Source organism: Actinomadura chokoriensis (assembly GCF_039529475.1).
Classification (GTDB): Bacteria; Actinomycetota; Actinomycetes; order Streptosporangiales; family Streptosporangiaceae; genus Spirillospora; species Spirillospora bangladeshensis.
Window position 1 is genome coordinate 1 of record NZ_BAAAMW010000015.1, and the last position, 56101, is coordinate 56101.

Annotated in this window: 50 protein-coding genes and 1 tRNA gene (1 of these 51 cut by a window edge); 29 read left to right on the top strand and 22 right to left on the bottom strand. The window is 74.7% G+C overall.

Annotated features, from left to right (window positions below; all coding sequences use genetic code 11):
- Together ABFX46_RS27720 and ABFX46_RS27725 are read left to right on the top strand one after the other, a co-directional pair.
- Window positions 1–1698: helix-hairpin-helix domain-containing protein (locus ABFX46_RS27720; RefSeq protein ID WP_346046550.1), on the top strand; the 1698-nt coding region annotated here is incomplete at its 5' end.
- A 118-nt stretch (window positions 1699–1816) separates the two neighbouring features.
- Window positions 1817–2458, top strand: coding sequence for a hypothetical protein (locus tag ABFX46_RS27725; RefSeq protein WP_346046551.1), 642 nt, complete (start codon window positions 1817–1819; stop codon window positions 2456–2458).
- A 76-nt stretch (window positions 2459–2534) separates the two neighbouring features.
- Here ABFX46_RS27725 and fabI read toward each other — a convergent pair whose 3' ends face one another.
- Window positions 2535–3320 carry an enoyl-ACP reductase FabI gene (gene fabI / locus ABFX46_RS27730; protein WP_163063691.1) on the bottom strand — a complete coding sequence of 262 codons (786 nt, stop codon included), beginning with the start codon at window positions 3318–3320 and terminating at the stop codon, window positions 2535–2537.
- A 5-nt stretch (window positions 3321–3325) separates the two neighbouring features.
- Window positions 3326–4030 (bottom strand): 3-oxoacyl-[acyl-carrier-protein] reductase, encoded by a 705-nt coding sequence (gene fabG, locus ABFX46_RS27735; RefSeq protein ID WP_131942629.1) that lies wholly within the window; start codon window positions 4028–4030, stop codon window positions 3326–3328.
- Between the two features lie 160 nt (window positions 4031–4190).
- On the opposite strand from fabG (ABFX46_RS27735), the gene ABFX46_RS27740 reads away from it, so the two are divergent.
- A complete protein-coding gene (locus ABFX46_RS27740) occupies window positions 4191–5690 on the top strand; it encodes a TldD/PmbA family protein (protein WP_346046553.1) in 1500 nt (499 codons plus the stop codon).
- Window positions 5687–7075 carry a metallopeptidase TldD-related protein gene (locus ABFX46_RS27745; RefSeq protein ID WP_346046554.1) on the top strand — a complete coding sequence of 463 codons (1389 nt, stop codon included), beginning with the start codon at window positions 5687–5689 and terminating at the stop codon, window positions 7073–7075. The genes ABFX46_RS27740 and ABFX46_RS27745 overlap by 4 nt, the downstream gene beginning before the upstream one ends.
- Before the next feature lie 137 nt (window positions 7076–7212).
- Here the strand turns inward: ABFX46_RS27745 and ABFX46_RS27750 are convergent, their stop codons facing one another.
- Window positions 7213–7425, bottom strand: a complete 213-nt coding sequence (locus ABFX46_RS27750; RefSeq protein ID WP_131942632.1) for a dodecin — start codon at window positions 7423–7425, stop codon at window positions 7213–7215.
- A gap of 73 nt (window positions 7426–7498) precedes the next feature.
- Here ABFX46_RS27750 and ABFX46_RS27755 point away from each other — a divergent pair, with 73 nt between their 5' ends.
- The 6 genes from ABFX46_RS27755 to ABFX46_RS27780 all read left to right on the top strand — a co-directional run bounded on the left by ABFX46_RS27755 (window position 7499) and on the right by ABFX46_RS27780 (window position 14374).
- Window positions 7499–7861: a DUF3099 domain-containing protein gene (locus ABFX46_RS27755; protein WP_346046555.1), complete on the top strand. Its 363-nt coding sequence runs from the start codon at window positions 7499–7501 to the stop codon at window positions 7859–7861.
- 446 nt (window positions 7862–8307) lie between these two features.
- Window positions 8308–9597 carry a protein kinase domain-containing protein gene (locus ABFX46_RS27760; protein WP_346046557.1) on the top strand — a complete coding sequence of 430 codons (1290 nt, stop codon included), beginning with the start codon at window positions 8308–8310 and terminating at the stop codon, window positions 9595–9597.
- Between the two features lie 147 nt (window positions 9598–9744).
- Window positions 9745–11751 (top strand): substrate-binding domain-containing protein, encoded by a 2007-nt coding sequence (locus tag ABFX46_RS27765; protein ID WP_346046559.1) that lies wholly within the window; start codon window positions 9745–9747, stop codon window positions 11749–11751.
- Between the two features lie 110 nt (window positions 11752–11861).
- Complete coding sequence (locus ABFX46_RS27770; protein WP_346046561.1) at window positions 11862–13013, top strand: acyl-CoA dehydrogenase family protein; 1152 nt, start codon at window positions 11862–11864, stop codon at window positions 13011–13013.
- 46 nt (window positions 13014–13059) lie between these two features.
- Entirely contained in the window at window positions 13060–13800 is a 741-nt protein-coding gene (gene fabG, locus ABFX46_RS27775) for a 3-oxoacyl-ACP reductase FabG (RefSeq protein ID WP_428831322.1), read from the top strand.
- Entirely contained in the window at window positions 13784–14374 is a 591-nt protein-coding gene (locus tag ABFX46_RS27780) for a TetR/AcrR family transcriptional regulator (protein WP_346046563.1), read from the top strand. Before fabG (ABFX46_RS27775) ends, ABFX46_RS27780 begins: the two co-directional genes overlap by 17 nt.
- Before the next feature lie 7 nt (window positions 14375–14381).
- Here ABFX46_RS27780 and ABFX46_RS27785 read toward each other — a convergent pair whose 3' ends face one another.
- Together ABFX46_RS27785 and icmF are read right to left on the bottom strand one after the other, a co-directional pair.
- Window positions 14382–15149 carry a helical backbone metal receptor gene (locus tag ABFX46_RS27785; protein WP_346046565.1) on the bottom strand — a complete coding sequence of 256 codons (768 nt, stop codon included), beginning with the start codon at window positions 15147–15149 and terminating at the stop codon, window positions 14382–14384.
- Window positions 15150–15163: 14 nt separating this feature from the next.
- Window positions 15164–18406 carry a fused isobutyryl-CoA mutase/GTPase IcmF gene (gene icmF / locus ABFX46_RS27790; RefSeq protein WP_428831318.1) on the bottom strand — a complete coding sequence of 1081 codons (3243 nt, stop codon included), beginning with the start codon at window positions 18404–18406 and terminating at the stop codon, window positions 15164–15166.
- A gap of 28 nt (window positions 18407–18434) precedes the next feature.
- Between icmF and ABFX46_RS27795 the strand changes: the two genes are divergently transcribed.
- Window positions 18435–18965, top strand: a complete 531-nt coding sequence (locus ABFX46_RS27795; RefSeq protein WP_346046569.1) for a MarR family transcriptional regulator — start codon at window positions 18435–18437, stop codon at window positions 18963–18965.
- 45 nt (window positions 18966–19010) lie between these two features.
- A complete protein-coding gene (locus ABFX46_RS27800; RefSeq protein WP_346046571.1) occupies window positions 19011–20282 on the top strand; it encodes a hydroxyacid-oxoacid transhydrogenase in 1272 nt (423 codons plus the stop codon).
- A gap of 4 nt (window positions 20283–20286) precedes the next feature.
- Here ABFX46_RS27800 and ABFX46_RS27805 read toward each other — a convergent pair whose 3' ends face one another.
- Complete coding sequence (locus ABFX46_RS27805; RefSeq protein WP_346046573.1) at window positions 20287–21390, bottom strand: alpha/beta hydrolase; 1104 nt, start codon at window positions 21388–21390, stop codon at window positions 20287–20289.
- A 146-nt stretch (window positions 21391–21536) separates the two neighbouring features.
- Between ABFX46_RS27805 and ABFX46_RS27810 the strand changes: the two genes are divergently transcribed.
- Window positions 21537–22349 carry a tryptophan 2,3-dioxygenase gene (locus tag ABFX46_RS27810; protein ID WP_346046575.1) on the top strand — a complete coding sequence of 271 codons (813 nt, stop codon included), beginning with the start codon at window positions 21537–21539 and terminating at the stop codon, window positions 22347–22349.
- Window positions 22339–23658 (top strand): FAD-dependent oxidoreductase, encoded by a 1320-nt coding sequence (locus tag ABFX46_RS27815; RefSeq protein WP_346046576.1) that lies wholly within the window; start codon window positions 22339–22341, stop codon window positions 23656–23658. Before ABFX46_RS27810 ends, ABFX46_RS27815 begins: the two co-directional genes overlap by 11 nt.
- Before the next feature lie 31 nt (window positions 23659–23689).
- On the opposite strand, the gene ABFX46_RS27820 is transcribed toward ABFX46_RS27815, so the two are convergent.
- Window positions 23690–25114, bottom strand: a complete 1425-nt coding sequence (locus ABFX46_RS27820; protein ID WP_346046578.1) for a DHA2 family efflux MFS transporter permease subunit — start codon at window positions 25112–25114, stop codon at window positions 23690–23692.
- Window positions 25115–25194: 80 nt separating this feature from the next.
- On the opposite strand from ABFX46_RS27820, the gene ABFX46_RS27825 reads away from it, so the two are divergent.
- Complete coding sequence (locus ABFX46_RS27825; RefSeq protein ID WP_346046580.1) at window positions 25195–25437, top strand: hypothetical protein; 243 nt, start codon at window positions 25195–25197, stop codon at window positions 25435–25437.
- On the opposite strand, the gene ABFX46_RS27830 is transcribed toward ABFX46_RS27825, so the two are convergent.
- The 3 genes from ABFX46_RS27830 to moaA are packed head-to-tail and all read right to left on the bottom strand — an operon-like array spanning window position 25434 to window position 27309.
- Window positions 25434–25715: a DUF6457 domain-containing protein gene (locus ABFX46_RS27830; RefSeq protein WP_346046582.1), complete on the bottom strand. Its 282-nt coding sequence runs from the start codon at window positions 25713–25715 to the stop codon at window positions 25434–25436. The genes ABFX46_RS27825 and ABFX46_RS27830 overlap by 4 nt on opposite strands.
- Before the next feature lie 49 nt (window positions 25716–25764).
- Window positions 25765–26319: a molybdenum cofactor guanylyltransferase gene (gene mobA / locus ABFX46_RS27835; RefSeq protein WP_346046583.1), complete on the bottom strand. Its 555-nt coding sequence runs from the start codon at window positions 26317–26319 to the stop codon at window positions 25765–25767.
- Complete coding sequence (gene moaA / locus ABFX46_RS27840; RefSeq protein WP_346046585.1) at window positions 26320–27309, bottom strand: GTP 3',8-cyclase MoaA; 990 nt, start codon at window positions 27307–27309, stop codon at window positions 26320–26322. It lies immediately after the preceding gene.
- Window positions 27310–27451: 142 nt separating this feature from the next.
- Here moaA and ABFX46_RS27845 point away from each other — a divergent pair, with 142 nt between their 5' ends.
- Complete coding sequence (locus tag ABFX46_RS27845; RefSeq protein WP_346046587.1) at window positions 27452–28258, top strand: alpha/beta hydrolase; 807 nt, start codon at window positions 27452–27454, stop codon at window positions 28256–28258.
- A 17-nt stretch (window positions 28259–28275) separates the two neighbouring features.
- Here ABFX46_RS27845 and ABFX46_RS27850 read toward each other — a convergent pair whose 3' ends face one another.
- The 3 genes from ABFX46_RS27850 to ABFX46_RS27860 form a co-directional block, all read right to left on the bottom strand.
- On the bottom strand, window positions 28276–29469 hold the full coding sequence (locus tag ABFX46_RS27850) for an RtcB family protein (protein WP_346046589.1): 1194 nt from the start codon (window positions 29467–29469) through the stop codon (window positions 28276–28278).
- 94 nt (window positions 29470–29563) lie between these two features.
- The gene (locus tag ABFX46_RS27855; protein ID WP_346046591.1) at window positions 29564–31315 is read right to left on the bottom strand and encodes a SelB domain-containing protein; all 1752 of its coding nucleotides are present in this window, start codon (window positions 31313–31315) and stop codon (window positions 29564–29566) included.
- 88 nt (window positions 31316–31403) lie between these two features.
- A complete protein-coding gene (locus ABFX46_RS27860) occupies window positions 31404–31910 on the bottom strand; it encodes a MarR family winged helix-turn-helix transcriptional regulator (RefSeq protein ID WP_346046593.1) in 507 nt (168 codons plus the stop codon).
- Window positions 31911–32010: 100 nt separating this feature from the next.
- Here ABFX46_RS27860 and ABFX46_RS27865 point away from each other — a divergent pair, with 100 nt between their 5' ends.
- Together ABFX46_RS27865 and ABFX46_RS27870 are read left to right on the top strand one after the other, a co-directional pair.
- Window positions 32011–33441: an MFS transporter gene (locus tag ABFX46_RS27865; RefSeq protein WP_346046595.1), complete on the top strand. Its 1431-nt coding sequence runs from the start codon at window positions 32011–32013 to the stop codon at window positions 33439–33441.
- A gap of 149 nt (window positions 33442–33590) precedes the next feature.
- Window positions 33591–35471: a propionyl-CoA synthetase gene (locus tag ABFX46_RS27870; RefSeq protein ID WP_346046597.1), complete on the top strand. Its 1881-nt coding sequence runs from the start codon at window positions 33591–33593 to the stop codon at window positions 35469–35471.
- A gap of 28 nt (window positions 35472–35499) precedes the next feature.
- Here the strand turns inward: ABFX46_RS27870 and ABFX46_RS27875 are convergent, their stop codons facing one another.
- On the bottom strand, window positions 35500–35769 hold the full coding sequence (locus tag ABFX46_RS27875; protein ID WP_346046599.1) for a GlsB/YeaQ/YmgE family stress response membrane protein: 270 nt from the start codon (window positions 35767–35769) through the stop codon (window positions 35500–35502).
- A gap of 79 nt (window positions 35770–35848) precedes the next feature.
- A complete protein-coding gene (gene selD / locus ABFX46_RS27880) occupies window positions 35849–36841 on the bottom strand; it encodes a selenide, water dikinase SelD (protein WP_346046601.1) in 993 nt (330 codons plus the stop codon).
- 183 nt (window positions 36842–37024) lie between these two features.
- Between selD and ABFX46_RS27885 the strand changes: the two genes are divergently transcribed.
- The 3 genes from ABFX46_RS27885 (at window position 37025) to ABFX46_RS27895 (ending at window position 39221) form a co-directional block, all read left to right on the top strand.
- A complete protein-coding gene (locus ABFX46_RS27885; protein ID WP_346046603.1) occupies window positions 37025–38866 on the top strand; it encodes an AMP-dependent synthetase/ligase in 1842 nt (613 codons plus the stop codon).
- Window positions 38867–38896: 30 nt separating this feature from the next.
- Window positions 38897–38992: transfer RNA gene (locus ABFX46_RS27890), tRNA-Sec, on the top strand.
- 46 nt (window positions 38993–39038) lie between these two features.
- Window positions 39039–39221, top strand: a complete 183-nt coding sequence (locus ABFX46_RS27895) for a DUF3099 domain-containing protein (protein WP_131943390.1) — start codon at window positions 39039–39041, stop codon at window positions 39219–39221.
- Window positions 39222–39238: 17 nt separating this feature from the next.
- On the opposite strand, the gene ABFX46_RS27900 is transcribed toward ABFX46_RS27895, so the two are convergent.
- The gene (locus tag ABFX46_RS27900) at window positions 39239–39583 is read right to left on the bottom strand and encodes a DUF4333 domain-containing protein (RefSeq protein WP_346046605.1); all 345 of its coding nucleotides are present in this window, start codon (window positions 39581–39583) and stop codon (window positions 39239–39241) included.
- Between the two features lie 219 nt (window positions 39584–39802).
- Here ABFX46_RS27900 and fdhD point away from each other — a divergent pair, with 219 nt between their 5' ends.
- The 5 genes from fdhD (at window position 39803) to ABFX46_RS27925 (ending at window position 45804) form a co-directional block, all read left to right on the top strand.
- Window positions 39803–40615, top strand: a complete 813-nt coding sequence (gene fdhD, locus ABFX46_RS27905) for a formate dehydrogenase accessory sulfurtransferase FdhD (protein WP_346046607.1) — start codon at window positions 39803–39805, stop codon at window positions 40613–40615.
- Window positions 40616–40743: 128 nt separating this feature from the next.
- On the top strand, window positions 40744–41679 hold the full coding sequence (locus tag ABFX46_RS27910) for a metal-dependent hydrolase (protein ID WP_346046609.1): 936 nt from the start codon (window positions 40744–40746) through the stop codon (window positions 41677–41679).
- Window positions 41680–41830: 151 nt separating this feature from the next.
- Window positions 41831–43603 (top strand): SDR family oxidoreductase, encoded by a 1773-nt coding sequence (locus ABFX46_RS27915; RefSeq protein ID WP_346046611.1) that lies wholly within the window; start codon window positions 41831–41833, stop codon window positions 43601–43603.
- Between the two features lie 49 nt (window positions 43604–43652).
- Window positions 43653–45266: a phytoene desaturase family protein gene (locus tag ABFX46_RS27920; RefSeq protein WP_346046613.1), complete on the top strand. Its 1614-nt coding sequence runs from the start codon at window positions 43653–43655 to the stop codon at window positions 45264–45266.
- Window positions 45267–45369: 103 nt separating this feature from the next.
- Complete coding sequence (locus tag ABFX46_RS27925) at window positions 45370–45804, top strand: CBS domain-containing protein (RefSeq protein WP_346046615.1); 435 nt, start codon at window positions 45370–45372, stop codon at window positions 45802–45804.
- A 53-nt stretch (window positions 45805–45857) separates the two neighbouring features.
- Here ABFX46_RS27925 and yczR read toward each other — a convergent pair whose 3' ends face one another.
- On the bottom strand, window positions 45858–47324 hold the full coding sequence (gene yczR, locus ABFX46_RS27930) for a MocR-like transcription factor YczR (RefSeq protein WP_346046616.1): 1467 nt from the start codon (window positions 47322–47324) through the stop codon (window positions 45858–45860).
- Window positions 47325–47419: 95 nt separating this feature from the next.
- On the opposite strand from yczR, the gene yczE reads away from it, so the two are divergent.
- The gene (yczE, locus tag ABFX46_RS27935) at window positions 47420–48043 is read left to right on the top strand and encodes a membrane protein YczE (RefSeq protein ID WP_346046618.1); all 624 of its coding nucleotides are present in this window, start codon (window positions 47420–47422) and stop codon (window positions 48041–48043) included.
- Window positions 48044–48114: 71 nt separating this feature from the next.
- Here yczE and ABFX46_RS27940 read toward each other — a convergent pair whose 3' ends face one another.
- The 4 genes from ABFX46_RS27940 to ABFX46_RS27955 all read right to left on the bottom strand — a co-directional run bounded on the left by ABFX46_RS27940 (window position 48115) and on the right by ABFX46_RS27955 (window position 52093).
- Window positions 48115–49242, bottom strand: a complete 1128-nt coding sequence (locus ABFX46_RS27940) for a glycerate kinase (RefSeq protein WP_346046619.1) — start codon at window positions 49240–49242, stop codon at window positions 48115–48117.
- Window positions 49243–49244: 2 nt separating this feature from the next.
- Window positions 49245–50135 carry a hypothetical protein gene (locus ABFX46_RS27945; protein WP_131945133.1) on the bottom strand — a complete coding sequence of 297 codons (891 nt, stop codon included), beginning with the start codon at window positions 50133–50135 and terminating at the stop codon, window positions 49245–49247.
- Window positions 50132–51223 carry a S66 peptidase family protein gene (locus tag ABFX46_RS27950; RefSeq protein ID WP_346046621.1) on the bottom strand — a complete coding sequence of 364 codons (1092 nt, stop codon included), beginning with the start codon at window positions 51221–51223 and terminating at the stop codon, window positions 50132–50134. Before ABFX46_RS27950 ends, ABFX46_RS27945 begins: the two co-directional genes overlap by 4 nt.
- A 102-nt stretch (window positions 51224–51325) precedes the next feature.
- Complete coding sequence (locus ABFX46_RS27955; RefSeq protein WP_346046622.1) at window positions 51326–52093, bottom strand: SIR2 family NAD-dependent protein deacylase; 768 nt, start codon at window positions 52091–52093, stop codon at window positions 51326–51328.
- Between the two features lie 135 nt (window positions 52094–52228).
- Here ABFX46_RS27955 and ABFX46_RS27960 point away from each other — a divergent pair, with 135 nt between their 5' ends.
- On the top strand, window positions 52229–53191 hold the full coding sequence (locus ABFX46_RS27960) for a sulfotransferase family protein (protein ID WP_346046624.1): 963 nt from the start codon (window positions 52229–52231) through the stop codon (window positions 53189–53191).
- Between the two features lie 30 nt (window positions 53192–53221).
- On the opposite strand, the gene ABFX46_RS27965 is transcribed toward ABFX46_RS27960, so the two are convergent.
- The gene (locus tag ABFX46_RS27965) at window positions 53222–55147 is read right to left on the bottom strand and encodes an ABC transporter ATP-binding protein (RefSeq protein ID WP_346046870.1); all 1926 of its coding nucleotides are present in this window, start codon (window positions 55145–55147) and stop codon (window positions 53222–53224) included.
- A gap of 217 nt (window positions 55148–55364) precedes the next feature.
- Here ABFX46_RS27965 and ABFX46_RS27970 point away from each other — a divergent pair, with 217 nt between their 5' ends.
- Window positions 55365–56101: the 5' end (the start) of a Xaa-Pro dipeptidyl-peptidase gene (locus ABFX46_RS27970; protein ID WP_346046626.1), read on the top strand. The gene runs 1177 nt beyond the window's last position; 737 of the gene's 1914 nt are visible here — the first part of the coding sequence; its start codon is at window positions 55365–55367; its stop codon lies off the right edge, out of view.

Here is a 56101-nt window from a genome sequence, read left to right on the forward strand (position 1 = left end):
CTCGCCGAGCTGTTCGCCGCCGCGGGCGTGCCCGCGGCCCTGGCGGCGCCGGCGGCCGCGCGGCTCGGTCCGGGCGCCGCCCGGCGGCTGCGCGCCGGCCCGTGGGGGCTGCTGCGGGTGCCGGGCGTCCGGCCGGAGCAGGCCGACCACTTCGCGCGGGCCGTCCTCGGCGCCGGTGCCGGGCCCGGCGACGTGCGGCGCGGGCGGGCGCTCGTGCTGCACCTGCTGACCGAGGCGGCGCGGGGCGGGCACACCGTCACCCCCGCCGCCGAGGTGCTGGCGGCGCTGGAGCGCGCCGGGGTGCCCGACCCGCGCGCCGCCGTGGAGGCCGCGCTGGACGAGGCGGAGGTGCTGTCGCTCACCGAGGAGCCCGAGTTCGGCGAGGAGTCCTTCGAGGAGGACGCCGAGCCGGAGGAGCCGGAGGAGATGCTCGGCGCGGCCCGGTGGGCGCTCGCCGAGGAGGCCGCCGCCGAGGGCTTCCAGCGGCTGACGCTCACCGCGGTGCCGCTGCTGGACGACGCGGCCGTCAAGGGCCTGCGGGACGGGCTGCCCGAGGACCGGTCGCTCGCGCTGACCGCCGCGCTGCACACCGGGGTGAGCATCCTGCGCGGCGCGCCGGACGACCTCGCCGCGGCCGTCCTCGGCGTCGCCGGCGCCGCCGCGAGCGCGGGCCTGCGGACCGCCGTCGCCGCCCCCACCGACCGCGCCGCCGCCGACCTCGGCGGCCCCGAGGGGGTGGCGGTCACCAGCCTGCACCGGCTCCTCGAACCGGGCGGCGACCCGGCGGCCCCCGGCGCCGTGGTGTACGGGCGCGGCGAGCGGCACCCGCTCGACCTCGACCTGCTCATCGTCGCCGACGCCGCGCAGCTCGACGTCGAGCTGTGCGCGGTGCTGGCCGAGGCGTGCCCGGACGGCGCCCACCTGGTGCTGTGCGCGGAGCCGGGCGCCGCGCCGCCCGCCGGGCCCGGCCGCCCGCTGGACGACCTGGAGGCGTCCGAGACCGTCCCGGTGGTCGCGCTGGACGCGGTGCCGCCGTCCGGTCCGCTCGGGACGCTGGTGGAGGCCGTGCGCGGGGGCGACCTGCCCGCCGTGGACGCGCCCGGCCGGGAGGTCGTCGTCGTGCCCGCCGCCGACCCGGGCGAGGCGGTGCACCGGGCCGTCCAGCTCGTCACCGACTCGATCCCCCGCGCGCTCGGCATCCCGGTCGAGGACGTCCAGGTCGTCGCGGCGGCCGCGGGCGGCCCGGCGGGCGCCGGGGCGCTCAACGCGGCGCTGAAGGCCCGGCTGAACCCCGGCCCCGGCGCGTTCGGCGGGATGGACCCCGGCGACCGGGTCGTCGTCAACGCGCCGCTCCCCCAGGCGGCGGTCGGCGAGACGGGCGTGGTGACCGGCGGCGGCCCGCACGGCCTCGACGTCGAGTTCCCCGCCGGCCCGGCCGTGGTCGCCCCGGCGGACGCGTCCCGGCTGCGGCACGGCTGGGCGGTGCCGGTCGCGCGGGCGCGCGGGACGCGCCGCCCCGCGGTCGTCGCGGTCCTGCCCGCCGGGGGGCTGTCCCGGCCGCTGGTGGCCACCGCGTTCGGGCTGGCGCTCCGGCACCTGTCGGTCGTCCAGGCGGCCGGGCCCGCACTGGCCAGGGCCGTCCGCGAGACCGGGGCGGCGCCGCGCCGCACCCGGCTCGCGACGCTGGTGGTCCAGTGAGGCCGTGACAGGGTAAAGAAACCCCCGTGTCGCGGTTTACGGACGGCCCCGTATGGGACACGATGTCAACAGGGTCAGGCCCGTGAGGGCCGTGCACGGCATCGGGTGGAGGAGCGACATGCGCCAGCGGGTCAGGCGGCTCGGAACGGCTTCGGCGGCGGTCTCGGCGGGGGCGCTCGTCCTGGTGCTCGCCGCGCCGGCGTCCTCCGCGTCCGCGCAGGAGTGCAAGAAGGGCGTCGACCCGGAGACGACGATCGAGAACTGGAAGTGCAACCTCGGCAACCTGCGCGAGGCGCTCACTCCGAAGACCCCGGCGCCGGCGCCCACCCCGACGCCCACGCCGAAGAAGACCGCCGCGAAGACGACGAAGAAGACCGCCCGGAGCACGCCGAGCAAGAGGGCCGCGAAGGCCCCGCGCAAGCCGTCGGCGCCCGCGGCCGGCGGGGCCGTGTCCGGGCCCGCCCCCATGACGGACGCGGGCGGCCTGAAGCCGTACTCCGGCCAGGCGCCGTCCGCGGCCACGGGGCTGCCGGGCGTCCTGCCCACCCCGGAGATCGCCGCGGACCCCAACGCCTACCGGAACACCGCGGGCGGCACCGCCGCGATGCCGCAGACGCGGCTCATCTCCCCCGTCGCCGCCTCCGGGCAGGACAACGGCCAGCTGCTGCTCGTCGCCGCGGCGGCGGGCGCCGCCGGAGCCGTCGGCGCCCTGAACATCAGCGTCGCCGGCCGCGCCCTGCGCCGCCGCAAGGCCCGCTAGCGACCGTCCCCGCGGACACCGGCGAGCCGGTGCCGCCCCGCGGGCGGCACCGGCTCGTCCTGTTCGGGGGGACGGCCTAGTAGGCGGCGCCGATGGCGTGGATGCCGCCGTCGACGTGGACGATCTCACCGGTCGTGGCGGGGAACCAGTCCGACAGCAGCGCCGCGCACGCGCGGGCGGTCGGCTCGCTGTCCTTGATGTCCCAGCCGAGCGGGGCCGCCTTCGGCCACATGTCCGTCATGCCCTCGAAGCCGGGGATGCTCTTGGCGGCCATTGTGGCGAGCGGCCCGGCGGCGACGAGGTTGACGCGGATGCCCTGCGGGCCGAGGTACTTGGCGAGGTAGCGGGCGCACGACTCCAGGCCGGCCTTCGCCACGCCCATCCAGTCGTACACCGGCCACGCCTTGGTGGCGTCGAAGTCGAGGCCGACGACGGACCCGCCGTCCTCCATTAGCGGCAGGCACGCCATCGTCAGCGACTTCAGCGAGTACGTGGAGGCGTGCACGGCGGTCGCCACGTCGTCCCAGGACGTCTCCAGGAAGTTGCCGCCGAGCGCGGTCTGCGGCGCGAACCCGATCGCGTGGACGACGCCGTCCAGGTGGTCGAAGCCGTGCTCGCGCAGGTTCCCGGCCAGGGCGTCCAGCTGCTCGGTGTTCATCACGTCGAGCTCGATCACCGGCGGCGGATCGTCCGGACCGGACGGCAGCCGCTTGGCGGTCCGCGCGGTGAGCGTCGGCCGCGGGTAGGCGGTCAGCACGACCTCGGCGCCCTGCTCCTGCGCGATCCGCGCGACGTGGAACCCGATGGAGGCGTCGGTGAGGACGCCGGTCACCAGGATGCGCTTGCCCTCGAGAATTCCCATGGTCGTCAGTGCCCCATTCCCAGTCCGCCGTCGACCGGGATCACGGCCCCGGTGATGTAGGCGGCGTCCTCGCTCGCCACGAACCGCACCGCCTTCGCGATCTCCTCCGGCCGCGCGATCCGCCCCAGCGGGACCGCCGCGGTGATGGCCTTCTGCTGGTCCTCGCTGAGGACCGCCGTCATGTCGGTGTCGACGAACCCCGGCGCCACCACGTTGACCGTGATGTTGCGGGAGCCGAGCTCGCGGGCGAGGGAGCGGGCGAACCCGACCATGCCCGCCTTGGACGCGGCGTAGTTGGACTGCCCCGGCGAGCCCATCAGCCCCACGACCGACGACACCAGCACGATCCGGCCGGTGCGCTTGCGCATCATGCTCTTCACGGCCCGCTTCGCGACCCGGAACGAGCCGGTCAGGTTGGTGTCGAGCACCGAGGTGAACGACTCCTCGCTCATGATCGCCAGCAGCGTGTCCTTGGTGATCCCCGCGTTGGAGACCACCACCTCGACCGGGCCCTGCTCGGCCTCGACCTTGCTGAACGCGGCGTCGACGTCCTCGGCGTCCGTGACGTCGCAGCGGACGCCGAACAGCCCCTCGGGCGGCTCGCCCGACCGGTAGGTGACGGCGACCGCGTCGCCCGCCGCGGACAGCTCGCGGGCGATGGCGAGGCCGATGCCCCGGTTACCGCCGGTCACGAGGACAGAGCGACTCATCACGGACCCTCTCGTCTTGCGTACTGTTGCCTGCGTACTGTGACTCGCGGCACGACCCTAGCGGCCCGCACCCCGCCCTGCGGATGTGCCGAACCGACAAGATCCGCCGACCCGGCTTTGTTCTCGATCACCCGCCGGGCCTGCGGGTAGGTTGCTGAAGGTGCATGACATCGATCCCGCCTTCACCGCGCTGCCGCTTCGCGCGCTGGCCGACGCGGCCCTCACCCGGGCCCGGGAGCTGGGCGCCGAGCACGCCGACTTCCGCCTCGAACGCATCCGCAGCCAGACGCTCCGGCTGCACGACGCCGCCCTGGAGACCGCCCTGGACGCCGACGACGTCGGCCTCTCGGTCCGGGTCGTCAAGGACGGCACCTGGGGCTTCGCCGCCGGCATCGACCTCACCCCGGACGGGGCGGCGCGCGTCGCCGCGCAGGCCGTCGAGGTCGCCGCCGTCGCGCGGCCCGTCAACCGCGAGCCCATCGAGCTGGCGCCCGAGCCCGTCCACGGGGAGCGCACCTGGGTGTCGGCGTACGAGACCGACCCGTTCGCGGTGCCGACCGCCGACAAGATCGCGCTGCTCGCCGGGTGGAGCCGCCGGCTGCTCACCGACGACCGCGTCGACCACGTGGACGCGACGCTGCTTCAGGTCAAGGAGAACAAGTTCTTCGCCGACCTCGCCGGGACCGTCACCACCCAGCAGCGCGTGCGGCTGCACCCGGTCCTCAACGCCGTCGGCATCGCCGGCGGCCTGTTCGACACGATGCGGACGCTCGCGCCGCCCGCCGGGTACGGGTGGGAGTGGCTGTCCGGCGAGCACTGGGACTGGGACGGCGAGCTGGCCCGCATCCCCGAGCTGCTCGCCGAGAAGCTCGCCGCCCCGACGGTCGACCCGGGCGCCTACGACGTCGTCGTCGACCCGTCCAACCTGTGGCTGACCATCCACGAGTCGATCGGGCACGCCACCGAGCTGGACCGGGCGCTCGGCTACGAGGCCGCCTACGCCGGCACCTCGTTCGCCACGCCCGACAAGCTCGGCACGATGCAGTACGGCTCCAAGGTCATGAACATCACCGGTGACCGCACCACCGAGCACGGCCTCGCCACCATCGGCTACGACGACGAGGGCGTGGCGACGCAGTCGTTCGACATCGTGTCGGAGGGCCTGTTCACCGGGTACCAGACCGACCGGCGCATCGCCCGCCTCACCGGCGCCGAGCGCTCCAACGGCTGCGCGTTCGCCGACGCCGCGTCCAGCATGCCGATCCAGCGGATGGCGAACGTCTCGCTGCGGCCCGCCGAGGGCGGCCCGTCCACCGACGAGCTGATCTCCGGCGTGGAGCGCGGCATCTACATCGTCGGCGACAAGAGCTGGTCGATCGACATGCAGCGGTACAACTTCCAGTTCACCGGGCAGCGCTTCTACAAGATCGAGAACGGGCGGCTGGCGGGGCAGCTCCGCGACGTCGCCTACCAGGCCACCACGACCGACTTCTGGAACTCGATGGAGGCGGTCGGCGGCCCGCAGACCTACGTGCTCGGCGGCGCGTTCAACTGCGGCAAGGGCCAGCCGGGGCAGGTCGCGCCGGTCAGCCACGGCTGCCCGTCCGCGCTGTTCCGCGGCGTCAACATCCTCAACACGCTGAAGGAGGCGGGCCAGTGACCGGCATCAGGCCGCAGGAGGCCGTCGAGCGGGCCCTGGCGCTGTCCCGGACGGACGACTGCATCGTCATCGCCGACGAGGCGAGCACCGCGAACCTGCGGTGGGCGGGCAACACCCTCACCACCAACGGGGTGACCCGCTCCGGCCGCCTCACCGTCATCGCGCTGCGGAACACCGCCGACGGCGTCGCGGCGGGCGTGGTGTCGCGGTCGGCGGTCGGCGCCGACGGCATCGAGGACCTCGTCCGCGCCGCCGAGGCCGACGCCGCCGGCAACGACCCCGCCGAGGACGCCGGGCCGCTCGTCACCGAGGGCCCGGCCGGCGCCGGCGGGTGGGACGACGACCCGGCCGAGACCGGCATCGGCGTGTTCGAGGGCTTCGCGCCCGCGCTCGGCGAGGCGTTCGGCGCCGCGCAGGCCGGCGACCGGCGCCTGTACGGGTTCGCCAACCACGTCCTGACCTCGACGTTCCTCGGCACCTCGGCGGGGCTGCGGCTGCGGCACGACCAGCCGACCGGGCTGCTGGAGCTGAACGCCAAGGGCGCGGGCGGCTCGGCCTGGGCGGGCGTCGGCACCCGCGACTTCACCGACGTGGACGTCGCCGCCCTCACCGGCGGCCTCGCCCGGCGGCTGGAGTGGGGCGAGCGGCGGGTGGACCTGCCCGCCGGGCGGTACGAGACGATCCTGCCGCCGTCCGCCGTCGCCGACCTGATGATCTACCTGTACTGGTCGGCGGGCGCGCAGGACGCGCACGACGGCCGGACGGTGTTCAGCGCCCCCGGCGGCGGCACCCGCGTCGGGGAGCGGCTCGCGGCCCTGCCCGTCACGCTGTCCAGCGACCCGGCCGCCGCCGGGATGGAGTGCGCCCCGTTCGTCGTCGCGCACGCCTCGGGGCGCGAGGCGTCGGTGTTCGACAACGGGCTCCCGCTCGGCGCCACCGACTGGATCCGGGACGGGCGGCTCGCCTCCCTCACCCAGACCCGGCACTCGGCCGGGCGGACCGGGCTGCCGGTCACCCCGGCCGTCGACAACCTCGCGCTCACCGGCCCGGACGGCGGCGCCACGCTGGAGGAGATGGTCGCCCGCACCGAGCGCGGGCTGCTGCTGACGTGCCTGTGGTACATCCGCGAGGTCGACCCGCAGAGCCTGCTGCTGACCGGCCTCACCCGCGACGGCGTCTACCTCGTCGAGGACGGCGAGGTCGTCGGGGCGGTGAACAACTTCCGGTTCAACGAGAGCCCCGTCGACCTGCTCTCGCGGCTCAGCGAGGTCGGGGAGACCGGGCCGACGCTGCCGCGCGAGTGGTCCGACTACTTCACCCGCGCGGCCATGCCGCCGGTCAGGGTCCCCGACTTCAACATGTCGACGGTGTCCCAGGCGTCCTGACGCCCCGCAGGGCCCGCCCCGGCCGCGGGGCGGGCCCTGCGCGTCCCTTTCGCGTCCCCTTCGCGTCCATGGCGGCCCCGCCGCGTCTGCGGCGGGCTCAGGCGTTCTGCGGCGGGCTCAGGCGTGCTCCGGGAGGCTCAGGCGTCCTCCAGGCGGAAGCCGACCTTCATCGTGACCTGGAAGTGCGCGACCTCCCCGTCCTCGATCTGGCCGCGGACCTCCTTCACCTCGAACCAGTCCAGATGGCGGAGGGTCTCCGAAGCGCGCCTGACGCCGTTGCGGATCGCGGTCTCGACCGACTCGGGGGAGGTCCCCACGATCTCCGTCACCCGGTACGTGCGATCGGTCATCCGTTCCTCCCGATGCGTTGTTTTGACCCGTACTGCAGTCGCAGGCCGGACTCCATGGGCTTACCGTGGAAACGTGAAGGTCAATCCCCGCCACCAGCGGGAGCCGGAGGTCTACACGGTCACCGACGCTCCCCGCCCCATGTCAGAGGACATCGGACACCGGCAGCGCCGGTACCTGATCTCCATGGGCGTCCGCACGGTCTGCTTCGGCGGCGCGGTCGTGGCCGCGGTCGCGGGCGCGCCGTGGTGGCTGGCGGTGCTCATGGTGGTCGGCGCCGCCCTGCTCCCCTACATCGCGGTGATCTTCGCGAACGGGGGCCGGGAGCCGACGGCGTCGGCCGTGTTCGACGACCGCGCGGCGCACGAGCACGGGAAGCCGGCCCTGGAGCCGGAACACAAGCCCGATTCCGGACAGCGACCGGAAATCGGGTCGTGACATTCTCTTGACTAACTGCGGGGGGTTTCGGTGTACGATTTGTACCGGCGCTCTGGTCCCCCGTCGGAGCGCCCGTGCCGGTGTTCCGGGCCCCCGTCGGAACACCGATGATGCGGCGCCGGGTGGATTGCCCCCGTATCCACCCGGCGCCGCTTTTCATTGCCCGGGGTCCCTCCTCGGGCTTCCCCGGTCCGCGCGCTCGCCGGCGGTCGGCGTCCCCATGACCCGCCTTTGACCGGCGTCCGGGCCGGAGCACATCCGTTCGAGAACGGCAAGGCCCTGGCCTGGCCTGCTCCGGCCACGGGCCGAAACCCGGTCGATCCGAACTTTTCGCCCGCGGATCCGTGTGCGGGCGCGGCGTTCCCGGCCGTGGACCGATCCGTTCCGGGGCGCGCTGCGTACTGCTGAGCGGCGAGAACACCACCCCGCGCCCGAGGGGAGGCCCCGTGGACCCGGGATTCCGGCTGGACGGCCGCTACCGCATGGAACGCCGCGCCGGACGGCGCGGCCCGGCGGAGGTGTGGCGCGCGCACGACGAGCTGCTCGCCCGCCGCGTCGCGGTCGCGCTCGTCGCGGTCCCGCGCGAGCGGGGGGCGCTGCGGCGGCGGCTGCGGGACTCCGCCCGCGCCGCCGCCGCGCTCGCGCACCCCGGCATCGTGACCACCTACGACTACGGGGAGGCCGGCGGCCCGGGCGGTGAGTCCCTCGCCTACGTCGTGACCGAGTACCTGACCGGCGAGTCTCTCGCGGCGCGGCTGGAGCGCGGCCTGCCGTGCGCGCAGGAGGCCCTGGCCGTGTGCGCCCAGGTCGCGGACGCGCTGGCCGCCGTCCACTCCTGCGGGGTCGTCCACGGCGATCTGAGGGCCGGGCAGGTGTTCCTCACCGAGGACGGCGTGAAGATCCTCGGGCTCGGCGTCACCGGAGCGGCCGGCGCCGCCGGGGCGGAGGCGGCACGGGACGGCGAGCCGGGCCAGGCCGAGGACGTGCGCGCGTTCGGCGCGCTCCTCGCCGCGTGCCTGCCGGACGCGGGCGCGCCGCCGGAGAGCGGGCTGCCGGCGGAGCTGGCGGCGCTCGCCGACCGCGTCCCCGCCGGCGAGCCGGGCGAGCGCCTGCCGGCCGCCGAGGTGGCCCGCGCGCTGGCGGCGCGCATCGCCGCGGCTCCCGTCCTCCCACCGGCGGACGCCCCGGGCGGGCGGGCCGCCCCGCGGCGCGGGGTCCGCCGGGTCCGGCGCGCCGCAGTGCTGGGCGGCGCGGCCGCGGCGGTGCTGGCGCTGGTGCTCGCCCCGCTGGTGGTGATCCTGTCGACGCTGCGGGACGCGCCCGGCGGCGTCGCGCTGCCCGCGCCGCCGCGCCGGTCCGCGCCGCCGCCCTCCCCCGCGGACGACCCGGGCGCGTCCCCTCCGGCCCCGGCCCCGCCCTCCAGGCCCGCGCGCACGGCCCGTCCGGCGGTCCCGGCGGCGGACGCGCGGGCGCGGGCGGTCAGCGCGCTCGCCCGGATGCGCCGCGCCATCGACACGGGCATGGCGGCGCGCGAGGTCGGCCGCCGCTTCGGCATCTTCACCGCCACCCAGGTCAGCACGCTGCTCAACGAGGTGGACGGCGGCGAGCCGGTCGACCTGCCGCGCCGGGTGGCGGCGCTGCGGTCGGCGCTGGCGGGACGGGCGCCCGGCGACGTCTCCCCCGAGCGCGCCGCCGGCCTGTCCGCGCTGCTCGCCGAGATCCCGGTGCGGCCCTGACCGGCCGGGCCCTTGACGGGAGGCGCCGATGAGACGAACATCACACCTGGCCCCTGCTGAGACAGATCGTTCATGTGTCTCACGACGGCCCGTCACGAGACGGCGCGACACGGCCCGGTACCCCCGTCCGGGAAACGGAGATCGGCGATGAGCGGACACGACGACGTGCCCGAGTGGGCACCCCGGAACCTGCCGGAGACGGGCGCCGGCGACGCGCCCTACACCTTCCTCGGCGCCTCCGATCCGGGCGGGCCGCCCGGCGGCCGGTGGGAGCCGCCGCGGACGGAGGCCGGCGAGCCCTTCGACGCCTTCCGCCGGCCGGACCGCGCGCCCCGCCCGCCGGGCCCGGCGCACGCCGCCGCGAGACCGCCGCGCCGGCACCGCGAGCCCGGCGCGCGGCGCCCGCCCCGCCGGGTCGGCGGCGTCCTGCTCGGCCCCCTCGCCGGCGCGATCGGCCTGGTCCTGCTCACCGGCGCCGGCGCCTATGCGTTCGGCATGACGGGCGGCGGCTGCTCGGGCGACGACGCCGTCACGGTCGGCGTGGCGGTGGCGCCGGACGTCGCGCCCGCGGTGATCCGGGCGGCCGGGCGGTTCAACGACGCCCGGCACGAGGTGGACGGGCGCTGCGCCCGCGCGCGGGTGCGCACCACCGCGCCGGACGCCGTCGCGACACTGCTGTCGGGCAAGGGCGTGGCCGGGGTGACCGAGCGGCCGGACGTCTGGATCCCCGACTCGTCCCTGTGGCTCAAGCTGGTCGAGGGCTCCGGGCGGGGCGGGGCGGCGCCGGCGGTCCTCGGCGGGGTCGCCGCCACCCCGGTCGTCCTGGCGATGCCGCGCGGGCTCGCCGTCCAGCTGCGGAACCTCGGCGCGCCCGAGCAGCCGTCCTGGACCGAGCTGCTGGCCGCGGCGGGCACGGCCTCCAACAGCGACGGCGGCCCGGTCGCCGGGACCGGGGACGGAGTGATCCCGCCGCGGCTGTTCCGGCTGCAGGTCCCCGATCCGGGCCGCAGCGCCACCGGCATGGGCGCGCTGATGCTGGCCGGCGCGCTGCTCAGCGGCGCCCCCGGCGGCGAGGCCGGGTTCGCGGGCGTCGTCCGGACGATCCGGGAGGGCGTCGCGGTCTCGGTCAAGGCGGAGTTCGACGCGTTCGACCCCGCCGTCGGCAAGGACAAGGGCGACCGCTACCCGGTCGCGCTGGTGCCCGAGCAGGCGCTGTTCGGCTACAACGCGCGGCGGCCGGCCGAGCCGGCGGTCGCGGTCTACCCGGCGGAGGGCACGGTCTACCTCGACCACCCCGTCGCCGTCCTGTCGTCGGACCGCGCCAAGGCGGGCGCGGCCCGGCTGCTCTGGCGGGCGCTCGCGGACGAGGCCACCCGCGAGGACGTCCAGCGGCTCGGGTTCCGGACGCCCGGCGGCGCCGCGCCCGCCGCCTTCTCCGCGGCGAACGGCCTGAGCCCCCGCGCGCCGAAGGCGCTGCCGGCGCCGTCCACCGCCGAGGTGCGCCGCACCATGCAGTCGTGGGCGCAGCTGTCGCTGAGCATCCGGATGCTCAGCATCATCGACGTGTCCGGGTCCATGGACGAGCGGGTGGCGCCGGGCGTCACCCGGCTGCAGTCCACGGTCCGCACGGCGCAGGACGGGCTGTCCCTGCTGCCGGACGACACCGAGCTCGGCCAGTGGGTCTTCTCCACCGAGCTGAGCGGCGACCGGGACTGGCGGGAGCTGGTCAGCGTCGGGCCGCTCGGGCAGCGGCTCGGCTCGGCCACCCGGCGCCAGCGCATGCTGAGCGCGTTCGCGCAGATCAGGGTGAAGGAGCACGGCGACACCGGCCTGTACGACACGGTCATGGCGGCGTTCGACTACATGAAGCGGACCTACAAGCCGGAGTACGTGAACTCGATCCTGCTGTGGACGGACGGCCGGAACGAGGACCCGGGCGGCCCCACGCTCGCCGAGACGCTCGACCACATCCGCCGCGAGTACGACCCGGAGCGCCCGGTCCTGATCAACATGTTCGGCAACGGCGACGACGTGGACGTCAACGAGCTGCGGCAGATCGCGCGCCTCACCCGCGGCGACGCCTACGTGGCCGAGACGCCCGGGCAGGTGCAGGCCCTGTTCCTCAAGGCGCTGTCCCAGCGGGTCAGCCCCTGATCCGGCACGCCCCCGTAGTTGATTCTAGAACTACATTCGAGTTAAGTTAGCGTTCCGCTAGTAGCACCCTGCTGGCGGCACCCTGCTGACTGCACGAGAGGGGCCACGGCGTGCGCCGCACCGTTTTCAACGAGGACCACGAGGCGTTCCGGGACACGATCCGGGCGTTCATCGAGGCCGAGGTCGCCCCGGTCTACGAGGACTGGGAGAACGCCGGCCACCCGCCGCGCGACTTCTACTACAAGCTCGGCGAGCTGGGCGTGTTCGGCATCCAGGTGCCCGAGGAGTACGGCGGCGCGGGCGAGACCAGCTTCAAGTACCAGGCGGTGGTGTCCGAGGAGTGCGCCCGCGCGGGCGTCAGCTTCGGCGGCTACGGGGTGCACGTCAACCTCGTCCTGCCGTACCTGCTGAAGTACGGCAACGAGGAGCAGAAGAAGCGCTGGCTGCCGGCGTTCGTGTCCGGCGAGATGATGACCGCCATCGCGATGACCGAGCCGGGCACCGGCTCCGACCTCGCCGGCATGCAGACCACGGCCAAGAAGGACGGCGACCACTACGTCCTGAACGGCGCCAAGACCTTCATCACCGGCGGCGTCCTCGCCGACCGGGTCCTCGTCGTCGCGCGGACGTCCCCCGCCACGCCGGAGAACCGCCGCGCGGGCCTGTCGATCCTCGCCGTCGACACCGCGAGCGAGGGCTACGCGGTCGGCCGCAAGCTGGAGAAGATCGGGCTGCGCAGCTCCGACACCGCCGAGCTGTCGTTCAGCGACGTCCGCGTGCCCGTCGAGGACCTCCTCGGCGAGGAGGGGCGCGGGTTCGAGTACCTCACCCACAACCTGGCCGAGGAGCGGCTCGGCATCGCGACCAGCTCCTACGCCTCCGCCGCCGCCGCGGTCGAGTTCGCCCGCACGTACGTCCAGGAGCGGACGGTCTTCGGCAAGACCGTGTCGTCGTTCCAGAACACCAAGTTCGTCCTGGCCGAGTGCGCCACCGAGGTCGAGGCGGCCCGCTCCCTCGTCGACCGGTGCATCGAGGCGCTGGACGCCGGCGAGCTCACCCCCGCCGACGCGGCCGTCTGCAAGCTGTTCTGCACCGAGGTGCAGGCCCGCGTCGTCGACAAGTGCCTGCAGCTGCACGGCGGCTACGGCTACATCCTGGAGTACCCGATCGCGCGCCTGTACGCCGACGCCCGGGTCACCCGCATCTACGGCGGCACCAGCGAGGTGCTGAAGACCATCATCGCCAAGGACATCCAGGTCTGAGGACGTCCAGGTCCGACGGAAGGGCAGCGCAATGACTGACACCCGGGTGGCGATCGTCACCGGCGCGGCGCGCGGCATCGGCGCCGCCACCGCCGTGCGGCTGGCGAAGGAGGGCTTCGCGGTCGCGGTCTGCGACCTCGACGAGGCCGCCTGCGCCGGCACGGTGGAGGCGATCACCAAGGACGGCGGGACGGCCCTGGCCGTCGGCGTCGACGTCGCCGACTCCGCGGCGGTGTCCGCGGCCGTCGCGCGCGTCGCCGCCGAGCTGGGCCCGCCCGTGGTGCTGGTGAACAACGCCGGCATCACCCGCGACAACCTGCTGTTCAAGATGTCCGACGACGACTGGGACTCGGTCATGTCGGTGCACCTGCGCGGCTCGTTCCTGATGAGCCGCGCCGCGCAGGAGCACATGACCAAGGCCGGCTGGGGCCGCATCGTGAACCTGTCGTCGGTGTCGGCGCTCGGCAACCGCGGCCAGGTCAACTACTCGGCGGCCAAGGCGGGCCTGCAGGGCTTCACCAAGACCCTCGCGATCGAGCTCGGCAAGTTCGGCGTGACCGCCAACGCGATCGCGCCCGGGTTCATCGCCACGGAGATGACCGCGGCGACGGCCGCCCGCGTCGGCGTCGACTTCGAGGACTTCAAGGCGGCCGCCGCCAAGGAGATCCCCGTCCGCCGCGTCGGCGTCCCGGAGGACATCGCGGGCACGGTCGCGTTCCTGGTCAGCGAGGACGCGTCGTTCGTGTCCGGCCAGGTGATCTATGTGGCCGGTGGTCCCCGCGCGTGAGGGGGCGGCCCGCGGGCGGGACCGGGAGGCGACCGAGGAGTCGCTGCGGGCGGCGGCGGTCGCGCTGCTGCGCCGCGGCGGCGTCCTCGCCGGGCTGAACCTGCGGCAGGTCGCCGACGAGGCGCGCGTCAACCGCGGGCTGGTCTACCAGTACTTCGGGTCGCGGCGGTCGCTGCTGCGCTCGGCGCTGTTCCACCGGTCCCGGCCGAACGCCGAGGACGCGGTGGACGCGGCCGGGCTGCCGCTGCGCGAGCGGCTGTCCCGGCTGTTCTGGACGAGCCTGCGCAACCCCGAGCCGGTGCGGCTCGCGACCCTGCTGGTGCTGGACGGCGACGACCGGCCCCGCGTCCTGCTGAACCGGGGCGCGGGCCGCGCCGACCTCGCCGCCGAGGCCGCGCGGGGCGAGCTGCCCGTCGGGGACGTGGAGGCCGTGCAGGCGGCGATCGCGTCCACGATCTACGGGTACACGCTGCTGCGCGAGCACCTGGCGCACGAGATCGGCATCCCGGCGGAGGAGCTGGACAAGCGCATGGCCGGGTGCGTGGAGGCCATGTTCGCCCGCCCGCCCGGCTAGGCCGCCGCTAGTACGCCCGCGCCCCGGCGAGCTGCCGCGACAGCGCCGCCGGGGCGCCGGCGAGCGACGGGCCGTACCAGGTGAGGTGCCGCCCGTTCACCAGCGCCACATCCAGACCGGGGAACGACTCGGGGCCGTCGTCCTCGGTGAACCGGTACGGCTCGTCGGGCAGGACGACCAGGTCGGCGCCCGCCGAGTTCAGCTCGTCGAGGGGGATCTTGGGGTAGCGGTCCGGGTGGTCCGCGTAGGCGTTGGACACGCCGAGGCGGCGCAGGACGTCGCCGGTGAAGGTGTCGCGGCCGACGACCATCCACGGCCGCCGCCAGATCGGGACCACGGCCGTCCGCCGCGTGCCGGGGGTGATGTCCGCCCAGACGCGCGCCGCCTCGTCCAGCCAGCCCGGCACCGGGACCAGGCACGCCTCCGCCAGCATGCGGCGCAGCGACGCCAGGGCCTCGTCCACGGTGCGGATCTCCGTCATCCAGACCGGGATGCCCGCCGCGCGCATCGCCTCGATGTCGGCGGGGCGGTTCTCCTCGGTGTTGCCCACGACGACGTCGGGCCGCAGCCCGGCGATCTTCTCCAGGTCGGGGTTCTTCGTGCCCTTGACGCGCGGCACGTCCAGACCTTCGGGGTGGGTGCACCAGTCGGTGGCCCCGGCGAGCAGATCCGGCGCGGTGACCGCGATCGTCTCCGTCAGCGACGGGACGATCGACACGACCCGGCGCACCCGGTCCGGGATCGGGACCGGGCGGCCGGTGTCATCGCGGGGCATCGGCGGTCCGCTCCTCAGACGTTGCGGCGGTACTGGCCGCCGACCTCGAAGAACGCGTCGGTGATCTGCTCCAGGCTGCACACCCGCGCCGCGTCCATCAGCACGGCGAACACGTTCTCCCCGGCCCGCGCCGCCTCCTTCAGCGCGGCGAGGGCGGCGCCGGCGTCCTCGCGGTGCGCGTCCTGGTAGGCGCGGACGCGGTCGAGCTGGGAGCGCTTCTCCTCCTCGGTGGCGCGGGCCAGCTCGATCGTCTCCGGCGTGCCGTCCGACGCCTCCGGCGGGCGGAAGGTGTTCACCCCGATGATCGGCAGGGAGCCGTCGTGCTTGCGCTGCTCGTACAGCATCGACTCGTCCTGGATGCGGCCCCGCTGGTAGCCGGTCTCCATCGCGCCGAGCACGCCGCCGCGCTCGCTGATGCGGTCGAACTCGGCGAGCACCGCCTCCTCGACGAGGTCGGTCAGCTCGTCGATGATGAACGACCCCTGCAGCGGGTTCTCGTTCATCGCGAGGCCCCACTCCCGGTTGATGATCATCTGGATGGCGAGCGCGCGCCGCACCGACTCGGCCGTCGGCGTCGTCACGGCCTCGTCGTAGGCGTTGGTGTGCAGGCTGTTGCAGTTGTCGTAGATGGCGATGAGCGCCTGCAGCGTCGTCCGGATGTCGTTGAAGTGCATCTCCTGCGCGTGCAGGGAGCGCCCGGACGTCTGCACGTGGTACTTGAGCTTCTGGCTGCGCTCGTTGGCGCCGTACCGGTCGCGCATGGCGACGGCCCAGATGCGGCGGGCCACGCGCCCGAGGACGTTGTACTCGGGGTCCATGCCGTTGGAGAAGAAGAACGACAGGTTGGGCGCGAAGTCGTCGACGTCCATGCCGCGCGCCAGGTACGACTCGACGTAGGTGAACCCGTTGGCGAGCGTGAACGCGAGCTGGCTGATGGGGTTCGCCCCGGCCTCGGCGATGTGGTAGCCGGAGATCGACACCGAGTAGAAGTTGCGGACGCCGTTGGCGATGAACCACTCCTGGACGTCGCCCATCATCCGCAGCGAGAACTCGGTGGAGAAGATGCAGGTGTTCTGCCCCTGGTCCTCCTTGAGGATGTCGGCCTGCACGGTGCCGCGCACGGTCGACAGGACGCGCGCGCGGATCTCGGCGGCCTCCTCCGCCGACGGCTCGCGCCCGTGCTCCTCGTAGAAGGCGTCGAGCCCCTGGTCGATGGCGGTGTTGAGGAAGAACGCCAGGATCGTGGGCGCCGGCCCGTTGATGGTCATCGACACCGACGTGGTCGGCGACGACAGGTCGAACCCGTCGTACAGCGCCTTCATGTCGTCCAGCGTCGCGATCGACACGCCGGACGTGCCGACCTTGCCGTACACGTCGGGACGCTCGTCGGGGTCCCGCCCGTACAGGGTGACCGAGTCGAACGCGGTCGACAGCCGGGTGGCGGGCTGCCCCTCCGACAGCAGCTTGAACCGGCGGTTGGTGCGGAACGGGTCGCCCTCCCCCGCGAACATGCGGGCCGGGTCCTCGTTGTCGCGCTTGAACGGGAACACGCCGCCGGTGAACGGGAACCGGCCGGGCAGGTTCTCGTTCCGCAGGAACCGCAGCAGCTCCCCGTGGTCGGTGTAGCGGGGCAGCGCGACGCGCGGGATGCGGCTGCCCGACAGCGACTCGCGCGTGAGCGTGGTGTGCAGCTCCCTGTCGCGGATCTTCACGACCTGCTCGTCGCCGGAGTAGGACTCCACGACGGCCGGCCAGCCCTCGATCAGCTCGGCGCTGCCCGGCTCGACGGCGCGGCGCGCCTTCTCCAGGAGCTCCTCGACCTCGGACGCGTCGGTCAGCTCGGCGCGGACCTCGTCCAGCCGCTGGACGCGCCGCACCGCCTCCATCTGCTCCAGCGTGGCGTCGTGGTAGCCGCGCACGGTCTCGGCGATGTCCGACAGGTAGCGCACCCGTCCGGGCGGGATCACGGTCGCGGCGCCGGTGGAGGTCTTCGTCGCGACCTCCGGCAGGGCGCCGTCCTCCAGGTCGAGCCCGTGCTCGCCGAGCAGCCCGCCGAGGTGCCGGTACAGGGCCGTCACGCCGTCGTCGTTGAAGGTGGCGGCGCTGGTGCCGTAGACGGGCATGTCCTCGGGCCGCTGCCCGAACGCCTCCCGGTTGCGGACGAGCTGCCGGGACACGTCCCGCAGCGCGTCCGCGGCGCCGCGCCGCTCGAACTTGTTGATGGCGACCACGTCCGCGAAGTCGAGCATGTCGATCTTCTCGAGCTGGGACGCGGCGCCGAACTCCGGCGTCATCACGTACAGCGACACGTCCACCAGCGGGACGATCGCGGCGTCGCCCTGGCCGATGCCGGGCGTCTCCAGGATGACGAGGTCGAACCCGGCGGCCTTGCACGCGGCGACGATGTCCTCGATGTTCTCCGGCAGCTCCCGCGCGCCGCGCGTCGCCAGCGACCGGAAGAACACGCGGTCGCCGTCCAGGGAGTTCATCCGGATCCGGTCGCCGAGCAGCGCGCCGCCGCCGCGCCGCCGGGTCGGGTCCACGGCCAGCACCGCGACGCGCAGCCGGTCGCCCTGGTCGACGCGGAACCGCCGCACGAGCTCGTCGGTCAGGGACGACTTCCCGGAGCCGCCGGTCCCGGTGATGCCGAGCACGGGCACCCGCCGCTCCGCGGCCGCCGCGCGCAGCCGCGCGAGGTCGTCGTCCGGCAGCTTCCCCGCCTGCAGGCAGGTGACGGCCCGCGCGAGGGCGCGCCGCTCCCCCGCCAGCACGCCGTCCACCGGGACGGGCTCGGCGGCGAGGTCGACGTCGCACTCGCGCACCAGTTCGTTGATCATGCCGGGCAGGCCGAGGCGCTGCCCGTCCTCCGGGGAGAAGATCCGCACGCCCGCACCCGACAGCCGCGCGATCTCCTCGTGGACGATCACCCCGCCGCCGCCGCCGAAAACCTTCACCTGCTCGGCGCCGGCCTCCTTGAGGCTGCGCGACAGGTACTCGAAGTACTCGACGTGGCCGCCCTGGTAGGAGCTGATCGCCACGCCCTGCGCGTCCTCCTCCAGGACGGCGTCGACGACCTCGCGCACCGAGCGGTCGTGCCCCAGGTGCACCACCTCGGCGCCCTGGGACTGCAGGATGCGCCGCATGATGTTGATGGCCGCGTCATGGCCGTCGAACAGCGCCGCCGCGGTCACGAACCGGACCGGATGCACCGGCGCGTGCAGCTCCCCCGTCACCGTCCCACCCCAAACTTTGGACATCCAATATTTGGAAGTTAAAATAGTTTCCGTGCGCGAACGAGTCAAGACGGCATACGGTGATGCGGTGCCCGACACCCCCGATCCCATCGCCGAGGCCCACCGCCAGTGGAGCGCCCGCTGGCCCGAGCACGCCGACCACATGGCGGCCGTCACCTCCGTCATGCGCGCCCAGCAGCTCCTGCTCGGGCGCATCGAGGCCGTCCTCAAGCCGTACGGCCTGACGTTCGCCGCCTACGAGGCCCTCCGCCTGCTCGCCTTCACCCGCACCGGCACCCTCCCGATGGGCAAGATGGGCGTCCGCCTGATGGTGCACCCGGCCTCGGTCACCAACGTGATCGGGCGCCTGGAGCGCCGCGGCCTGGTCGGCCGCGGCCCCTCCCCCGACGACCGCCGCGTCGTCCTCGCCACGATCACCCCCGCCGGCCGCGAGCTCGCCGAAGAGGCCACGGTCGCCCTGAACGAGTCCGGCTTCGGCATCGCCGACGTCCCCGCCGCCCAGGCCGCGGACATCACCACCGCGCTCCGCCCCGTCCGCACCTCGGCCGGCGACCTCCCCTGACCCCGGCCCCCGACCCGAGCCGGCCCGGTGTGGCACCTTGGGGGCATGGTGAGCGAGACGGTCTTCACGTATGGGGCTCCGCAGCTGAAGTTCGGGGGCGGGGCGGCGGACGAGATCGGGTTCGATCTGGCGCAGTACGGGGTGCGGCGGGTGCTCGTCGTGACCGACGCCGGGGTCGCCGCGACGGGCGGGCCGCGGCGGATCGCCGACGCGATGAAGGCGTACGGGATCACGGCCGAGGTGTTCGACGGCGTCCACGTCGAGCCGACGGACGCGAGCATGCGGCGGGCCGTCGAGTACGCGCGGGAGACCGGGCCCTACGACGCCTACGTCGCGGTCGGCGGCGGGTCGAGCATCGACACCGCCAAGGCGGTCGACCTGCTCACCACCAACGAGGGCGACCTCGCGGAGTACCTCAACCCGCCGGTCGGGGCCGGGCGGGCGCCGGAGCGGCCGCTGCTGCCGCTGGTCGCCGTCCCGACGACGACCGGCACCGGCGCCGAGAGCACGACGGTGTGCGTGCTCGACGTGCTGGACCTGCGGGTCAAGACGGGCATCAGCCATCCGCGGATGCGGCCCGTGCTGGCCGTGGTGGACCCGGAGCTGACGATGTCGCAGCCCGCCGGGGTGACCGCGTCGGCGGGGATGGACATCCTGTGCCACGCGCTGGAGAGCTACACCGCGCGCCCCTACGACGCGTTCGAGCGCAAGCGGCCGGAGCGGCGGGTGCCGTACTGCGGCGCGAACCCCGTCTCGGACATGTGGGCCGAGAAGTCGCTGAGCCTGCTGTCGCGGTCGTTCCGCCGGGCCGTCCGGGACGGGGACGACCGGGAGGCCCGCACCGGGATGGCGCTCGCGGCGACGTTCGCGGGGCTCGGGTTCGGCAACGCCGGGGTGCACATCCCGCACGCCAACGCCTACCCGATCGCGGGGCGGGTGAAGGACTTCCGGCCGGACGGCTACCCGGACGGGGAGGCGATGGTCCCGCACGGGATGTCGGTCGCGCTGACCGCGCCGGAGGCGTTCCGGTTCACGTTCGAGGCGCGTCCGGAGCGGCACGTGCGCGCGGCGGAGCTGCTCGACCCCGGCATGGAGCGGCCGGACGACCCCGCCGAGCACCTGCCGCGCGCCGTGATCCGGCTGATGCGCGACATCGGGATGCCGGACGGGATCGGCGGCGTCGGGTACGGCGAGGGCGACATCCCCGGCCTGGTGGAGGGCGCGATGAAGCAGCAGCGGCTGCTCGCGATCGCGCCGCGCCCGGTCGACGAGGACGCGGCGGCGGGGATCTTCCGGCGGTCGCTGCGCCTCTGGTGAGGAATCAGTGGTCGCGGACCCATGCGTCGATCAGGTAGGCGGCGCGGGGGCGCGAGTCCGGCAGGTAGTGGGTGTCCTTGATGTGGTCCAGGGTCTTGTCGGACGTGGCGAGCGCGTCGAAGATCGCGCGGGCGTCGCTGTCGTAGACGCATGCGTCGGCGGTCGCATGGATCACCAGGGACGGGACGGTGATGCGCGCGAGGTGCGGCGCGGCGGTGCACTGGGAAGTGCGCAGGCTCCACATCGACAGCCAGGAGCGCAGCGTGCACAGGGAGCCGATGCCGAACACGCCGTAGTTGGCCTTGGCGGGTTCGCCGAGGTAGCAGCGGTTGGGCGCGCGGTCGGACGGCTCGATCGCCGGGTCGATCATGCGGAGGTCGGCCCAGGTGCGGTGCACGTTGAACAGGGCGTCGCGGGCGCGGGTGCCCTTGAGGGCGTCCAGCCGGGCCAGGACCCAGTCGGTGATGCGCTCGTTGCGGGCGCGCTGCGCCGCGCGGTAGCGGGCCTGGAACTCGGGGCTGTAGGGCGGGCCGTTCCCGGGGTCGAACGGGTCGAGGGACGGGTCGACGGACAGGGCGTCGCTCTCGTCCGTCACCGACGGGTCCATCCAGGCGGTGAGGACCTCGGGGCGGCCGGAGTGGGCGGCGAGGGCGATGAACAGGTCGCCGGCGGGCAGGTCCTCGATCGCCGGCACGGGGCGCATCCCGGCGACCGGCGTGACGTTCGGCTTCACGGCCTGGGACTGGTAGGCGGCCATCAGGGAGCCGCCGCCGGAGTTGCCGAGCAGCACGATCCGCTCGGCGCCGGCCCGCTCGCGCAGCCACCGGACGCCCGCGCCGATCTCGGCGAGCGCGTGGTCGAGCAGGAAGTACGCCTCGCTGCCGCGGAAGCGGGTGTTCCAGCCGAGGAAGCCGTAGCCGCGGGCGGCGAGGTGCTCGGCGAGGTAGTGCTCGGAGAAGTCGACGTTGTAGTGGGCCGCGATGAACGCCGTCTTCGGCGGGTTCCCGGCGGGCCGGTGGTAGACGCCCTGGCAGGGGTGACCGCCCGCGCCGGCCCGGCCCACCAGGGGCGACGGCAGCCCCACGAACTCCTTCACGATCTCGCTCATCCGGGACCCCTCCGGCCGCTACCGAATCGGGTTCTGATCGTAGGGGGTGCCCCCGGCCCGGGCGGTTCGGGGGCACCCGTCCCCGGGAGGCGCCCGGACGATCCCTTATGCTGCGGCTCACATCCGTTGTGTCGCAAGGAGGCGTGATGGCGGATTCGCCGACAATGACGTACGGCGGCTATCTGCGGCTCGACGATCTTCTCTCCTGCCAGGAGCCGAAGACGCGGGCCCACGACGAGCTGCTGTTCGTGGTCATCCACCAGGTCTACGAGCTGTGGTTCAAGCAGATCCTGCACGAGGCCGCGCAGCTGCAGCGCCGGCTGGAGGACGGCAACAGCGCCGGGGCGCTGCACACCGCCCGCCGGATCGCCAAGATCCTCAAGACCGTGGTCGGGCAGCTGGACGTGCTGGAGACCATGACCCCCCGGCAGTTCGCCGCGTTCCGCGACGTCCTCGGCAGCTCCAGCGGGTTCCAGAGCGAGCAGTTCCGCGAGATCGAGGCCGTCCTCGGGCGGCGCTCGTTCCCCGCGTCGGTGCTGCGCGACGACGAGCGGCTCCGCGCCGCCGTGTCGCGCCCGTCGGTCTTCGACTCGCTGCTGCGCTACCTCGACCGCCATGGGTTCACCGTGCCGCGCGAGGCGTTGGACCGTGACACCTCCACGCCGTGGGAGCCGGACGCCGGCGTCCAGAAGGCGCTGCTGGCCGTCTACGCGGACGAGTCCGCGCCGGCCGCCGAGGTCTGCGAGGCGCTCGTCGACGTCGACGAGGGCGTCCAGGAGTGGCGGTACCGGCACCTGAAGATGGTCGAGCGGACGATCGGCGCGAAGATCGGCACCGGCGGGTCGGCGGGCGCCGACTACCTGCGCCGCACGCTGTTCGCGCCCGCCTTCCCCGACCTGTGGGAGGTCCGCTCGCAGACCGACGAGGTCCCCGGCGAGGTCCGCGTCCATGGCGGCTGACGGCGCCCCGGCGGGCGCGGAGCGGGTCGCGATCGTCGGCGCGGGCCTGGCGGGCTGCCTGCTCGCGGTGCTGCTGGGCCGCCGCGGCGTCCCGGTCACCGTGTACGAGCGGCGCCCGGACCCGCGCGTCGCCGGCGCCGAGCGGGGCCGCTCGATCAACCTGGCGATCTCCGCCCGCGGCCTCGCCGCGCTGGAGCAGGTGGGGCTGCGCGACCAGTCGCTCAAGCAGGCGCTGCCCATGCACGGGCGGATGGTGCACCCGCTGCGGGGGGCGCAGAACTTCCAGCCCTACAGCGCCGACGGCGAGCGCGCCATCAACTCCATCAGCCGCGCCGAGCTGAACAAGTCGCTGCTGGACACCGCCGAGGCCACGCCCGGCGTCACGCTCCGGTTCTCCCGGCGCGTGACCGGGGTGGACACCGGGGCCGGGGCGCTGCTGTTCGAGGACGCCGATGCCGAGCCCGCCGACGTCGTCCTGGCCGGGGACGGCGCCTACAGCGCGGTCCGCCGGTCGCTGGGCTTCGACCACGACGCCGACTTCCTGGAGCACGGCTACAAGGAGCTGACCGTCCCGCCGCGGGACGGCGAGTTCGCGCTCGACCCGGACGCGCTGCACATCTGGCCGCGCGGCACCTCGATGATGATCGCGCTGCCGAACCTCGACCGGTCGTTCACCTGCACGCTGTTCTGGCCGAAGGGCGACTTCGACGCGCTCGACACGCCCGCGAAGGTCACCGCGTACTTCGAAGAGCACTATCCGGACGTCGTGGGCCTGATGCCCGGCCTCACCGACGACTACGCGCACAACCCGGTCGGGTCGCTGGTGACCGTCCGGGCCTGGCCGTGGACGCGGTACGGCGCGGGCGCGACCGTGGCGCTGCTCGGCGACGCCGCGCACGCGATCGTCCCGTTCTTCGGGCAGGGCGCCAACTGCGCGTTCGAGGACTGCATCGAGATCGACCGGTGCCTCACCGAGGCGGGCGGCGACTGGCGGCGGGCGCTGTCGCTCTACCAGGAGCGGCGCAAGGCCAACACCGACGCGATCGCCGAGATGGCCCTCGACAACTTCATCGAGATGCGCGACCGGGTGTCGTCCCCGGTGTACCGGGCGAAGCAGGCCGCGACGCACGCGCTCGAGCGGCGCCTGGCCGGGCGGTACGTCTCCCGCTACGAGCTGGTGTCGTTCTCGACGCTGCCGTACGCGCGGATCCCCGCCCGGATCAGGCGGCAGAACCTGGTGCTCGGCGCCGCCGTCGCGGGCGGTGCCGCCGCGATGGCGCTGGCCGTCCGCGCGGCGCGGCGGCGCTAGCGGCGCCGGCCGTGTCGGCCGCGCCGACTGGTCAGCCGCGCCGGCGGCGGCCCGCGGCCAGGTCCGCGACGGCCGCCGCCAGCGCCGCCAGCACGAACCCCAGGATCACGATCAGCCCGTGCCGGAACGCCGTCGCCCAGTCCCCGCGCGTGCCCGCCACGGCGGCGAAGAACACCGCCCCGACGGCGGCGATGCCCATCGCGGTGCCGACCCGCTGCCCGGTCTGCAGGACGCCCGCCGCGCTGCCGCCCTCGGTGTAGTGGACCTCCGACAGCGTCAGCGTCTGGTTGGGCGCGATGACCAGGCCGCTGCCGAGCCCGGCGGCGAGCAGCGGCGCGGCGGCCGCCCAGCCGACGCCGCGCCCCGGCACCAGCTCCACCGCGACCCACACAGCGCCGAGCCCGGCGGCCACCAGGACGAGCCCGGCGGCGACGAGCGGGCGCCCGTACCGCGACACGATCCGGCCGCCGACCGCCGAGGCCAGCCCGGACCCGACCGCGAACGGCGTGATCGCGAGGCCGGCGCCGAGCGCGCTGTAGCCGAGGCCGTTCTGCAGGTAGAGGGTGTAGATGAAGAAGATCGCGGTGAACCCGGCGAAGTACAGCAGCGCGATCGCCGTCCCGAGCGTGTAGGAGCGCAGCCGGAACAGCCGCAGGTCCACCATCGGCGACCTCGCGCGGCGCTCCCACAGGACGAACACGCCGATCAGGGCGGCGCCGGCGAGGACGAGCAGCCATGTCGGCCCGCCGTGCCACTGCCGCTCCTGGACGAACGGCAGCAGCACGCACACGACGCCGGCGCCGAGCAGCAGCACGCCGAGCGGGTCGAGTCCCTGCCGCTCGCCGTAGATCGGGGCGGGCAGCAGCCACCACGCCAGGAACAGCGCCGCGATCCCGACGGGGACGTTGACGTAGAACACCCACCGCCAGCCGTCCCCGTGGCCGCCGAGGGCGATCAGCCCGCCGCCGAGCAGCGGCCCGACGGCCGTCGCGATCCCGATGACGGCGCCGAGCGCGCCGAACGCCCGGCCCCGCTCCGCGCCCTGGAACAGCTGCTGGATGAGGCCCGCGACCTGCGGGTTCAGGATCCCGCCCGCGACGCCCTGCACGAGCCGGGCGAGGACGAGCAGCAGGATCGTCGGCGCGAGCCCGGCGCCCGCGCTCGCCACCGTGAACAGCGCCAGCCCGGACATGAACACCGCGCGGCGGCTGCGGGCGTCGCCGAGCCGCCCCGCCGGGACCAGGACGAGCCCGAACGTCAGCGCGTACCCCGACAGGATCCACTGGAGCTGCGCCTCGGAGGCGTCCAGGCCCGCCCGGATCGAGGGCAGCGCCACGTTGACGATGCTGACGTCCAGCAGCGTCATGAACGCCGCGACCAGGCACACCGACAGCGCCCGCCAGCGGCGGACCCCGTCCCCGCCCGGGCGCGGGGCCTCCGCCGACTCCGTCCGCACGGCGGGCTCCTATCCGGAGATCACCCGGTGAAACCCGGGCCGGGAACGTTCCCGCCGGGCGGCTGTGCCACAGTTGCCGGATGACCGACTCCGCCCCGGGACCCGGTCCCGACGAACTGCTGTGCTCCGCCAAGGGCTGCCGCGCCGCCGCCGTGTGGGCGCTGCGCTGGAACAACCCGAAGATCCACACGGCGGACCGGCGGAAGATCTGGCTGGCCTGCGACGAGCACCGCGAGAGCCTGTCGGCGTTCCTGTCCCGGCGCGACTTCCTGAAGGACGTCGTGCCCGTCGCCGACCGCGACGCCCCGCCGCGGGACGGCTAGGTCTCGCCGAGGACGGGCTCCCCGGCCGGCCCCGGCACGTCCGGCGCCCCGCCCTTCCAGCCCTCGGCCATCTCGGTCAGCCGGGCGGCGGCGTCCCGGGCGGGCGCGCCGCGCCCGACGGCGAGGCCGAGCAGGTACGCGGTCAGCGGCGCGCCCGGCCGCGCGACCCCGTGCGCGACATCGCGGGCGAGGTCCAGGATCAGGCTCTGGTCGATGTCGCCGCGTTCCAGGCCCAGTTCGAGGCAGGCCGCGTTGATCCAGTCCTCCAGCACCGGCATGGGTCCCCCTTCGCGGATGGTCACGGCACCTCTGCCCACTCTCCCACGGTCAAAGCAGGCGCTCGGCGGCGGCCAGCTCCTCGGGGGTGTCGCAGTCGTACCAGGCGGGGCGGGCACCCGCCGGGACCGCGACCGCGGCGGGCTCCAGCGGCCCGAGCAGGCCGCGCAGCGACGCGCCCCGGTAGCCGCGCAGCGCCGCGCGCAGGGCGTCGGCGCGCCAGCAGCCGGCGAGCCACTGCTCGCGGCCCTCGCCGTCCAGCAGCAGGGCGCCGGGCCGGTCCCCCATCGCCGCCAGCAGCCGGTCGAGGTGAGCGGGGCGCAGGAACGGCATGTCGGCGGCCAGCAGCGCCAGCCGCGGCGCGCGGACCTCGGCGAGCCCGGCGCGCAGCGCGGGCACCGGGCCGGCGCAGGGCGGGTCCTCGCGGACGACGACGGCGCCCGGCAGGACGCCGCGCCGGGGCCCGACCACGATCAGCCGGGACGCGCCGGCCGCGGCGGCGGCAGTCCACTCGATGAGGGCGCGCCCGCCGACGGGCGCGGCGGGCTTGTCGGCGCCGAACCTGCGGGCCCGCCCGCCGGCCAGCAGGACGGCGTCGAAGTCCACTCAGCCGCCGATCGCGGACATGGGCCGGGCGGGCTGCAGGAACGACGGGTCGTCGATGCCGTGCCCGGCGCGCTTGGCCCAGACGGCCTTGCGCCAGCTCTCGGCCAGCTCGGCGTCGGTGGCGCCGGCGCGCAGCGCGTCCCGCAGGTTGGACTCCTCGGTGGCGAACAGGCAGTTGCGGATCTGCCCGTCGGCGGTGAGCCGCACCCGGTCGCAGGCGCCGCAGAACGGCCGGGTCACCGAGCCGATCACGCCGACCGCCTCCGGGCCGCCGCCGATCAGGAACGACTCGGCGGGGGCGCTGCCCCGGTCGTGGGCCGCGTCGGGGACCAGGTCGAACTCGGCCGAGAGCCGGGCCAGGATCTCGTCCGCGGTGATCATGTTCTCGCGGGTCCAGCCGTGCTGGGCGTCCAGCGGCATCTGCTCGATGAACCGCAGCCGGTAGCCGTGCTCCAGGCAGTACCGCAGCAGCGGGACGGCCTCGTGGTCGTTGACCCCGCGCATCAGCACCGTGTTGACCTTCACCGGCTCCAGCCCGGCGTCCCGCGCCGCCGCGAGCCCCGCGAGGACGTCGTCCAGCCGGTCGCGGTGCGCGAGCCGCTTGAAGACGCCGCGGTCGAGCGTGTCGAGGGACACGTTCACCCGGTCGAGCCCCGCCTCGGCGAGCGGCGCGGCCAGCCGGGCGAGCCCGATGCCGTTGGTGGTCAGGGAGATCTGCGGGCGCGGCGACAGCTCCGCCGTCCGCCGCACGATCTCCGGCAGGCCGCGCCGCAGCAGCGGCTCGCCGCCGGTGTAGCGGACCTCGGTGATCCCGAGGTCGCGGACGGCGAGGCCCACCAGCCGGATCACCTCGTCGTCGGTGAGCAGCTCCGGCTTGGGCAGCCAGTCCAGCCCCTCCGGGGGCATGCAGTACGAGCACCGCAGGTTGCAGCGGTCGGTGAGCGAGACCCGCAGGTCCGTCGCGGTACGGCCGAAGGTGTCGACCAGCACGGGCGCCCCTTCCTGCTGACCGGCGGCCCGGGCTTGTGGCCCGCCGGAGGTTGCGGTCGGTCAGACCAGCCTATTCCGGCGGTTGACGTTTCGTCGCATCCCGGTGGACCGTGATCTTCTGCCGAACATCAGGGAGGTTCCAGTGACGACGGTGCGCGAGTGGGAGTTCGCGGGCACGCGGGGCGCGGTCACCGCCCGGATCTGGGCGGACGGTGATCCTCGCTACATCGCGGTCCTCGTGCACGGCTACGGCGAGCACCTCGGCCGCTACGACCACGTCGCGGACGTCCTCGTCCGGCACGGCGCCGTCGTCTGCGGCCCCGACCACATGGGCCACGGCCGCTCCGCCGGCGACCGGGTGCTGATCGGGGACTACGAGGACGTCGTCGCCGACGTCCACACCGTCGTGGAGTCGGCGCGCGGCGACCACCCCGGCCTGCCCGTCGTCATGATCGGCCATTCGATGGGCGGCCTGATCGCCGCCCGGTACGCCCAGCTGCACGGCGGCGGCCTCGCCGCGCTCGTCCTGTCGGGCCCCGTCCTCGGCCGCTGGCACGCCGTCGACGAGCTGCTCCCCCTGGACGAGATGCCGGACGCGCCCATCGACACCGCCACGCTGTCCCGCGACCCGGCCGTCGGCGAGGCGTACACCGAGGACCCGCTCGTCTGGCACGGGCCGTTCAAGAAGCCCACCATCGAGGCCCTCGACACGGCCCTGCGCCGTATCAACGACCACGGCTCCCTCGGCGCGCTGCCCACCCTCCACGTGCACGGGGAGGACGACCGGCTCGTCCCGCTGGAGGGCACCCTCGCCGGCATCGAGGCGATCCGCGGCGCCGGCCTGGCCCAGCGGATCTACCCCGGCGCGCGCCACGAGGTCTTCAACGAGACCAACCGCGACGAGGTCCTGTCGGACGTGACCGCCTTCATCGACCGCGCCCTCACCTGACCGGCGCGGGCGCGTCCTCAGCCCTTGACGCAGATCAGCTGGCGGAGGCGGGCGACCACCTCGACCAGGTCGGACTGGGCCTCGATGACCGTCTCCAGGTCCTTGTAGGCGCCGGGGATCTCGTCGACGACGCCGGAGTCCTTGCGGCACTCGACGCCCCGCGTCTGCTCGACCAGGTCGTCCACGGTGAAGCTCTTGCGGGCCTTGTTGCGGCTCATGCGGCGGCCCGCGCCGTGGGAGGCGGAGTTGTAGGCGGTCTCGTTGCCGAGGCCGCGGACGATGTAGGTGCCGGTCGCCATCGAGCCCGGGATGATCCCGAGGTCGCCGCGGCCCGCGCGGATCGCGCCCTTGCGGGTGACGAGCAGCTCCTGGCCGCCGTACACCTCCTCCGCCACGTAGTTGTGGTGGCAGGAGATGACCTCGCCCCAGCGGCAGCGCTTCGCGCCGAACCGGTTGGTCACGACGTTCTGCGCGAGCGCCATCATGACGGCGCGGTTGCGGCGCGCGTACTCCTGCGCCCAGAACAGGTCGTGGCGGTAGGCGTCCATCTTGGCGGTGCCGGTGAGGAACACGGCGAGGTCGTTGTCCGGCAGGTCCTGGTTGTGCGGGAGCTTGCGGGCGGCCTCGATGTGGTGCTCGGCCAGCTCGTTGCCGATGTTGCGCGACCCCGAGTGCAGGACGAGCCAGATCGCGCCCTTGTCGTCGGCGCACAGCTCCAGGAAGTGGTTGCCGCCGCCGAGCGTGCCCATCTGCTGGCGGGCGCGGCCGAGGCGGGACCGCACCGCCGGGTGCAGGTCGTCGAACTGCCTCCAGAAGTCGTACCAGCCGCGCTCCTTCAGGTTGGGCAGCGCCGACGGGTCGACGGCGTTCTTGTGGGAGCCGCGCCCGACCGGGATCGCCTTCTCCAGGCGGTGCCTGATGCCGGCGAGGTCGTCCGGCATGTCCTCGACCGTGAGGGACGACTTGACGGCGGTCATGCCGCAGCCGATGTCGACGCCGACGGCCGCCGGGGACACCGCGTCCTTCATCGCGATCACCGAGCCGACGGTGGCGCCCTTGCCGTAGTGGACGTCGGGCATCACCGCGAGGCCCTCCACCCAGGGCAGGGCGGAGACGTTGCGGAGCTGGTCGAGGGCGATGTCCTCGACGGTTTCGGGGGCGGTCCACATCCGGATGGGAACGCGGCCGCCCTTGAGCGTCTGGTACGGCATGCCTTCTCCTTGATCGACGGGAACCGGACCGCGATCTATGAGGCCAGAGCCACCGGTCGCCGTTCAACCGGTTTTCCCGCCTCGGCGGGGTTCATCACCGTCCGGAGGGACGCCGTTCGGTGTGGCCGAGCCGGTCCAGGTGGCGCAGCAGCGCGACCGCGACGCGGCGGTCGGTGGACAGGGCATTGGCAGCCTGACCTGGGGTGAACGGCTGCGGGAGACCGTTCAGGACGCGCAGCGCGTCGTGGTCGGCGCCCGGCGGCAGGATGATGTCGCCCGCGTCGTCGGGGACGCGCAGGATCGCGCCGGCGCGCTCGGCGGCGGTGAGCAGGTCGCCGGTGAGGCCGAGCTCGTCGAGGCGCTCGGCGGACGGCGGGACGAACGGGGCGTCCGCGAGGCCGGCGCGGAGCCGCTCGACGGCCGCGGTCCAGGGCGGCGGCGGTGTCGCGGCGATCGCGGTGGGGGCGGCGGGCCGGGGGTCGGGCGCGGGCTGCGGCGCGGGGCCGTAGACGCGCCCGGCGTCGACCCGCAGCGGCGGCCTGACCAGCGCGGTGACCAGCTGCCTGGCCGGGAGGCCGAGCCGCAGCCGGACGGTCTCCAGCGGGATCCCGGGCGCGTGCGGGCTGCCCGCCGCGTGCCGGGACGCCTCCTCGGCGAGGCGGTCGAACAGCGACGACCAGTGCGCCGGGTCGGCGACCCACTCGCCGTTCAGCGCGACGGCGTCCGGCGGCGGCGCGCAGCCCATCAGCGACAGCTCCGAGCGCCGCAGCACGCCGTGCCGGCGCAGCACGATCGTGCCGTCCGGGCGGTCCGGCCAGGACGCCAGCTCGCGGGCGCGGGCCGCTCCGGCGCCGCGCCGCACCAGGGTCGGCGGCCGGACGTCCAGGACGCTCACCCCGGCGATCGAGCGGCGCGCCGGGTCGCGCAGGACGCCGGTGTCGCCGAGGTGCAGGGCGAGCCGGGTGTTCAGGGTCAGCCGGGCGGTGTCGGGGCCGAGCGGCCGCAGCCGGACCGGGACGGCGGCCGACCCGAGGTGCAGGGTCATCTGCCGGGCCAGCCGCCCGGACGCCTCGCCGAACCGGGTCCGGACGTCGATGCAGGTGGTGTGGGTCCAGGCGCCGGGGGTGACGAGGGCCATGCCGGGGTCGACGCGCCCGGCGTCGCGGAGCGTCAGCACGACGCGGGAGACGCCGCCGACGCTGTCGCAGGGCTCGCCCGCGCAGCCGATCGTCCGGACGCGGACCCGGTCCCCGGCGGGCATCAGCAGCAGCTCGTCGCCCACCGCGACCGTCCCGGCGGTGAGGGTGCCGGTGACGACGGTCTGCCGCCCGGCGGTGAAGGCGTGGTCGGCCCACAGCCGCACCGGCGCGGCGGGGTCGGGAACGGGCAGCCGGCCGGTGAGCCGGTCGAGGGCGGCGGCCAGCCCGTCCATGCCGGCGCCGGTGACGGTGCTGACCGCGACCGCCTCCACGCCGCGCAGCGCGGTGCCGGCGAGCCGGTCGCGGACCTGCCGGAGCGCGAGCCGCGCGTCGGCGAGGTCGGACTTGGTGACCGCGAGGACGCCGGCCCCGACGCCGAGGGCGCCGAGCGCGTCCAGGTGCTCGCCGGTCTGCGGCATCCACCCCTCGTCGGCGGCCACGGCGAGCAGCGCCGCGGGCACGGGCGCGGCGCCCGCGAGCATGGCCGGGACGGACCGCTCGCCGCCGGGGGCGTCGACGAACGCCACGCGGCGGCCCGACGGCAGCCGCGTCCAGGCGCCCGCCTCCCCCGGCTCCCTGCCGGTGAGCGCGCGCACGAGCGCCGACTTGCCGTGCCCACCGTGTCCGGCGGTGGTGACGACCTGCATCAGCGTCCTTTCCGGGCCGAGACGCGAAAGGCCGTGCGGGGGAATCCAGTGCGGGGGTTGTGCAGACGGAGGTCCACGGTAGGCAACCCTAGGGACGCGGGCGCTCCCCGCCAAACCCGGCGTGCGAGTGGGCGGCGAAATCGTCGACCATCCGGTGGACGAGCCCGGCCAGCCGCTCGCGGTCGGCGGGCGTCCACCCGGCGAGGGCCTCGGCGATCCAGCGCCGCCCGGACGCGCGGATGCACTCCACCGCGTCCGCCCCGGAGGGGCTCAGCCGGACCCGCCGGCAGCGGCCGTCGTCGGGGTCGGGCACCTGCTCGACGTAGCCGGCCCGCTCCAGCCGCTGCACCTGCCGCGTGACGTGCGGCGCCTCCACCGCCAGCGCGGCGGCCAGCTCGCCGGGCCGCATCGGGCCGCCGCCGTCGGCCAGCGCGCGCAGCACCGGGACGGCGGCGCGGTCGACCGGCACGCCGGCCGCGACGACGGTCCGGTCGTGCTGGCGGGCCCGGGTCAGCATGTGCGCGACGCGGCTGAGCGCCCGCTCGATCTCGACGGTCCCGGCCTCGGCCGGATCCGGCGGCACACCTGGCGACATACGGGAAACCCTACCGCTCTACACTTACTTAACTTAAGTAAGCAAAGCGCCGCGAGGCCGGTCCGCCGCCGACCGGACACCACACCCTGGGGAGGTTCGCATGACCGGCGCCCCGGTCACGGCGCACACGGCGGCCTGGCCCCCCGCCGCCGACCCGGCGCGCACCGGCCGCATCCTGCTCGCGCTCGCGGGGGCCGGGATGGTCGTCTCGGTGCAGCAGACCCTCGTGCTGCCGCTGCTGCCCCAGCTCATGGTCCGCTTCGACGCCCCGATCACGGATGTGACCTGGGTGTTCACCGCCTCGCTGCTGGCCGGCGCGGTCGCCACCCCGCTGCTGGCGCGGTTCGGCGACATGTACGGCAAGAAGCGGATGATCATGCTGGCGCTGGTGCTGCTGGTGGCCGGCTCGGTGGTCTGCGCGGCGTCCGGCTCGCTGCCGGTCCTCATCGCCGGGCGCGCGCTGCAGGGCGTCTCGTCCTCGATGATCCCGCTCGCCATCGGCATGATCCGGGACGCGTTCCCGCGCGAGCGGATCACCACCGCGATCGGCATCGTCAGCGCCACCATGGGCGTGGGCGGCAGCGCCGGCATGATCGTGACCGGGCTGATCGCCGCCCGCACCGACAGCCACCGCCCGGTGTTCTGGATCACCGCCGCGCTGGGCGCCGCCGCGCTGGCGCTGGTCGCGGCCTGCGCCCGCGACACCGGCATCCGGGCCGGCGGGCGGCCCGACATCGCGGGCGCGGTGCTGCTCGCCGCCTGGCTGGTCTGCCTGCTGCTCGCCATCAGCGAGGGCAACGCGTGGGGCTGGACGTCCGGCGGCGTCCTCGGCCTGTTCGGCGGCGCCGCCGCGCTGTGCGCGGTGTGGGTGGCCGTCGAACTGCGGGTGCGCTCCCCGCTGGTGCGGCTGAACCTGCTGGTCGGGGCCCGGTCGCTGTCGGCGAACGTCGTGTCGGCGCTGCTCGGCTTCTCGATGTTCGCCGCGTTCACGCTGATCGCCGGGTTCGTGCAGTCGCCGTCCGCGCAGGTCGGGTACGGGCTGGACGGCTCGGTGCTGGACGTCGGCCTCTACATGCTGCCGAGCACCGCCACGATGCTGCTGTTCTCGTGGACGTCCGGCAGGATCGCCGCCCGGATCGGCACCGCCTACACCCTCGCGGTCGGGTCGGCGTTCGCCGGGCTGTGCTACGCGTGGCTCGCGGTGTCCAACTCGCACGTGTACGACATGCTCGCGTTCAGCGCGATCCAGGGCATCGGGTTCGGGATCGCCTACGCGGCGCTCGGCACGCTCGCCGTCCAGCACGTCCCGATGGACCAGAGCGGCATCGCCAGCGGGATCAACTCCCTCGTCCGCACGACCGGCGGCGGTGTCGCCGGGGCCGTGACGGCGTCGGTGCTGGCCGGGCAGGTGATCGCCGGGACCGAGGTGCCCACGCTCGGCGCCTACGAGCTGTGCTTCTGGATCGTCGCGGCGGGCGCCGCCGTGGCCGCCGCCGTCGCCGTCGTCCACGCCCGGCGGCACCCCGACTGACGGCCGCGGCGGGCGCGGCGGAGCGGGACCGGACGGCGCGGGCCCTTGACGAACCGGCCCCCGGGCATGCCCTATAGGGGTGCGGCCCTCATCACCGAAAGGGGCCGCGGCGCAGATCGGGGCCAGGGACCCGCCACCGGGAGGACGACATGGGCGCCTACGCGGCCGCGTACGAACGCAGCATCGCCGACCCGACCCGCTTCTGGGGGCTGGCGGCCCGCGACGTCCGCTGGCTCGTCCCCCCGGACCGGGTGCTGGACGACGGCGCGCCGCCGTTCTACCGCTGGTTCACCGGCGGCGAGCTGAACACGTGCGACAACGCGCTCGACCGGCACGTCGAGGAGGGCCGCGGCGACCAGGCCGCGCTGATCTACGACAGCCCCGTCACCGGGACGGTGCGCACCTACACCTTCCGGGAGCTGACCGGCCTCGTCGCCCGGTTCGCCGGGGCGCTGCGCGCGCAGGGCGTCGACCGGGGCGACCGCGTCGTCATCTACCTGCCGATGATCCCCGAGGCGGTCATCGCGATGCTGGCGTGCGCCCGGCTCGGCGCGGTGCACTCGGTGGTGTTCGGCGGGTTCGCGGCGCGGGAGCTGGCCGTCCGGATCGACGACGCCCGGCCGAAGGCGGTCGTGTCGGCGTCCTGCGGCATCGAGGCGGGGCGGGTCGTCCCCTACAAGCCGCTGCTGGACCAGGCGCTGGAGATGGCGCGGCACAAGGTCGAGCGCTGCGTGATCCGGCAGCGCGAGCAGCTGCACGCCGACCTCGTCCGGCCCCGGGACGTGGAGTGGGACGAGGCCGTCGCCGCCGCCGAGCCCGCCGAGTGCGTGCCGGTCGCCGCGACCGACCCCCTGTACATCCTGTACACCTCCGGGACGACCGGGCGGCCGAAGGGCGTCGTCCGCGACAACGGCGGGCACGCGGTCGCGCTGCGCTGGTCGATGGAGAACGTGTTCGGCGTCGGGCCCGGCGACGTGTGGTGGGCCGCGTCCGACGTCGGCTGGGTCGTCGGGCACTCCTACATCGTGTACGCGCCGCTGCTGACCGGCTGCGCGACCGTCCTGTACGAGGGCAAGCCGGTCGGGACGCCGGACGCGGGCGCGTTCTGGCGCGTCGCCGCGCAGCACCGGGTGAAGGCGGTCTTCGCGGCGCCGACCGCGATCCGGGCGATCAAGAAGGAGGACCCGGAGGGCGCGCTGCTCGCCGGGCACGACCTGGCGGCGCTGGACACGCTGTTCCTCGCCGGGGAGCGGCTCGACCCCGACACCTACCGCTGGGCGTCGCGGATCCTGGACCGGCCGGTCATCGACCACTGGTGGCAGACCGAGACCGGCTGGCCGATCGTGGCGAACCTGCGCGGACTGGAGCCGATGCCGGTCAAGGCGGGCTCGCCGTCGGTGCCGGTGCCCGGCTACGACGTGCGGGTCCTCGGCCCGGACGGCGGGTCCGTCCCGCCCGGCGCCGACGGCGACATCGCGATCCGGCTGCCGCTGCCGCCCGGCACGCTGCCCACCCTCTGGCAGGACGACGAGCGGTTCGTCGAGTCGTACCTGACGAAGTACCCCGGCCACTACCTGACCGGCGACGGCGGGCACATCGACGAGGACGGCTACGTCTGGGTGATGGGCCGCACCGACGACGTCATCAACGTGGCGGGGCACCGGCTGTCCACCGGGACGATGGAGGAGGTCATCTCCTCCCACCCGGCCGTCGCCGAGTGCGCGGTCATCGGCGTCGAGGACGCGCTGAAGGGGCAGGTCCCGCGCGGCCTGGTCGTGCTGAAGAGCGGCGTCCTCGCCGAGCCGGAGGAACTGGGCGCGGAGCTGGTGAGGATGGTCCGCGACCAGGTCGGGCCGGTCGCCGCGCTGAAGGAGATCGCGGTCGTCCCGGCGCTGCCGAAGACCCGGTCGGGCAAGATCCTGCGGGGCGTGATGCGGGGCATCGCCGACGGCCGGGAGGTGACCGTCCCGTCCACGATCGAGGACCCCGGCGTCCTGGAGGACCTGCGGCCCGTCCTGCGGCGGGGCTAGCGGCCCGGGGGCCGGCGTCCCGGCGGGGCTAGCGGCCGCTCCGCTTCGGCCAGAACGCCGCCGTCAGGCAGACGCCGGCCGCCGCGAGCCCCGCCTGCAGGGCCGTCTCCCAGGGGCTCCAGCCGCCGCTGCCGAGCTCGAACACCTGGGCCAGGCCGGTGCCGGCGAACGCCGCGACGACGCCGGTCGCCATCAGCAGCCAGACCGGCATGCCCGGCCGGTCCGGCAGCAGCAGCTTCCCGAGGACACCGATCACCGTGCCCAGGACGACGGCGGCCGCGAGCCCCCCGATGGTCATGCGCGCTCCTCACTCCCCGTCCCGCGGGAACGGTCCAACGTTCCCTACCCGCGTCCCGCCCGGCGACACGGGGGGACCGTCAGCGGACGACGAGCGCGCGCCGCCCGCGCGGGACGAGCTCGCCGACGACCGGGGCGCCCGGGACCTCCCCGGCGACGAGCAGCCCGCCGGAGGTCTGCGCGTCGGCGAGCAGCAGCCGCTCCTCCTCGGCGATCCGGCGGAAGTCGGTGTGCGGCGACACCCACGCCAGGTTCCGCCGGGTGCCGCCGGGCACGAACCCGTCCCGGACGGCGGCCCGCGCCCCGTCCAGGTAGGGGACGGCGGACGCCTCGACCACGGCCGTGACACCGCTCGCCCGCGCCACCTTGTACAGGTGGCCGAGCAGCCCGAAGCCGGTGACGTCGGTGGCGCACACGGCGCCGCGCTCCAGGGCGGCGACGGACGCGTCCGCGTTGAGCCGGGTCATCGCGTCCACCGCGTGCGGGAACACCTCGCCGGTGGCCTTGTGGCGGGCGTTGAGGACGCCGAGGCCGAGCGGCTTGGTCAGCGACAGCGGGACGCCGGGGCGGCCCGCGTCCAGCCGCAGCAGCCGGGCGGGGTCGGCGACGCCGGTCACCGCGAGGCCGTACTTGGGCTCGGGGTCGTCGATGCTGTGCCCGCCCGCGATCGCGCAGCCGGCGAGGGCGGCGACGTCCCGGCCGCCGCGCAGCACCTCGCGGGCCAGCTCGGCGGGCAGCGCGTCGACCGGCCAGGCGAGCAGGTTCAGCGCCATCAGCGGCTCGCCGCCGACCGCGTAGACGTCCGACAGCGCGTTGGCGGCGGCGATGCGGCCCCAGTCGTAGGCGTCGTCGACGACCGGGGTGAAGAAGTCGGCGGTGGACACGACCGCGCGGCCGCCGGCGATCCGCAGCACCGCCGCGTCGTCGCCGTCCGGGCCGCCGACGAGCAGCGACTCGTCCCCGCCGGTCAGGCCGGTCACGACCCGCTCCAGCACCTCGGGCGGGATCTTGCAGGCGCAGCCGCCGCCGTGCGCGTACTGCGTCAGGCGGGCGGCCGGGGCGAGGCGGGTCACCCGCACGATTTAACGCACAACTATCGCAAATGATCAAGAAACGGACAGTACGGGTGCGGTCACCGAACAGGGAACATCCCGCCCGACCAGCGCGGAAATCCCGGAAACCCTTGTCCGAACGGCGTTCGGCATGATGCGATTCCCTCTCCTGCAAGTCATCACTTACTTTTTCCGAGGGGCGACATGGGGATTCCCGAACAGGGCGCCGAGCTCAGCCGGGCCGTCGCGGGCCGGACCGTCTGCACGAGCCTGGCGGAGACCGCCGAGAAGCACGGCGGGCTGCCCGCCTACTCCGACCGGGTCGACGGCGAGTGGAAGACCCTGACCTGGGCGGACACCCGCACCCGCGCGCTGGAGACGGCCGCCGGGTTCGCCGCCCTCGGGCTGGAGCCCGGCGACGTCGTGGCGCTGATGATGCCGAACCGCTCCGAGCACGTCCTGGCCGACCTCGGCGCCGTCCACGCGGGCGGGATCCCCGCCACGGTGTACGCGACGCTCGCGCCCGACCAGGTCGCGTTCGTGGCCGGGCACTGCGCGGCCAGGTACGCCGTCCTGGACGGCCGGGACCAGCTCGACCGCTGGCGGCCCGTCCTCGACCGGCTGCCCGAGCTGCGCACGATCATCGTGGTGGACGCCGCCGCCTGCCCGCCCGGCGACCGCTACCTCACCTGGGACGCCTTCACCGCGCTCGGCCGCGAGCGGCTCGCCGCCGACCCGGCCGAGATCGACCGCCGCTGGCGCGCCGTCGAGCCCGGGGACACCGTCACCCTGCTCTACACCTCCGGGACGACCGGCGACCCCAAGGGCGTCCTGATCACCCACTCGATGGTGCTGCACGAGTCGGCGATGGTGCGGCGCAGCTCCGTGCTCCCCGACCACCCGGCGGGCGTGTCCTACCTGCCGTTCGCGCACATCGCCGACCGCGTCCTCAGCTACTACCTGCCGGTCACGCTCGCCTCCCACATCCACTTCTGCCCGGACCCGGCGCAGCTCGGCGCGGTCCTGAAGGACGTGCGCCCGCACTCCTTCTTCGGCGTGCCGCGCATCTGGGAGAAGCTGATGGCGGGCATCCAGGCCGTCCTGTCCGCCGAGCCGGACGAGGCGAAGAAGCAGGCGGTCGCCGGCGCGCTCGAGGCGGGCCGCGCCTACGTGACGGCCCAGGAGTTCGGCAACACGCCCACCCCCGAGATCACCGCCGCCTTCGAGCGGGCCGACCAGGCCGTCCTCACCCCGATGCGCGCCCTGCTCGGCCTGGACCGCGTCCGGCAGGCCTCCAGCGCCGCCGCGCCGCTGCCCCTGGACGTCGCCCGGTTCTTCTCCGGCCTCGGCCTGAAGATCTTCGACGCCTACGGGATGACGGAGACGACCGGCGCCATCACCGCCAACCTCGCCGACTCCTTCAAGCTCGGCACCGTCGGCCGCGCGTTCGAGGGCGTCGAGCTCAGGCTGGCCGACGACGGCGAGATCCTGGTGCGCGGCGCCACCTGCACCCCCGGCTACCTGAACCGCCCGGACGCGACCGCCGAGCTGATCGACGCCGACGGCTGGGTGCGCACCGGCGACATCGGCCGCCTCGACGGGGACGGCTTCCTCACCGTCGTCGACCGCAAGAAGGAGCTGATCATCACCGCGGGCGGCGAGAACATCGCCCCGTCCCTCATCGAGAACCACCTGAAGGAGCACCCGCTCATCGGCCAGGCCCTCGCCTTCGGCGACCGCCGCCCCTACGTCGTCGCCCTCATCACCCTCGACGGCGAGGTCGCCCCCGTGTGGGCCGCCGCCCACGGCATCGACACCGCCGACCTCGCCGCGCTCGCCGACCACCCCCTCGTCCTGGAGGAGGTCGCCAAGGCCGTCGAGGACGCCAACACGCGGCTCGCCCGCGTCCAGCAGGTCAAGAAGTGGCGCCTGCTGCCCGCCGAGTGGACCGCCGAGAGCGAGGAGCTGACCCCGACCCTCAAGCTCAAGCGCCGCGTCGTCCACACCAAGTACTCCCTCGACATCGACGCGCTCTACGCGGGCTGACCGCGGGCCCCGCGGGCTAAGATCACTGGCGGAGGCGTGTGAGCGCCTGGTGGCCTCCCCGGCCTTCAAAGCCGACGGTCCCGAGGATCTCGGGACGGCGGGTTCGATTCCCGTACGCCTCCGCCACCGCCCGCCCCCGCCGACGGGCGGGGGCGCGGCGTAGCGTGGAGGTATGCGGAGGCGGAAGATCGCCTACGGGATCATGATGGGGACGTGCCTCGTCCTCTTCGTGCTGGCGTGGGCCGTCGTGCGGGACTGGTCGCACACCGCCGCGATCGTCATGTCGGTGGTGGCGCTCGCCATCCCGCCGTTCGCGGCGATCGTGGCGAACTGGAACATCGACCGCCGCGACTGACGGCCGCCGCGACCGTGCTACTCGGCGCCCTTGGGCTGCGGGGGCTCCTTCATGCTGAAGCGGACCTGGTCGCCGTCGACCGCGGTGACGGTGACGATCAGCGGGTACTCGCGGCCGTTGGCGTCCTTCACGGTGCAGTCGATGGTGGCGCCGACCTCGCCCTTGAGGTCCTCGGGGCATTCGGCGGTGGCCGGGCCGATGCCGCCGTCGTCGAAGGGCGGGCCGAACTTGGCGACGATCTGCTCCTCCACCTTGTCGGCGGAGACGGTCTTGCCGATCGAGATGCTCTTGTTCACCTCGCAGGCGGTGGTGGCCAGCGCGAGGGCGCCGAGCAGGGCGGGAACGAGCAGGAACTTGCGCATCGGTGACGTGACTCCTCGTGACGGGCGGCGCCGGGTCGTGCGGCGCCGTGTCGTGCGGCGCCCCGGTCCCCTTGGGGCGCGCTTCAGCACGTTCCGATGATCGGTTTCGCGGTGACCCGGCGGCCAGGGCATCCCGTCCCGAGTAGAAAAGGACCATAAACGGGACAGAACGTCCCGAACTTTTCGTTACTCGCGGGTTTCCGGGGTACCGTCCGGTTCATGGGGCGGATCACCGTGCGCAGGCCCGTGCTGCGGCTGAGTACGAGCGGGGTGCGCGGACGCCGGCCCGACACGCTCGCGGTGGAGGAGCCGCTGGAGATCCGCGTCGCGGGCAAGCCCCTCACGATCACGATGCGCACGCCGGGGCACGACTTCGACCTCGTGGCCGGGTTCCTCGCGGCCGAGGGGGTCATCGGCGGCGCCGGCGACCTCGCGGCGATGCGGTACTGCGCCGACACGGCCGAGCAGAACACCCTCGACGTCGCGCTGGCGCCCGGGGTGCCGCCCCCGGACGACTCGATGACCCGGGCCTTCACCACGACCAGCGCCTGCGGCGTGTGCGGGAAGTCGACCATCGAGGCGCTGCGCGCCGACCGGCCGTACGAGGTGGGCGGCGACCCGGTCCGGATCTCGCCGGAGGTGCTGGCGGCGCTGCCGGACCGGCTGCGCGCGGCGCAGCGGGTGTTCGACCGGACGGGCGGGCTGCACGCGGCCGGGCTGTTCGACGCCGGCGGCGGGCTGCTCGCCGTGCGCGAGGACGTCGGCCGGCACAACGCGGTCGACAAGGTGGTCGGCTGGGCGCTGCGGCAGGGGCGGCTGCCGCTCACCGGGACGGTGCTGATGGTGAGCGGGCGGGCGTCGTTCGAGCTGACGCAGAAGGCGATGGCGGCGGGCGTCCCGGTCCTCGCCGCGGTGTCGGCGCCGTCGTCGCTGGCGGTGGAGCTCGCCGAGGACGCCGGGATGACCCTGGTCGGCTTCCTGCGCGGCGAGACCATGAACGTTTACGCGGGAGCCGAGCGAATCGCCCTCTGAAGGGCGGGACTTGTCATCACGAGCCGAAAACCAAGCGGTAACTTGTTGGTCCGGCGGCAAGAAACCGCAGCGCACCAGGAGTTGACTGTCGCCCCAATGCATACGCGCGCGCGGAAGCGAGGGACGGCATGACGAGGCCCCTGACAGACGGCGGAGCGGCGTCCGGCATCGATGAGCGCCACCCCCCGATCAAGCCTCGGCGGGTGTCCTTCGACTGGTCGGCGACACCGCTGCACTGGGTGCCCGGCGACCCCGTCGCCACGCACATCATCAACTCGTTCCACATCGTCCTGCCCGAGGGCGAGAAGTGGTTCATCCAGTGCGTGAAGGACGCGCGGCCCTACATCAAGGACGAGCGCCTGCTGGAGGAGATCAGGGGATTCATCGGGCAGGAGATGGTGCACGCCCGCTCGCACCAGGGCGTCCTCGACCAGATCCTGGAGGCGAACGGGATCGACGTCTCCAAGATCACCGACGCGGCGGCGAAGGGCAACGCCGACCGGCCCGCGCAGATGGCGGCGCTCAAGGAGAGGAACCCGCGCGCCTGGCGGCGCCGGCTGCGGTTCGAGCTGGCCGCGGTCGCCTCGATCGAGCACTACACCGCCGTCCTCGGCCAGTGGATCATGGACAACGAGCGGTTCGAGAAGGCCGGGGTGGACCCGACCATGCTGGACCTGCTGCGCTGGCACGGCGCCGAGGAGGTCGAGCACCGGTCGGTGGTGTTCGACGTCTACCGGGCCATGGGCGGCCGCTACCCGACGCGGGTCGCGGCGTGGGTGGTGTCGCTGTTCTTCCTGTACTGGGCGCTGATCGGCGGCTCGCTGTACCTGCTCAAGCAGGACCCGACGATCAAGAAGCGGGTGACGCCGCTGCGGGTGTACCGCTCGTACCGGCGGTCGGTCCGGCTGGGGCACGTACCGGGCATCTTCAAGCTGCTGCTCGGCGAGGCGCCGGTGTACCTGAAGCCGAACCACCACCCGTCGAAGGTGTGCTCCACGCCGCGCGCCCTGGAGTACCTCATGCAGTCCCCCGCCGCGAAGGCCGCGGGCTACGACCCCTACTGACACGGCACTGACCCGCCACCGACCCGCCACCGACCCGCCGCTCCCCGCCTGAGGGCCCGTACCGCCGCGCCGTACGGGCCCTCGGGGGTTCCGGTGGCGGGGCTCACGCCGCGTCCCCTTGACCGCGGGGACGATTCGGCGATTTATTACCATGGTGTCTAATAAAGCGGCCCGAATCCCTCTGCCGGCCAGGCGCCGGGTGCGCGGCGACGGGGTCGACCTCGCGGTCTGCGAGCAGGGCGACCCGTCGCGGCCCACCGTGCTGCTCGTCCACGGCTACCCCGACACGCACGCGGTGTGGGACGAGGTGGCCGCGCTGCTCGCCGAGCGCTTCCACGTCGTCCGGTACGACGTGCGCGGCGCGGGCGCGTCGTCGCGGCCCTTCGGGCGCAAGCGCTACACCTTCGACTACCTCATGTCCGACATGCGGGCGGTACTGGACGCGACCGCTCCCGACCGCACGGTGCATCTCGTCGGGCACGACTGGGGGTCGATCCAGGGCTGGGAGGCTGCCTGCACCATGCCGGAGCGCTTCGCCTCCTTCACCTCCATCTCCGGCCCGTGCCTGGACCACGTCGGCCACTGGATGAGGCGCAACCTCACCCGCCCCACGCCCGGCAACCTGAGGCGGGCGGCCGGGCAGGGCGCGCGGTCCTGGTACATCTACTTCTTCCAGACGCCGGTCCTGCCCGAGGCGCTGTGGCTGGGCGGGATGACGAAGCTGTTCACCCGCGCCCTGGCCGCCGGCGAGGGCGTCGCGCCGCGCGCCGGCCACCCCGCGCGGACGATGGCGCGCGACGCCGCGGCCGGGGTCGGGCTGTACCGGGCGAACATGGTGCGGCGGCTGCGCCGGCCGCGCGACCGGCGCACCGACGTGCCGACGCAGGTCATCGTCCCGACGAGGGACCTGTTCGTCTCGCCGCACCTGGTGGCCGGCCTCGGCGAGCGCGTCCCGCACCTGTCGCTGCGGCCGGTCGCGGCCGGGCACTGGGTGCCGCGCAGCCATCCCGGCGTCGTCGCGCGCTGGATCACCGAGCACATCGCGGGCGTCCGGGGCGGCCCGCTCACCGCCGCCGAGTCCCGGGCGCTGGACCGGGCGCGGGTGCGGCCGGAGCGGCGCCCGTTCGACGGCTCGCTCGTCGTCGTCACCGGCGCCGGCGGCGGGATCGGACGCGCCACGGCGCTCGCGTTCGCCCGGCGCGGCGCCGAGGTCCTCGCGGCCGACATCGACCTGGACGCCGCCCAGCGCACCGTCGAACTCGCCGGCTCCGCCGGCCGCGCCTACCGGGTGGACGTGTCCGACCCCACCGCGATGGAGGACTTCGCCAAGGCCGTCCTGCACGAGCACGGTGTACCGGACGTCGTCGTCAACAACGCGGGCATCGGCATGGCCGGGTCCTTCTTCGACCACTCCCCCGACGACTGGCGCAAGGTCCTGGACGTCAACCTGTGGGGCGTCGTCCACGGCTCGCGGCTCTTCGCCGCGCAGATGGCCGAGCGCGGGCAGGGCGGCCACATCGTCAACACCGCGTCGGCCGCCGCGTTCACGCCGTCCCGCGCGTTGCCCGCCTACGCGACCAGCAAGGCGGCCGTGCTGATGCTCTCGGAGTGCCTGCGGGCCGAACTGAAGGGCAAGGGCATCGGGGTCAGCGCCATCTGCCCGGGGATCGTCGACACCGGCATCACCCGGACGGCCCGGTTCGTCGGGCGCGGCGAGGACGAGCAGAACCGCGACCGGGAGCGGGCGGCGCGGGCGTACGCGCGCCGCGGGTACGGGCCGGAACGGGTGGCGGAGCAGATCGTCGCGGCCGTTCGCGACGACCGCGCGGTCGTCCCCGTGACGCCCGAGGCGCGGCTCGCGCACCTCGCGTCCCGCGCGGCGCCGGGCGCGCTGCGGCTCCTCGCCCGCCTCGACCCGGGCTGAACCGCGCCCGGCCGGGTACCCGTAGGGTGATCACCGGGAGGGATGCCGGATGGCGGACGCCGTGGTCGTCGGCGCGGGGCACAACGGGCTCGTCGCGGCCAACCTGCTGGCCGACGCGGGCTGGGACGTGGAGGTCCTGGAGGCGCAGCCCGAGCCGGGCGGCGCCGTGCGCAGCGACCGGGGCGTCCACCCCGACTACGTCAGCGACCTGTGCAGCGCCTTCTACCCGCTGGGCGTCGCGTCGCCGGTGATGCGCGCGCTGGATCTGGAGCGGCACGGGCTGCGCTGGCGGCACGCGCCGGCCGTCCTCGCGCACCCGCTGCCGGACGGCCGCTGCGCCGTCCTCGAACGCGACCGCGACGCCACCGCGGCGAACCTGGAGGGGCTCGGCGCGGGCGACGGCGAGGCGTGGCTGCGGCTCTGCGCGGCGTGGGACGCGATGGGAGAGGACGTCCTGCGCGCCTTGTTCACCCCGTTCCCGCCGGTGCGGGCGGCGCTGCCGCTGGCGGCGGCGGCGCGCCGCGCGGGCGGGCTGCGGGTCGCGCGGTCGCTGCTCGCGCCCGTCCGCACGCTCGGCGAGCAGGAGTTCACCGGGCCGGGCGGGCGGCTGCTGCTCGCCGGGTCGGCGCTGCACACCGACATGTTCCCCGAGTCGACGGCCGGATCGGTGTTCGGCTGGCTGCTCGCCATGATCGGCCAGCGGGACGGCTGGCCGGTGCCCGAGGGCGGGGCGGGCGAGCTGACCGCCGCGCTGGTGCGGCGGCTGGAGTCGCGGGGCGGGCGGCTGCGCTGCGGCACGCCGGTCGCGTCCGTCGTGGTCCGGGGCGGGCGCGCGCTCGGCGTCCGCACCGCCGGAGGAGAGGCGGTGCGGGCGGCGAAGGCGGTGCTCGCGGACGTGTCGGCGCCCGCCCTCTACGGCGGCCTCGTCGGCTGGTCCGACCTGCCCGCCTCGCTGCGCTCGGACATGCGCCGCTTCACCTGGGACCACGCCACCTTCAAGGTCGACTGGGCGCTGTCGGGCCCGATCCCGTGGTCGTCGCCCGATGCGGCGCGGGCCGGGACCGTCCACCTCTCCCCCGGCATGGAGGCGCTCACCGACTACAGCGCGGACCTCGCCACCGGCCGCGTCCCCGCCGCGCCGTTCGCGCTGCTCGGCCAGATGACGACCGCCGACCCCTCCCGCTCCCCCGCCGGGACCGAGTCGGTCTGGGCGTACACGCACGTCCCGCACCGGGTGCGACGCGACGCGGGCCCCGACGGCATCACCGGCGCCTGGGACGAGCGCGAGCAGGACGCCATGGCCGACCGGCTGGAGGGCGTGGTGGAGCGCCTCGCACCGGGCTTCCGCTCCCGCATCGCCGACCGGCGCGTCATCGCGCCGCCGGCGTTCCAGGACCACGACGCCAACCTGCTGAACGGCGCCCTGAACGGCGGTACGGCGCTGATCCACCAGCAGCTGGTGTTCCGCCCCGTGCCCGGCCTCGGACGGGCCGAGACGCCCGTCCCGGGCCTGTACCTGGCGTCGGCGTCCGCCCATCCCGGCGGCGGCGTCCACGGCGCCTGCGGGGCCAACGCCGCCCGCGCCGCGCTCGCGCACGCCGGGCCGGGCGGCCGGGTCCTCACCTCCGCCCTCGGCGCGCTCGGCCGGTTGCTGGCCCCGTAGCTCGTTTTGCCGCCGCGGGGTTTTCCTCGGCGCCGGAACATGCGACCTTGGCAGGAACCAGCCGGGCGGCGGCCGCCCGGCGACCGGCACCGGAGCGTGAGGCATGCGGATTCGCGACATCCTGCGGCGGAAGGGGGACACGGTGGCCACGGTGCGGCCCGACGCCACCGTGCGGCAGCTGCTCGCCGTCCTGGCGGAGCACAACATCGGGGCGGTGGTCGTCTCGCCCGACGGCGCGTCCATCGCCGGCATCGTGTCCGAGCGCGACGTGGTCCGGCGGCTGCACGACCGCGGTGCGGCGCTGCTCGACCGGCCCGTCTCCGACATCATGACCGCCGAGGTCCGCAGCTGCGGCCTCGGCGACCAGGTGGAGGACCTGCGCCGCACGATGACCGAGCACCGGTTCCGGCACGTCCCCGTCGTCGAGGACGGCCGGCTCGCCGGGATCGTCAGCATCGGCGACGTCGTCAAGAGCGCCATCGACGAGCTGGAGAGCGAGCGCGAGCACCTGGTCGGCTACATCCAGCGCGCCCCCTGACCGTGCCGCCGGCCCGGGCGCCGGCTCGGGCGCAGCCGGCCGGCACAGCGGGCTCAGACGTAGGCGGGCAGCGGGCGGGCGGCCGGGGCGGCCTGCACCTCCCGGAAGGCGAGGGCGAGGCGCTCGGCGGCCGTCCGCAGCGTGTCCGGCGGCAGCACGTACGGCAGCCGGACGTAGTCCTCCAGGACGCCGTCCGCCCCGAACACCGGCCCGGCGACGACCCGGACGCCGAACCGCTCGGCGGTCTCGGCGAGCGCCGTCGCCACGGGCGCGCCGATCCGCGCCCACAGCGACATGCCGCCCTCGGGCGGCTTGAACTCCCAGCCCGGCAGCAGCTCGCGCAGCGCCCCGGCGAGCGCGTCCCGGCCGCGCAGCAGCGTCTCCGCGCGCTCGGCCCGGACCTCGTCGATCCGCAGCAGCAGCTCCCGGACGATCAGCTGGTCCAGCACCGGGCTGGCCATGTCGAACGGCTCGCGGGCCAGCACCAGCCGGCGGGCGAGCGGCGCGGTCGTGCGGACCCAGCCGATGCGCAGCCCGCCCCACAGCAGCTTGGACGCCGACCCGATCGTGATGACCCGGCCGCCGCTGTCGTGGGCTGCGAGCGGCGCCTCGCGGGGCGCGCCGAGGTCGAGGGCGAGGTCGGCGAACGTCTCGTCGGCGACGAGGAACGCGTCGGCGCGGCGCGCGGCGTCGACGAGCGCGGCCCGGTCGCCGGCCCCCATCAGGTATCCGGTCGGGTTGTGGAAGTCGGGGATCGTGTACGCCATCCGCACCGCGGCCTGCCGCATGGCCCCCGCGATGAGCTCGACGTCCCAGCCCTCGTTCACCCCGACCGGGACGAGCCGGGCGCCGCGGCGGCGCAGCGCGCCGAGCGCGTGCGGGTAGGTGGGGCGCTCCACCATGACCGCGTCGCCTGACTCGACCAGCAGCTGCGTCAGCAGCGTGAACGCGTGCTGCGCGCCGGTGGTGACGACGATCTGGTCGGCGCGGGTCGGGACGCCGCGCGCCGTGTAGCCGTCCGCGACGACCTGCCGCAGCCCGGCCAGCCCGGCGGGCTCGTAGCCGGGGCCGGAGCTGTAGCGGGGCAGCTCGTCGACGGCGGCGGCGACGGCCTCCCCGAAGATCGCGGGGGCGCCGGGGGTGGCGCAGCCGAGGTCGATGAAGGACCCGTCGTCGGGGGCCGGGTAGGCCTTGCCGAAGCGCCCGCCGGGGGACGCGGTGCGGCGCTCGTCGGCCGACATCCGCACCGGCGGCAGCGCCGTCCAGCTCCCCGCGCCCTGTCGGCTCTCGATGTAGCCCTCCTCGCGGAGTCGGTCGTAGGCGGTCGTCACCGTGGTGCGGCTGAGGCCGAGCGCGGCGGCGAGGTCGCGTTCGGCGGGCAGCCGGGTCCGCAGCGCGAGCCGCCCGTCCAGGACGAGGCCGCGCACCGACCGGGCCAGCGCCGCGTACACCGGGCGCTCCGCCGAGACGTCCCCCAGCAGCCGGGCGAGGTGCGGACCGCTCACATAACGGGTGCTCATACAAGCCACTTTCGCATAATTGGCCCTATAAAGACCAGTCCACTTCGCGCCAGAGTGGTCCCGGAAGACGGCCACTCAGGTTCGAGGAGCGGATAATGGCCTTGATGGCACGGCGGCTCGTGCAGCTCTACGTCGGATTGGCCTTGTACGGGCTCGGGATCGCCCTCCAGGTGTCGTCCGGCCTCGGCAACGACCCGTGGGACGTGTTCCACCAGGGCCTGTCCCGCCGCTTCGGCCTGTCGATCGGCGCGTGGATCATCATCGCGGGCGCGGTCGTGATGCTCGCCTGGATCCCGCTGCGGCAGCGGCCCGGCATCGGGACGATCAGCAACGTGGTGCTCATCGGCGTGTTCGCGGACCTGTTCCTGTGGCTGCTGCCCGCCCCCGACGCGCTCGCGGCGCGCTGGGCGTACCTGGTCGTCGCGGTGCTCGTGGGCGGCGTCGCGACCGGCTGCTACATCGGCGCGGGCCTCGGCCCCGGCCCGCGCGACGGGCTCATGACCGGGATCGCCGCCCGGGGCCATTCGATCCGCGTGGTCCGGACCGGCATCGAGCTCACCGTGCTCGCCGCCGGCTGGCTGCTCGGCGGCACGGTGGGCATCGGCACGCTGCTCTACGCGCTGGCGATCGGCCCCCTGACGCACGTCTTCCTGCCGATGCTGACGATCAAGACCCCGACCCCAGCCCCGGCCGCCGAACCAGAACCCGCTCACGCCTAGTACACGTTGACCTGCGGCGTGTTGTTGTTATGGAGCGGCTCATAACAACAACACGCCGCAGATCAACGTTGTCAGTGGGCGGAGAGGCGGACGGCCTGCTCGGCGACGGCGGTCAGGAGCGGGGCGGCCTCCGCCTTCAGCTCGTCCAGGGTGCGGGGGCCGTCGGCGAGGCTGAACGCGGCGGTGAGGCCGAGCGCGTGCAGCTCGTCGAGCGGCCCGCTGACGCCGCCGGCCACGGCCACGCACGGGACGCCGCGGCCCCGCGCGAGGGCGGCGACGGCGGACACGACCTTGCCGCCCGCGCTCTGCCCGTCCACCCGCCCCTCCCCGGTGATCACCAGGTCGGCGCCGTCGAGCGCGGACGGGAGCCCGACGGCCTCGGCGACCAGCAGGGCCCCGCCGGACGGCTCGGCGCCGAGCAGCCCCACCAGGCCGCCGCAGGTGCCGCCCGCCGCGCCCGCGCCGGGCAGGTCGTGCACGCGGACGCCGCCGCGCGCGGCGAGCACGTCGGCGAAGACGGTGAGGGCGGCGTCGAGCTCGGCGACCTGGCCGGGCGACGCACCCTTCTGCGGGCCGAACACCGCGGCGGCGCCGTCCGGGCCGACGAGCGGGTTCGTGACGTCGCAGGCGACCCGGAACCGGGCCGCGCGGACCGCGTCCGGCACCCCCGAGTCGTCGATCGAGGCGAGGCGGGCGAGGGCGCCGCCGCCCGGCGGCAGGTCCGCCCCGGCGGCGTCCAGGAAGCGGACCCCGAGCGCGCGCAGCAGCCCGGTGCCGCCGTCGGTGCTGGCGCTGCCGCCGATGCACACGAGCACGTCGCGCGCGCCGCGCCGCACCGCGTCCGCGATCAGCTCGCCGGTGCCGGTCGTGGCGGCGTTCAGCGGGTCCGGCGGGACGTCCTCCACCAGCGGCAGCCCGGACGCGGCGGCCAGCTCCACCACCGCGGAGCCGCCGTCGCCGGACAGCGCGTAGCGGGCCTTGACCGGGCGCCCGAGCGGGTCGGCGGCGGCGACCTCGACCGCGTCGCCGCCGCGGGCGCGCAGGAAGCAGTCCAGGGTCCCCTCGCCGCCGTCCGCCATCGGCACGGCGGCCACCTCGGCGCCCGGCACGGCCCGGCGGACGCCCGCCTCCACGGCGGCGCACACCTCCGCCGCCGACAGGCTGCCCTTGAACGAGTCGGGCGCGACGACGACCCGCATGGTCAGTGCTCGGCGGCGAGGGTCGCGAGCACGGAGGAGAACTCCTCGGGCAGGACCATCGTGTCGCCCTCGTAGCGGGTCTCCAGGTAGGTCAGCTCACCGGCGCGCCACCAGTACAGGTGCGGGCTGAGGGAGCCGGGGCCCTCCTCGTAGGCGCGGTGGGCCTGCGCCTGCAGCTCGGTCGCCGCCGCCACGGCCGCACGGTAGCGGGCCCTCGGGTGGCCCTCGGCGATGCGGAGCGGGTGCGCGACGATCAGGCTGCGGTTGGGCGCGATGACGAGCGCGCCGTACGGGCCGATCGGCAGGTACTCCTCCAGCCACGCCAGGTGCGTGACGGCGTAGAACGTCCAGCCGTGCAGGACCGAGACGCGGACGCCGCCGAGGTCCTGCTCGTCGAGCTGCAGGGGCCCGTCGGCGCGGACGTTGGCGCGGCCGAGCATGAACAGCGCGTCGCCGGAGACCGGCCAGCCGTTCATCTCCTCGGTCGTGACGGTCCGCACGGTGGTGGGCGTGTCGACGACGACGGCCTCGATCAGGCCGGGCGCGAACGGCCGGGCGGCGAGGACGCCGTTGTCGGCCTCGGCCGGGTAGATGCGGGTGCGCAGCAGGTGCTGGGCGAGGTCGAAGTCGCTGAGGTCGAGCGGCTCCTCGATCGCGGTGACGATCGTGGTGACGTGGTCGGAGACCAGCGCGGGCCAGTCGTCGCGCGGCACCAGCCGGGCGAGCTGGCGCAGGTCGCGCAGGCTGACGTGCAGCCGGTTCGCGCCCTCCAGCAGCATCACCTCGCCGGGCGCGCGGGTGCAGCGGTAGCCGAGGCTCTCGGCGACCAGTACGAGCAGCGAGTCGAGGGTCCCGTCGTCCCAGGGTTCGGGACGGGCATGGCGGCCGCTCATCGCGCACCTCCCGAGGGCGCTTCGAGGGTGAGCGCGCCGGGTTCCGGCACGGCGGGGCGCGGATCGTGCGGGGGTCGGGGGGAGGCGGTGAGCACGGCGGGGGCGCCGAGCTCGAGCGTCAGCTGGCGCGGGCCGTGCCCGGCCGGGACGCCGGCGAGGACCGGGACGCCGAGCGGGCCGAGCCGGGCGGCGAACACCGCGTCGAGCTCGGCGGGGTCGCCGCAGTCGCGCCACGAGCCGAGCGCGATCCCGGCGGCGCCGTCGAACCAGCCGGCCTGTAGGAGCTGGACGAGCATCCGGTCGATCCGGTAGGGCGCCTCGGTGACGTCCTCCAGGAAGACGACGCGGCCCGCGGCGGGCGGCGGGGCGTAGGGGGTGCCGAGCAGGGCCGTGAGGAGCGAGAGGGTGCCGCCGGTGAGGGGGCCCTCGGCACGGCCCGGCCGGAGCGCGTGCGTGCCGGGCAGGGTCACCGGGCCGCCGAAGAGGGCGGCGCGCAGGGCGGCGAGCGTGTCGCCGTCCGGCCGGTCTTCGGCGAGGACGCCGGCGGGCATGGGACCGAAGGACGTGGTGACTCCCAGGCGCGTTCCAAAAGCCGCGTGCAGTGCGGTGACGTCGCTGGATCCGTGCAGGATCTTCGGCTCCGCGGACGCGTCCGCCGCGGCGGCCAGCGCGTCCCAGTCGAGGTGGTCGAGGACGCGGGTGGCGCCGTAGCCGCCCCGCGCGCAGACGACGGCGCGGACGCGCGGGTCGCACCAGGCGTCCTGCAGGTCGGCGGCCCGGTCCGCGTCGCGGCCGGCCAGCCCGTGCCAGCCGTCCCGCACCGGGCCCGGGGCGCCCAGATTGACACGGTCGAGGGCGTGCTCCCCGACCACGGCGTCAAGCCCGAGGCCGCGCAGCGCGGCGCAGCCGGCCTCCAGCCGGGCCGGGTCGGCGGGGCCGCTGGGCGCGATCACCGCGACGGTGTCGCCGGGCCGCAACCGCCCGTACCTGCGGGTCTTCCGCGTGCGGCCGCGGCCGCCGGGCATGCCGACGGCGGGCGCGGCAGGCGGCCCCTCGGCCGTCTCCGCGCGGGCGCCCCCGCTTCTCAACCCGATCCCTCCTCGCACCGCGACGGATAGAGCTTGTCAGGATCCGGACGCCAGTGGAAGGGGCCGCCGGTCACGACCCGCCAACAGATCATCGTCACCCGATCACCGCCCCGCGCCGAGCGCGAGGCCGGCGAGCCGCGGCAGCGCCTCGCCGATCGGCCGCCGCACCACCGCGTCGGCCAGCCCATCGTACGGCGTCTCCTCGGCATTGATGATCACCAGCCGGGCGCCGGCGTCGACCGCCTCCAGGCACAACCCGGCGGCGGGCTGCACGGTCAGCGAGGTGCCGACGGCCACGAACAGCGCGCAGGAGCGGGCGGCGGCGATCGCCGCGTCCAGGACGTCGCGGTCGAGGGCCTGCCCGAAGGAGATCGTCGCGGACTTCTGCACGCCGCCGCAGCCGGCGCAGGGCGGGTCGTCCTCGCCGGCGTCGACGCGGGCGAGGATCTCGGGCATGGGGGTGCGCAGGTCGCAGGACAGGCAGACGGCGTCGCGCACCGTGCCGTGGATCTCGATGACCGCGGCCTCGGAGGACCCGGCGCGCTGGTGCAGGCCGTCGATGTTCTGGGTGATCACGGCGCGCAGCCGCCCGGCCCGCTCCAGCGCGACGAGGGCGGCGTGCGCCGCGTTGGGCTCGGCGCGCCAGACCGGGTCGTCGCGGCGGGACCGCCAGGCGCGCCGCCGGACCTCGGGGTCGGCGAGGTAGGCGCCGATCGTGGACATCGCCTGGGCATCGGGGTCCCTGGTCCACACGCCCTGCGGGCCGCGGAAGTCGGGGATGCCGCTGTCGGTGGAGATCCCGGCGCCGGTCAGCACGGTGATGGGGCCGATCTCGGGCAAAAGCTCGGCGAGCGTCAGGGGAGCGTCCACCCTGACATGGTAGGTCTCGTCCCGGGGTGGGCGCGGCGGCCGGCGCCCGTCCCGGCTAACGGATGGGTATCGGGCCGGTCCTTACGCAGGGTCACGGACCGAGCGGCCCTCAAAAGGTGACAAACTGTGCCCCGTATGAGGTCGACGCCGCACATCCTGGTGGTCAACGGCACCAAGGTCCGCCGCCCGGTGTTCATCCTGGGGGCTCCGCACTCGGGTGCGGAGCTGCTGGCGCGCGCGGTCAAGCGGTCTCCCGGCTTCCACCTGACCACCGGCCGGCCCGGCGTGCTGCGCGTCACCTACGCGTTCGCCCGGCAGCCCTCGATCGCGGCGGAGCGCGGCAAGGGCGCGGCCCGCGTGCTGCGCGATGCCTACGCCGAGGCGTGGCAGGTCTCGGCCCGCGCCTGCGCGCAGTGCTCCGACGAGTGCCGGGAGCTGGCCGGCCTGCCGCCGCGCCCGCCCGCCGCACCCGGCCGCCCGGCGCCCGAGGGCGGCCCGCACGGCCCCTGCGCGGACCCGCAGGGCCTCGAGCGGTTCGCCGACGCCTCCCCCGACCTGATCTACAGCGCCGACGTGCTGCTGGACGCCTTCCCCGACGCGCAGCTCGTCCAGGTGATCCGGGACGGCCGGGACGTGGTCGCCGACATGCTGGACGACGAGCGCTGCCTCGCCTGGTTCAAACCGGCCCTGGCCAACCTCGACACGGTGTTCCCCAACCCGTTCTTCGGCGTCGAGGACCACACCGACCGCAACCGCTGGCCGCGCGCCGCGGCCGCCGTCAAGTGCGCGCTGCGCTGGCGCGGCTCGGTGCGGCTCAGCGCGAGGCTGCGGCAGCAGGTGCCGGAGGAGCAGCTGCTCACCGTCCGCTACGAGGACCTGGTGGCGCGGCCGCGCGCCATCGCCGCCGGCCTGTCGGAGTACCTCGACGTACGGGTGCCGAGGACGGCCCTGTCGGGCCTGGTCCGGGCCGGCGAGGCCACCGACGGCGGGGTCGGGTCGTGGCGCGACCGGCTCACCCAGCGCCAGGCCGCCCAGGTCGAGAAGGTCGCGGGCACCGAGCTGCGGCGGCTCGGCTACCGCACGGGCCGGGAGGGCTGACCGGCCGCCCGGGCGCCCGGCCCCCAGTGGCTACTCGGCGCCCAGCGGCTCGGTCTGCCGCTCCTCGTCCCGCTGGTGGGCGAACTGGGTGCGGTACAGCTCGGCGTACAGGCCGCCCGCCAGCAGCAGCTCCTCGTGCCGTCCGCGCTCGGCGACGCGGCCCTCCTGGACCACCAGGATCTGGTCGGCCTCCCGGATCGTGGACAGCCGGTGCGCGATCACCAGCGACGTCCGGCCGGCGAGGGCGGTGCGCAGCGCCCGCTGCACGGCCGCCTCGGACTCGGAGTCCAGGTGCGCGGTCGCCTCGTCCAGCACGACGACCGAGGGCGCCTTGAGCAGCAGCCGCGCGATCGCGAGGCGCTGCTTCTCCCCGCCCGACAGCCGGTAGCCGCGGTCGCCGACGACGGTGTCGAGGCCGTCGGGCATCTCGGCGACGAGGTCGCCGATGTGCGCGGCCTCCACCGCCGCCAGGATCTCCTCGTCGGTGGCGTCCGGGCGGGCGTAGCGCATGTTCTCCCGGATCGTGTCGTGAAAGAGGTGCGCGTCCTGGCTGACGACGCCGATCTCGCCGCGCAGCGACTCCAGGGTCACGTCGCGGACGTCGGCGCCGCCGATCCGCACCGCGCCGCCGGACACGTCGTAGAGCCGCGACACCAGGTGCGTGATCGTCGACTTGCCCGCGCCGGACGGCCCGACGAGCGCGACGAGCTGGCCCGGCGCCGCCCGGAAGTCGATGTCGTGCAGGACCTCCCGGCTGGGCGAGGTGTCGGTGCGGGCGATCGACTCCAGCGAGGCCAGCGACACCTCGTCCGCCGCCGGGTAGGCGAACCGGACGTGGTCGAACTCGATCGAGGGCGCCTTGGCCGGGCTCGTGGTGGAGGGGCGCTCCCCGCCGAGCGGGCGGGCGTCCTCGCGGTCGCGGATCAGCGGCTTGAGGTCGAGCACCTCGAAGACCCGGTCGAAGCTCACCAGCGCGGTCATGACGTCCACATGGACGTTGGACAGCGCCGTCAGCGGCCCGTACATCCGGGTCAGCAGGGTCGCGAGCGCGACGAGCGTGCCGAGCTGGAGGGTGTCGTCCACGACGAGGTAGCCGCCGACGCCGTAGACCATGGCGGTGGCGAGCGCCGCGACCAGGGTCAGCGCGGTGAAGAAGACCCGGCCGTACATGGCGGCCACGATGCCGATGTCGCGGACGCGGGCCGCGCGGCCGGAGAAGTTCTCCTCCTCCTCGGCGGGCCGCCCGTACAGCTTGGCGAGCATCGCGCCGGCGACGTTGAACCGCTCGGTCATCAGCGAGCCCATCTCGGCGTCCAGCACCATCTGCTCGCGGCTGACCCGCTGGAGCCGCTTGCCGACCCACTTGGCCGGCAGGATGAAGATCGGGAGCAGCAGCAGCGCGATCAGCGTGACCTGCCAGGACAGGAACAGCATCGTGGCCAGCACCAGGACCAGGCTGATCACGTTCGACACCACCGACGACAGCGTGGTGGTGAGGGCGCGCTGGGCACCGATCACGTCGTTGTTGAGGCGGCTGACGAGCGAGCCCGTCTGCGCCCGCATGAAGAACGCGACCGGCTGCCGCTGGACGTGCGCGAACACCTGGCTGCGCAGGTCGTAGATCAGCCCCTCGCCGATGCGCGCCGAGAACCAGCGCTGCGCGAGGCCGAGCACCGCCTCCACGAACGCGAGCCCCGCGACCGCGACGGCGAGCCAGATCACGATGTCCTGGCGGCCCGGCACGATGCCGCTGTCGATGATCGACTTGAGCAGCAGCGGGTTCGCCACGACGATCACCGCGGCGAGCGAGTTCAGCGCGAGGAAGACCACCAGCTCGCGGACGTAGGGACGGGCGTACCCCGCGATGCGCCCGACGGTGCCGGGCTTGAGCTTCTGCTGGGTGACGGAGCTGTCCTTGCGGAACGAGGCCATCACCTGCCAGCCGTTGCCTGGCATTCCCACATCTGCCTCCGCTGGGTCCGTGCCGCCGGTGCCGCCGGCGCCGGCGGCATCGGCGTAATCAAGTAAGCATCTCAGTATCCGGCCCGCACAACGCCGCCCCGCCCGGCGGGCTTCCCGGCTCCGCTCACGGCGTAACGCCCCCTGGACAAGCCGTCCCGCCGGTGCGACCGTGATCGGCGTCCTCAGGCTCACACCCCCCGGGAGCCCACAAGTGAAACGACGCCTCCCCGGCGGCGCCGGCGCGCTCACCCTCGCCGCCGCGCTGCTCGCCACGACCGCGGCCCCCGCCGCCGCGGACGTCCCCACGAAGGACGGCGGCCCCCAGGTGACCGTGCGGAACGGCGAGACGCAGCCCGTCTTCTCCCGCGCCGACGCCGTCACCCAGACCGTCGACATCGAGACCGCCGTCGACAGCGACCGCGACGGCGTGCGCGACCGCGTCCAGATGCGGATCATGCGCCCGAAGGAGACCGCCACCGCCGGCCTCAAGGTCCCGACGATCCTGGAGCCGAGCCCGTACTGGGCCGGGATCAACGACGTCCCGAACCACCCGGTCGACATCGGCGACGCGCGGCGGCACGCGCTGACGAGTTCCGCGCGCGGCCTCGCGGAGATCTTCCCCGGGTACTACGACAACTACTTCCTGCCGCGCGGGTACGCGGTCGCGGACCTCGACAGCATCGGGACGGGCGGTTCGACCGGCTGCCCCACGTCCGGGGACCGCAGCGAGCAGGCGGGCGCCAAGGCCGCCGTGGACTGGCTGAACGGCCGCGCCCGCGGCTGGGCGCCGGACGGCACGCCGGTGAGGGCCGACTGGTCGACCGGCAACGTCGGCATGATCGGGCAGTCCTACGACGGGACGCTGCCGAACATGGCCGCCGCCACCGGAGTCGAGGGCCTGAAGGCCATCGTCCCGATCGCCGGGATCTCCAGCTGGTACGACTACTA

What these genes read in the sequence shown, in the direction of transcription:
- ABFX46_RS27725 (WP_346046551.1), top strand. Translation starts at nt 1,817, where the DNA reads ATGCGCCAGCGGGTCAGGCGGCTCGGAACGGCTTCGGCGGCGGTCTCG.
- fabI (WP_163063691.1), bottom strand. Translation starts at nt 3,320, where the DNA reads ATGGGAATTCTCGAGGGCAAGCGCATCCTGGTGACCGGCGTCCTCACC.
- fabG (WP_131942629.1), bottom strand. Translation starts at nt 4,030, where the DNA reads ATGAGTCGCTCTGTCCTCGTGACCGGCGGTAACCGGGGCATCGGCCTC.
- ABFX46_RS27750 (WP_131942632.1), bottom strand. Translation starts at nt 7,425, where the DNA reads ATGACCGATCGCACGTACCGGGTGACGGAGATCGTGGGGACCTCCCCC.
- ABFX46_RS27765 (WP_346046559.1), top strand. Translation starts at nt 9,745, where the DNA reads ATGAGCGGACACGACGACGTGCCCGAGTGGGCACCCCGGAACCTGCCG.
- ABFX46_RS27785 (WP_346046565.1), bottom strand. Translation starts at nt 15,149, where the DNA reads ATGCCCCGCGATGACACCGGCCGCCCGGTCCCGATCCCGGACCGGGTG.
- icmF (WP_428831318.1), bottom strand. Translation starts at nt 18,406, where the DNA reads ATGTCCAAAGTTTGGGGTGGGACGGTGACGGGGGAGCTGCACGCGCCG.
- ABFX46_RS27800 (WP_346046571.1), top strand. Translation starts at nt 19,011, where the DNA reads ATGGTGAGCGAGACGGTCTTCACGTATGGGGCTCCGCAGCTGAAGTTC.
- ABFX46_RS27805 (WP_346046573.1), bottom strand. Translation starts at nt 21,390, where the DNA reads ATGAGCGAGATCGTGAAGGAGTTCGTGGGGCTGCCGTCGCCCCTGGTG.
- ABFX46_RS27810 (WP_346046575.1), top strand. Translation starts at nt 21,537, where the DNA reads ATGGCGGATTCGCCGACAATGACGTACGGCGGCTATCTGCGGCTCGAC.
- ABFX46_RS27815 (WP_346046576.1), top strand. Translation starts at nt 22,339, where the DNA reads ATGGCGGCTGACGGCGCCCCGGCGGGCGCGGAGCGGGTCGCGATCGTC.
- ABFX46_RS27825 (WP_346046580.1), top strand. Translation starts at nt 25,195, where the DNA reads ATGACCGACTCCGCCCCGGGACCCGGTCCCGACGAACTGCTGTGCTCC.
- ABFX46_RS27830 (WP_346046582.1), bottom strand. Translation starts at nt 25,715, where the DNA reads ATGCCGGTGCTGGAGGACTGGATCAACGCGGCCTGCCTCGAACTGGGC.
- ABFX46_RS27850 (WP_346046589.1), bottom strand. Translation starts at nt 29,469, where the DNA reads ATGCCGTACCAGACGCTCAAGGGCGGCCGCGTTCCCATCCGGATGTGG.
- ABFX46_RS27855 (WP_346046591.1), bottom strand. Translation starts at nt 31,315, where the DNA reads ATGCAGGTCGTCACCACCGCCGGACACGGTGGGCACGGCAAGTCGGCG.
- ABFX46_RS27860 (WP_346046593.1), bottom strand. Translation starts at nt 31,910, where the DNA reads ATGTCGCCAGGTGTGCCGCCGGATCCGGCCGAGGCCGGGACCGTCGAG.
- ABFX46_RS27865 (WP_346046595.1), top strand. Translation starts at nt 32,011, where the DNA reads ATGACCGGCGCCCCGGTCACGGCGCACACGGCGGCCTGGCCCCCCGCC.
- ABFX46_RS27870 (WP_346046597.1), top strand. Translation starts at nt 33,591, where the DNA reads ATGGGCGCCTACGCGGCCGCGTACGAACGCAGCATCGCCGACCCGACC.
- ABFX46_RS27875 (WP_346046599.1), bottom strand. Translation starts at nt 35,769, where the DNA reads ATGACCATCGGGGGGCTCGCGGCCGCCGTCGTCCTGGGCACGGTGATC.
- ABFX46_RS27885 (WP_346046603.1), top strand. Translation starts at nt 37,025, where the DNA reads ATGGGGATTCCCGAACAGGGCGCCGAGCTCAGCCGGGCCGTCGCGGGC.
- ABFX46_RS27895 (WP_131943390.1), top strand. Translation starts at nt 39,039, where the DNA reads ATGCGGAGGCGGAAGATCGCCTACGGGATCATGATGGGGACGTGCCTC.
- ABFX46_RS27900 (WP_346046605.1), bottom strand. Translation starts at nt 39,583, where the DNA reads ATGCGCAAGTTCCTGCTCGTTCCCGCCCTGCTCGGCGCCCTCGCGCTG.
- fdhD (WP_346046607.1), top strand. Translation starts at nt 39,803, where the DNA reads ATGGGGCGGATCACCGTGCGCAGGCCCGTGCTGCGGCTGAGTACGAGC.
- ABFX46_RS27910 (WP_346046609.1), top strand. Translation starts at nt 40,744, where the DNA reads ATGACGAGGCCCCTGACAGACGGCGGAGCGGCGTCCGGCATCGATGAG.
- ABFX46_RS27915 (WP_346046611.1), top strand. Translation starts at nt 41,831, where the DNA reads ATGGTGTCTAATAAAGCGGCCCGAATCCCTCTGCCGGCCAGGCGCCGG.
- ABFX46_RS27920 (WP_346046613.1), top strand. Translation starts at nt 43,653, where the DNA reads ATGGCGGACGCCGTGGTCGTCGGCGCGGGGCACAACGGGCTCGTCGCG.
- ABFX46_RS27925 (WP_346046615.1), top strand. Translation starts at nt 45,370, where the DNA reads ATGCGGATTCGCGACATCCTGCGGCGGAAGGGGGACACGGTGGCCACG.
- yczR (WP_346046616.1), bottom strand. Translation starts at nt 47,324, where the DNA reads ATGAGCACCCGTTATGTGAGCGGTCCGCACCTCGCCCGGCTGCTGGGG.
- yczE (WP_346046618.1), top strand. Translation starts at nt 47,420, where the DNA reads ATGGCCTTGATGGCACGGCGGCTCGTGCAGCTCTACGTCGGATTGGCC.
- ABFX46_RS27940 (WP_346046619.1), bottom strand. Translation starts at nt 49,242, where the DNA reads ATGCGGGTCGTCGTCGCGCCCGACTCGTTCAAGGGCAGCCTGTCGGCG.
- ABFX46_RS27945 (WP_131945133.1), bottom strand. Translation starts at nt 50,135, where the DNA reads ATGAGCGGCCGCCATGCCCGTCCCGAACCCTGGGACGACGGGACCCTC.
- ABFX46_RS27960 (WP_346046624.1), top strand. Translation starts at nt 52,229, where the DNA reads ATGAGGTCGACGCCGCACATCCTGGTGGTCAACGGCACCAAGGTCCGC.
- ABFX46_RS27965 (WP_346046870.1), bottom strand. Translation starts at nt 55,147, where the DNA reads ATGCCAGGCAACGGCTGGCAGGTGATGGCCTCGTTCCGCAAGGACAGC.